The following is a 57,671-nucleotide window of genomic DNA, read 5'->3' as shown; positions in this document are numbered from 1 at the left end:
TGATCGATCGTTACAGTTTGCCCGAAATGGGCGCTATCTGGGCAGATGAAAACCGCTTTCAAAAATGGCTCGATGTAGAAGTGGCCGCTTGTGAAGCGTTGGCCGAACTAGGTAAAATCCCCCGGGAAGCCTATGAAGCCATTCGCGATAAGGCCGGTTTCAATGTGCAGCGTATTTTCGAAATCGAAGAAATCACCAAACATGACGTGTTAGCTTTTCTGACCTGTGTCGCTGAGTACATCGGTGAAGAATCCAAATACGTTCATATGGGGATGACTTCTTCCGACGTTTTGGATACGTCTTTGTCCCTGCAAATGAAAGAAGCCGGAGAATTGCTGGTTCAAAAGCTGAAAAAACTGCGCGAAGTTATCGGCCAACGGGCTGTCGAGCATAAGTACACCGTCATGATCGGCCGTACCCACGGAATTCATGCGGAGCCTGTTACCTTCGGATTAAAGCTGGCCCTCTGGTATGACGAAGTAGGCCGTTGCATCAACCGCATGAACCATGCTATTGACACCATCAGCGTGGGAGCTATCTCCGGTGCTGTCGGTACCTTCGCTCAAATCGATCCTCGTGTCGAAGAATTTGCCTGCAGCAAATTAGGCCTGCGTCCCGCTCCGATCTCGACCCAGGTCATTCAACGGGACCGCCATGCGGAATACATGAGCACTATCGCCGTCATCGGCAGTTCCCTGGACAAGTTCGCCACGGAACTGCGCAACCTGCAGCGTACCGACATTCACGAAGTGGAAGAAGCCTTCTCCAAAGGTCAAAAAGGCTCCTCGGCCATGCCACATAAAAAGAACCCCATCACCTCTGAGCGGGTTGCCGGTCTGGCACGGGTACTCCGGGGCAATGCGCTCGCCGCTTTGGAAAACGTAGCCCTCTGGCATGAACGGGATATCACCCACTCGTCGGTAGAACGAGTCATCATTCCCGATTCGACCATTCTCCTGGACTACATGCTGGCTAAGATGATCGATATCGTGAAGAACCTGCAAGTCTTCCCAGATAACATGAAAGCCAACCTAGAAAAAACCTTAGGCCTGGTCAACAGCCAACGGGTCATGCTGGCTCTCGTCGACAAAGGCGTTCTCCGCGAAACGGCTTACCACTGGGTACAGCGCAACGCCCTCAAAGCTTGGGAGATCAAAGTACCCTTCAAAGAACTGGTTCTTAAAGACGAAGAAATCATGGCCAAGCTAAATGATCAAGAAGTGGAAGGCCTTTTCGACTACGACTACCACATCAAGCATGTCGACACACTGTTTAAGCGTGTAGGGCTGTAATAGGTACTTGAAGCTTTCAATAAGAACTAAAGGAGAGTGCATACGATGACCACTGTCCAAAAACAAGAACAAATGTACGAAGGAAAAGCCAAAAAAGTCTTCCGGACCGACGATCCGAACATCTATTGGATTCAATACAAAGATTCGGCGACCGCCTTTAACGGCGAAAAGAAAGCCGAAATCGATAACAAAGGCATCTTGAACAACCGTATCTCAGCCCTCTTTTTCCAATACCTCGAGAAACAGGGCGTTCCGACTCACTTCGTGGAACTGTTGAACGATCGGGAGATGCTGGTCAAATCACTGGAAATCATCCCGGTCGAAGTTGTCGCCCGGAACATTGTTGCCGGATCTTTATCCAAACGTATTGGACAACCGGAAGGGACTTTACTGGCTAAACCGGTATTGGAATTTTACTATAAAGATGACGCATTAGGCGATCCCATGATCAACGAATACCATATCGCTGCTCTCGAATGGGCCACGCCGGAACAGATGGATGCGATCAAAGCGATCGCTTTAAAAGTAAACGAGATCTTGAAAGAATTCATGGACAGTCTGAATATTGACTTGGTCGACTTCAAACTAGAATTTGGTTTGCACAATGGAACGGTGCTGCTCGGTGACGAAATTTCGCCGGACACTTGCCGTTTCTGGGACAAAGACACCAAAGAAAAACTCGATAAAGATCGCTTTCGCCGTGATTTGGGCGGGTTGGAAGAAGCATATCGGGAAATCCTCCGCCGCTTGGAAGGCAAATTGCAGGACTAATCGTCCTGAACAGGAGAATTTCGATTCATTTTCCCCTATAAAATACTGGCGGGAGGCCAAAACATGTCAATTGACCTAACCCACGATCTCCCTTGGGATAAGATGCGGGAAGAGTGCGGTGTCATCGGAATCTACGGTCCTGGGAAAGATGTTGCTCGGTTGGCCTACTTTGGTCTTTATGCCTTGCAGCATCGGGGACAGGAAAGCGCCGGCATTGCCGTTGGTAACAGCCGGGAAATTGAGTTCCATAAAGGCATGGGTCTCGTAACAGAGGCCTTCAACGAGCGTAAGTTGGAGGAACTGAAGGGCCATGTGGCCGTCGGCCATGTCCGCTACTCGACGACCGGTTCCAGCCTTTTAGCCAATGCTCAACCGCTGATTTTCCGCTATTCCAAAGGGATGATGGCGGTGGCTCACAATGGTAATCTTACCAACGCCTCCGAAATGCGCCAAAATCTCGCATTGACCGGTGCTGTCTTTCAAACGACGACGGACACAGAAGTTATCGTCAACCTGCTCGCCCGGTACGGCCAGTCTTCCCTCGAAGAAGCCCTCATCAAGACGATGGTCGATATCAAAGGATCTTATTCCTTGATCGTAATGACAGAAAACCGTATGCTCGCCTTGCGGGATCCTCACGGTGTACGTCCTCTCTGCATCGGCCGTTTGGACGGCGCCTATATCATCGCTTCCGAATCCTGCGCCTTGGATACCTTAGGAGCCACCTTTATCCGCGATGTAGAACCTGGCGAGATTGTCGTCGTCGACGGCAGCGGGCTGACCTCGATCAAAGCCTTGTCCCAGCCTCGCCGAGCGGCTTGTATTTTTGAATATATCTATTTTGCCCGTCCTGATTCTCTCATCGACGGAATCAGTGTGAACCGAGCTCGGCGTGCCATGGGTCGTCAACTGGCTCGTGAATGCCCCATTGAGGCCGATATCGTCATCGGAGTCCCTGATTCAGGCACGGCGGCTGCCTTGGGCTATGCCGAAGAATCAGGCGTGGCTTTTGACCAAGGGTTGATGAAGAACCGCTATGTGGGACGAACCTTCATTCAGCCTACCCAGGAGATGCGCAGTCAAGCAGTACGGCTGAAGCTAAATGCTGTCGCCAAGGCTGTAGAAGGAAAACGGGTAATCATGATCGACGACTCCATCGTGCGGGGGACAACGAGCGGTAAAATCGTGCAGATGCTTCGCCAAGCTGGCGCCAAAGAAGTGCATATGCTCGTTTCTTCGCCGCCGATTACCCAGCCTTGTTACTATGGCATCGATACATCTGTGCGGAAAGAACTGGTTGCGGCCACCAAAACAGTGGAAGAGATTCGTCAAATGATTGGTGCCGACAGTCTCCATTACTTGTCCGAGGAAGGGCTCCTCGCGGCCATGACAGAGCAAAATGCCAACGTTTCCCGCAATACCTATTGCATGGCCTGCTTCAACGGGGAATATCCAATAGAAATTCCGGTCGGTTTGGACAAGTACACTATGGAAGGTTGCGGCTGCTAGGAGGATGATGATGACGGAAACAGAAAAAACAACAGGCCTCACATACGCCCAAGCCGGCGTTGACATCACCGCCGGCAACCAGGCTGTCGAAATGATGAAGGGACATGTAAAAAGCACCTTCCGTCGGGAAGTGCTTACCGATATCGGCGGTTTTGGTGGACTCTTCGCCCTCAATGCCAAACAGTACGAAGAACCTGTCCTTGTTTCCGGCACCGACGGGGTTGGTACGAAGCTGCGCGTGGCCATGATGATGGACCGTCACGACACGATCGGCATCGACTGTGTAGCTATGTGTGTGAACGACATTCTCGTTCAGGGGGCTGAACCGCTCTTCTTTTTAGATTACCTCGCGGTAGGAAAATTAACACCGGAGAAGGTTGCTGCTATCGTCTCCGGCGTCGCTGAAGGGTGCCGTCAGGCCGGATGCGCTCTCATCGGCGGTGAGACGGCAGAAATGCCCGGTTTTTACGCTGAAGAAGATTATGATGTGGCTGGGTTCACGGTTGGAGTCGTCGACCGGAAAAAAATTATCAACGGCTCGACCATTTGTCCCGGCGATGTCATTCTCGGTATCCCTTCATCTGGTCTGCATAGTAACGGTTACTCGCTAGCTCGCAAGGTATTTTTTGACCATTGCGGCCATAATACGGATACGTTCCTACCGGAACTGGGAAAAACGGTAGGGGAAGAGTTGCTCACACCGACTCGGATCTATGTGAAACCGGTCTTGTCGGTACTCAAAGAAATCGACATCAAAGGCATGGCTCATATCACTGGCGGCGGTATCACTGAAAACGTCCCCAGAGTTCTTCCCAAGGGTGTTCAGGCGGCCATCGAACTGGGACAATGGCCGATTCCGCCCGTTTTTTCGGCACTAAAAGCCAAAGGAAACGTAGCCGAGAGCGAGATGCTTCGGACCTTCAACTGCGGTATTGGTCTTGCCGTCATCGTAAGGGCTGACGACGCAGAACGGGTATCGGAACTGTTGACCGCTCAGGGTGAACAGTGCTTCCCCATCGGTGTGATTGAAGAGAGTGCCGAAGGGTCGGAGGCAGCGCCGAAAGTAATTTACCGTGGTACGATGCCCTGGAGCCGGGAGGAAGGGGAATGACCTTAAAACTAGGCGTGCTGGCCTCTGGCCGTGGATCAAACCTTCAAGCCGTCCTAGATGCTATCGATGCTGGGAAGTTGGACGCGCAAGTGGCTATGGTCATCTCGGACAAGCAGAATGCCTATGCCTTGGAGCGGGCCGCTTCCCGGGGCATTCCAGCCGTTCATCTTCCGCCTGCCGATTATCCCGAGCGACCGGTTTACGATCGCAAGGTCGTTGAACTACTGAAAAGTGTCCTCGTGGATACGGTCGTCCTGGCCGGATACATGCGTATTGTAACGGGTGAACTGCTTGACGCTTTTCCTTGGCGAGTCGTCAATATTCACCCGGCTTTGCTCCCGTCATTTCCGGGATTACATGCTCAACGGCAGGCGGTTCAGTATGGCGTACGCTATTCCGGTTGCACGGTTCACTTCGTCGACGAGGGCCTCGATTCTGGTCCCATCATCCAGCAAGCCGTCGTTCCAGTGGAACCGGATGATAGTGAGGATACTCTGTCGGCACGTATTTTAAAAGAAGAACACCGTCTTCTGCCAGAAGCATTGCAGCTGTTGGCGAAAGAACGGTTAGCCGTAGTAGGTCGCCGAGTGATTATCCGGTAAAACGGTCATAAAGGTCGACCTTATCAATGAGACAAGTGGAGGGGAAGGGTAATGAAACGTCGAGCCCTGCTCAGCGTATCGGACAAATCCGGTATTGTCGATTTTGCCCGCGGCCTAGTTGAACTCGGCTTTGAGATTGTCTCGACCGGTGGTACATATAAGACCATCAAAGAGGCGGGCGTTCCTGTCACTTATGTGACTGAAATTACAGGTTTTCCGGAAATCCTCGATGGTCGAGTGAAGACTCTTCATCCGAAGGTTCACGGCGGTATTTTAGCTCGCCGGACTCCTGACCATCTACAACAGTTGGAAGACAACGCTATCGTTCCGATCGATGTGGTCGCTGTCAACCTTTATCCTTTTCGTCAGACGATCGCCAAACCAGGTGTCACCTTGGAAGAGGCAATTGAAAATATCGACATCGGCGGGCCAGCCATGGTGCGGGCATCGGCGAAAAATCATGCCTACGTTACCATTGTCGTCAACCCGAGCCGGTATACCTCGGTCTTAGATGAGCTGAAAGCAGCGGGAGCCCTGTCCGATGAGACCCGACGGGCACTGGCGCAAGAAGCTTTCGCTCATACGGCGGAATATGACAGTGCGATTGCAGCCTACCTAATGCAAGGCCAGGCGGATCCTTTCACAGGGATCTTTGCTCCTGGGAAAGTGGAAAAAGTGCAGGATCTCCGCTACGGGGAAAACCCCCATCAAAAGGCCGCTTTCTACCGAGAAGTCGGTTTTAAAGGAGCCGGTGCAGGAACGGCAAGACAGTTGTGGGGCAAAGAACTTTCCTTCAACAACCTCATGGACTTAAATTCGGCTCTTGAACTCGTTCGAGAGTTCGCTCAACCGGCTGCGACCATCATCAAGCATAACAATCCCTGCGGCACGGCCATTGGGAAAGATCTGGTTGAAGCTTATGTAAAAGCCCTTTCGGCTGATCCTGTATCCGCCTACGGTGGGATTATCGCCCTCAACCGCACGGTCGATGTGGATACAGCCAATGAAATCGTCAAGACCTTTATGGAAGCGATCATCGCGCCCTCTTATGATGAAGACGCTTTGGATGTATTAAAGCGGAAAAAGAATCTGCGTATCATGGAAGTGGGTCCCTTAACAGGAATGCCCAACTTTGATGTAAAGAAGATCCGCGGTGGGTACCTCGTTCAAGATGCTGACCAAGGTCAAGTGAATGCAGAAGAATTGAAAACAGTAACGGAACGGGCACCCGAAGAAGAGGAACTGATCGACCTGATGTTCGCTTGGAAAGTGGTCAAACACGTCAAGTCGAACGCGATTGTCGTCGCTAAAAACGGTGTAGCCATCGGCGTGGGCGCCGGGCAGATGAACCGTGTCGGTTCCGCCTTTATCGCTTTAGAACAAGCGAAAGCTTCCAAGGTGGGCCTGGTCGAAGGGGAAAGCAGCCGACCGGACTCGGAAGGGGCTGTCTTAGCTTCTGACGCCTTCTTTCCCTTTAAAGATACAGTAGAAACGGCGGCTGGATACGGGATCACTGCCGTCATCCAACCGGGCGGATCGATCCATGATGACGAGTCTATTGAGGCATGCAACCGCCTTGGACTCGCTATGGTCTTCACCGGTATGCGTCACTTTAAACACTAATACGGGGGTAGTCCCTTTGAAGAAACTAAAACCAAACGGATTAAAAGTCCTCGTTGTCGGCGGCGGTGGACGGGAACACGCCCTGGTATGGAAATTACGCCAGAGCCCTCGTGTGTCTGAAGTCTACTGTGCTCCTAGTAATGCTGGAATCGAAAAAATCGCTAAGTGTGTCAATATCAAAGCCGATGATGTGACGGGCCTTCTGACCTTTGCCTGGGAAAAACGGATCGATTTGACTGTTGTCGGACCGGAAGCGCCCTTGTCTGCTGGGATTGTTGACGTATTTAACGATCATGAAATGCTGATCTTCGGACCTACTCAAAAAGCCGCTGAGATTGAGGGAAGTAAAGCTTTCTCCAAGGATCTGATGCAAAAGTTTGGGATTCCTACGGCCGCTTACGGCGTTTTCACTGAGGTAGAACCTGCGCTGGCTTTTGTCGACGAGCTAGCTGCCCGGAAAACTATCGCTGGGTCTCCTTGTGTAGTGAAAGCTGATGGCCTAGCCGCCGGTAAAGGGGTCATCGTGGCTAAAGATGTGACAGAAGCGAAAGAAGCGGTCCGCTCCATGTTGGAGGGGAATGCCTTCGGTTCCGCTGGCAGCCGTGTCGTCATTGAAGAATTTATGGAAGGCGAAGAGGTCAGTATCCTCGCCTTCACTGATGGTGACCATGTAATCCCCATGGTTTCGGCGCAAGATCACAAGCGCATCTTTGACAATGACGAAGGACCGAACACGGGCGGTATGGGAGCGTACTCACCGGCGCCGGTTTATACGGAAGAACTGGCCCAGCAAGTCCAAGAGAGCATCTTAAAACCGACGGTAGAAGCCATGAAGGCAGAAGGGCGCCCCTACAGCGGTGTTCTCTATGCCGGCTTAATGATCACCGCTGAAGGCCCCAAAGTGCTCGAATACAACGCCCGTTTCGGAGACCCGGAAACACAGCCGGTGCTCATGCGTCTCGATAGTGATCTCGTCGATATTATTGAGGCAATATTGGAGAAACGTCTCGAACAACAATCTATTTCCTGGAGCACTGACGCCGCCGTCTGTGTGGTCATGTCGGCAAAGGGTTATCCTGGCGACTACGAAAAGGGAAATATTATCACCGGACTAGATAATCCCATCGCAGGAGTGGAAATTTTCCATGCCGGTACGGCTCGAAAAGAGGACCATATCGTGACGACGGGCGGTCGTGTCCTGGGCATCACTGCCAAAGCACAAGGAATTCGAGAAGCGATTGAACTTGCCTACCGTCAAGTAGAAAAGGTCCATTTTGACGGGGCTCACTACCGGAAAGATATTGGTCGCCGTGCTTTGGAACGGCTGTCCTAACCGAAGCCAGAGACCACATTGTTTTCGCAGGGTCACGTTATAGCCTTTCCCATCGGCCCGCTCGGATGGATGAAAGGTCTCTCATCGAGACATGCTATCTGATGCAACAGAAGAAGTATGCTGGAGGAGGGATGGCTGAGTGCGACCCTTACGTGAAATAATGACCCAGGACATTACCTCTATTTCCTCTGACAAAAGCGTCATCGAAGCGGCCAAAATCATGAAACAACTTGACGTGGGCGCAGTACCTGTGGTTCAGGGGGATAAATGTATCGGCATCATCACCGACCGCGACATCGCCTTGCGGGTGGTGGCGCAGGGGCAGGATCCCCAGAATACACGGATTCATGCCGCCATGACTTCCGATCCCGTCACTGCCAGCCCGGATATGGATGTCCATGCAGCAGCAGATTTGATGGCAGAGCGGCAAATCCGACGTCTCCCGGTGGTCGAGAATGATCGTTTGGTAGGTATTGTTGCTCTAGGCGACTTAGCGGTGACGAATATCTTCCAAAATGAAGCCGGAGACGCCCTGTCCGAAATATCGGAACCGGCACGGCCATTGATGTAGTAACAGAACATCATAGGCATAATGAAAGCGAAGGATGGAACAGCACGCCATCCTTCGCTTTTTTACGTTGACGATTTATAACTGGGAAGCTAACGTGGAGAGCTTTTCGGAAATGAGATTTAGCGAATCGACCATTTCGGCGATCTCCTGAGTAGCTCGAGACTGTTCCTCAGCGACGGTGCTGTTTTGCTGGGCACCGACAGTCACCTTACCGATATTTTCTCTAAATTGCACTAAAATTTGATTGATTTCTCGGGCTGAAGTACCGCTTTCCTCGGCTAACTTCCCAACCTCACTGGCCACGACGGCGAAGCCCCGTCCTTGTTCACCGGCCCGGGCAGCCTCGATGGAAGCGTTTAAACCAAGCAGTTTGGTCTGATTGGCAATTCGCTGGATAAATCCAATGGCGTTTGCAGTAGCCTTGACATGAGTCAACGTTTCTTCGGAAATATGGTTTAAAGATTGGCTATTCGCCGCCAACTCTTGAGACGATGCGGAAAGCTCTTCGACGGAAGCAGCAGCAGTTTCCACGGCGTGGGTCATTTCCAGGATAACCGACTGCAGGGTCCTTTTTGTCGATTCATCTTGGAGCATTTTGGCCAGCAGCCCAGAGGCGATTTTGGCAACGGGCTCTACTATTTCTATCGTTCCGGCAATACCAAAGGTGCCAATCTTTTGTCCGTTAAATTTAACAGCTAGATTGATCCCCTCTTTTAAAGTCCCATTGGAATTTGCCACATCTTCGGCGGTAATGGGATACCTATCGATGTTGCCGTTCATAATTTTTTGGGAACCCATATGGATGATACCGACTCGGTTGCGTTTTGAGTCGGCAATAATTCGACCACTTGAATCGCAGACAATCGTATCAAAACCAGTCTGTTCTAAGATGAAATCAACTAATTCAAAGGCTGCCTCTTCGCTTAAGTTCATTCGCCTAATCCCTCCAATGGAAACACCGCATTCATTCTTTATGTAACTTTTCGCCGTTAGTTTCGAAGATCCCTTTTTCACTAATAGTGTAAAAATTAAAAAAGGGGGATCTAAAATCCCCGAAAAGGTTTGGAAATCTACTTATTACGTCGGAATCGTTCACGAAGGACCGGGAGAATAAACCGATCTAAACCGATGATGCCGGCGACGGGACCTGCAGTGAGCAAGAGCAGTTGTAAGACAAGCATTTCCGGATTAGTGCTCGATGTACCGGCCCAGAGGTAATTTAGATTCATAAAGGCACCTATGAGGGCAGCAAAAGTCGTAAACAGGCCAAGAATCAGGGCGATGCCTACGAGAACTTCGCCAAAAGAAACGAGGTATGAAAAGAGTTTGGCATTCGGTAAAGCGATGCTGTTGATCAAATTGGCGTACCAGCCGTGGACTTCCGGATGGGGGCCTTCAGCCGCCTTGGCAAGAGCACCTTTCAAAAAACCGGTCACCGCTGTACCAGCACTTTCTCCCGTCCATGCGGGGTTGCCAACTTTCTCTAGACCGGATGATAACCACTCGTAACCAAGCCAAAGCCGAATGAGCAGCCACAGAATACCTAAATTTTCTCGTTGCAATCCCTCGATCCCCTTTCACAGCGATTTCATTACGCTTATCCTGTACAACCTGCTGAAAAACCATACAAAAAAGCCGGCCCCAAAAAGGGCCGACTTTTTTAGCACTGCGATAAAGCAGTCACTAGATTCCTATAGTTCTGGGGTTTCCATTCCGTATTGACCCCATTCTTCCCGGGAGGGCCCATAGATTCCAGGCACAGCTAGACCAGCTTGACGCATTAAAACGGTCATCTGTCCCCGGTGATGAATCTGATGGTTGATTAAGACTTGTAACGTAAAGCTATTCTTCCACGACTCTCCATATAGATTTCGTTCCGCTTGAAGAGTGTCGTCCGTCCAAGAACGCCCGATAGAGGACAGTAAGTTCTCACTGGACAGCCTATAGGCTTCTACAATTTCCTGGGCAGTGGCGGGAACAGGAGAGTCTGGGTCTATAGAGGAGAACTCCAAGCCTGTTCGAGCCATCATCTCTGGAATCGTGGTGACGATGTGCCAGGCGATGCGCCCTAAAGTTCGATCTTGAGCGGTGACAGACTGTTGTAGTGAACGGTCTGTAAGAGCACTAAAAATTCGCAGGGTCCCTTCTGATTCGGCACGCCAGACTTGAAAGAACTCGGGCAGAGAAGTGAACATAGGAGGTCCTCCTTGCACTACATATTACATAATCTGCCCAGAAGTTCGTTTAATGTAGAAGTTTTTCCTGCTGCTCAATTGAAATTAATCTCTGAGAATTTCCTAAGGGTTATTCAGCAGTAGATCTGAAACAAAAACAAATTCCACACCCATTTGCTCCAACGGAGCAATCATCTCTTGAATCGCCTGCGCGGTGTAAGGCCCTTGACCGCCTACGTGCCCAATCGCGATCGCCTGGCCTTTTTGCAAAGCCAGTTTTCCCGCCTCCAACAACTGCTGTTTTACGGTCTCGACGGAGCCGCCCTTATCATGGTCTAAAAAGACATTCCGCTGCAACAAGGGGACGTGCACTTCCTTAGCCAGACTCGGAAAGACCGAATCATCAGTGGTACGGCTGTCTACGAAAATCCACTGGTGTTTTTTGATTTCCTCCAGGGTAAACCGAGCGGACGTCTTATCTTGGCTCACGCCGACTCCCATGTGGTTATTCACACCGATGGCGAAGGGCATGATGCTTTTTGCATCATCGAGAATATGTTTAACATCATCGTGACTCATCCCTTTAGCGATATAACGAGGGCCATGCCACGTGACAGGGACTTGGTTCGATTCCATCGGCATATGTACCATCACCTCAAAACCTAAGGTATAGGCACGGGCAGCCAGCTCTTTTGAGTCCTCAAAAAAGGGCATGATGGCCATCGTCAGCGGACGGTTGATGGAGAAGAACCGATCGACACCACTGGCATGATTGCCAAAATCATCGATAATGATGGCCAGTTTCCCTTTCTTACCTTGAGAATTGTTTGTGGATACGGTCGATGTCAATGGTTCCATGGGATTATCGACGTTCAAAATCTCCGGACTCTCTTGGGGGGATAAATCATCGGTCATCGCCTTCTGGGCTGGGGCTTTCGAGAAATAGCGAACGACCCCTTCGGCGATTCGTTCAGCTATGGCATCTTGAAAGTTCTTCTGTCCGAATAAAGCCCGATCGTTATCGTTGGTGATAAAGCCCATTTCAACAATCACCGACGGCAGTTTTGTATACTCTAGCACATAGTAATCACCGAACACAGGCTGATGGCGGTATACTTCTCCCTGTTTCGCATATCCCGAATAAAAGCTGTTCAGTTCTTTTTGCAAGACCAGAGCTAATTCTTTTGATTGAGGCGTGTGAGGCTCTTGGGGATGATAGAGCAGAATGGAGCCGCGTACATTGGGACTACTGGAAGAGTTCATATGTAGGCTCAGCAGTAAGTCTCCTTTATTTTGATTGGCCCAATCGATACGGTTGTTCAAATCGGTGCGGTAACGGCGAGGATCATTGGGGGGGAGGTTGCTTAAATCTTGATCCGTTTCACGGTTGATGATGACTTCGCCGCCTCGCTTTTCAATCGCTTGCTTGAGGGCTAAGGATACATGGAGATTGATCGTTTTTTCTAAGGTTCCGTCTTTGGTATTCGCGCCGCCGTCGATTCCACCATGGCCCACATCGATGAGAATTTTTTTCCCGTGAAGGGGAGGAAGAGCTACTGGTTCTTCCGAGGGAGGGGGAGAGGGAGTAGAACGGAAATACCAATATAAGCCTGAACCGATCGCGGCAAGGATGATCGCTGCTATAGCCAATACCCATCTTCGTTTTGCCACCAATATCATTCCTGGCGCGCCTCCTATTGAAAATTTAAACCCAGCCGAAGGGGCTGGGAGTGTCGATACGGAAGCATTCGGTTGAATCGAGTTTCATTTTAAGAATGGGGTGTGTTTTTCGAATTGGATTGGTCACAATGTACCCCGTCATTTTGTTCGTCCGTTTCTTTGTACGGTTCAAGTGTTGTATTCTCATCGCTGTAACGTAAGAGAGTTTGCTTGCCAATGTAGGTCCCATTCTTCCCGATATGTTTCATTGGCGTCACCTCCACTACAGGATTATGAGTTGAATAGGCCGCTGATGCTTTTTTCCAAAAATAAACAAAGGCGCCTCTCCTTTGTAAGGAGGGGCGCCCTTTAGCACCTATGAACTAACTGGCCGCCGCTGCGCCTCTATCTTCACGACCACGGTGAGATGAGTGAAGCGAATCGTTTTTGCCAGTTGGTCTTTTTCGGCGGAGCCGACCATATTCCCGAGAACCCCAACGGCTCAATGCATCGTCTTCTTGAATATTTAGCGTTACATTGTGAATATTGGGGTAGATTTTTTTCAAACGATTTTCGATTTCATATTTCACGTCTTCAGCTTGAGCGACAGACATGTGTTCCGGAAGTTCAATGGTTCCGTCCACATCTAGGTAAGAACCTTCCTGGACCACATCCAGTTCATAGACATCCTCAACACCGTCGACTTCCATGATGGCATCGGCGATTTCATCGACCACTTCTTCAGGAGCCGTAAAACCGATGAGACCTTTAATATTCTCCCAAGCGATTTTTACAGCGATACCAAACAGCAATACACCGATGATCAGTCCCGCCAATCCGTCCCCCCAAGGGAAGATATTTAGATGGGACAAGGTGATGCCGGTGCTGGCGATGACGATAGCGGCTGTGGCGAGTAAGTCCTCGAAAAAGACGAGACGAGTTTCAGGAGAAGCTAAGTGATACTTTTCGAAAGACAACTTGATCAAAGCGATTCCTCGGGCCTCTGTTTCGGCCTCTCTGCCGATGTCTTTCATAGCCTGGTATAACACATAGCCATCGACGAGCAAAGAGGCGGCTAAAACGGCCTGGTTCCACCAGAAACCGCTGCCCGCCGTTGAATGAGGGTAGAGAAATATAGCCTCGTAACCATGCTGAATCGTTTTAACAGAGTTTACTCCCATAAAGATGGATACAAAAAGTACGATTAGGTTGGACAGACGGCCAAAACCGTTGGGGAACGAGGGATTCGGTTTGCGGGCGGCGCAGACAGAGCCGAGAAAAACGGCGGCCTGTGCCGAACCATCGTTGAAACTATGGACAGCTTCGGCTTGCATAGCCGGGGAGCCAGTCGCCTGACAGGCCGCCCACTTGAACACTGCAAGCAGGTAGTTGCCCAGGGCGCTCTGCAGCGCCGTGAAGTTGGCCTGTTTTAGCAAGTCTAACGCTTGCCTACCCAATGATTAAATCAACTCTCCTTCTTAGATCCCGGTGGTTGTAGTCTCTATGGTGTGGGTACCCTGATGACAGTCACGTTTCATGTGTATTACAAGAAGACTTGACTCATCACTATTGTAGAGGATATTCCCGGGAGTTTCCAACGCTTCGAGAGGCGAGCGTAGCGACTGAAAGACCGTGTGTGCTCGATTGTACCATCCTTATCGATATTAGTGAATTTCTTAGTCTCTCTCGCTGTTTTTCTCGATGCTGCTATCCGTCACTCAGCTAACTTGCATATATATGGGATTGCTCCCGGAAAGATGCCCTAGTATTCGTCAATACAGAATTGTAATATTCTTGTATGCAAAATGTCTCACTATGTTTTGCACTGTTAATCTGAACAATCTATGATTAAGGAGAGCGAAACCGGAAATGGTAAAGCGAAAGCTAGTTGCAGTGGGAATCGGCGTTCTCCTCATCGCCGGTACAGGCTACGGTGTTTACGCTAAAGAAGTGGCAGCCAAGGAAAAGGCTTCCTTGGTCCAGTGGGCTTCCGTGGAGCGAGGGGATGTTACGGAAACAGTCTCAGCCTCAGGCACTGTCCAGACGCCGGAACAAATAAAGATGAGTTTTTCCGGAAGTTCCGGTAGACTGACGTCAATTACCGCGAAAGTAGGCGAACAAGTCAAAGCGGGTCAAGTATTAGCCACTGTAGATAGCCTTGCCGTAAAAGCACAAGTCGCCAATGCCCAGGCGAACGTCATCTCTGCCCAAGCAAAACTGGCTCAAGCCCGCCAGGGAGCTACAGCAGAGGCGATTGCAGTACAGCAAGCCAGCGTAGATAAAGCGAAAACCGCTTGGGATGGGACCAAACAAGCCTATGAAAATCAATGGGTACTCTACAATGATCGGACGGCAGCCCAACAAGCTGTGACCAATGCACAGAATCAATTAGATAACGCCAAGATTCAAGTCCAATCGGCCCAAGCGGGCTTAGAAGGGGCTAATGCGAAACTGGCTGCCGCCCAAAAAGGGCCTTCCGACGCAGACGTAAATGCAGCCCGGACGAGTGTCGATGTGGCCCAAGAACAGTTGGATAATGCCCGGGATCAACTGAACACCGCAGAGAATCAGTTAGACTATGCCTATGCAACAGCAACATCGGCCAATAATGCTTCGAATTCGACCAGTCTAGATGTTCAGAAACAGATCGATCAAGCTCAATCTGTCCTTAACCAAGCTCGTTCCGCTTATAACCAAGCGAGAGCAAATCTGGCGAATGCCCAAAAGCAGTTGGATAATCTGGAGGCAGGCCCTGATGTGAATGTGGTCGCTCAAATGCAGGCGGCTGTCAAGCAGTCTCAAGCCGCTTTGGATCAAGCACAAGCTGCCTATAACGCAGCACAACAGAATCTATCCTATGCGAAACAAAATTACGAAAACCGAGCACAGGCAAAAGCGCAGCTTGATTCCGTAAAAAACAACGTCGATCAAGCGGAAGCAGCTTATCAATCTGCTCTAGCCCAACTCAATCAAGTTCAAGCTCCTCCAGACAGCAACACGATTCTGGCTGCCCAAGCGGTAGTGGCTCAAGCGCAAGCACAGCTTCAACAGCAACAAGCAGCTTTGAACAACTATACGTTGACATCGCCAATTGATGCGATCGTCACGCAAGTCAATGGCAAAGTGGGTGAGATTCCCTCGGCTAGCAATCCTGTCGTTATTTTGAATGACGCGAATACCCATAACCTGCAGGTGATGGCTCAAGTCAGCCAGACTGACGTGGGTAAACTGCAAAGCGGTCAAAAGGCTGAATTCAGTTCTTCGGCCTATCCCGATAAGACTTTTAACGGGAAAGTGTTGATGATTTATCCGGAAGCGACCACGCAAAACGGTGTTACCAGTTATAACGTGCTCCTTTCCGTCGATAACAACGAAGGCTTACTGAAAGCAGGCATGACGACGAACGTGACCATAATCACCGGTGTTCATAACAATGTCTTGTTTGTACCTGCGCAAGTGTTGAAAGAGGTAAATGGGCAGGACGGCGTCTATGTCTCCGATTCCAATGATGCCGCAACTAACGGTGGGGCAAAGCAAAATAAAAATACTAGCTCCACAGCTAGCACAAACGCCAACGTTACGTTCCGTCCTATCACGACCGGTCTTTTTAGCAGTGATCGGGTCGAAATCACCTCTGGATTGAGCGAAGGAGATAAAGTTGCCATGAGTCTTCCAAGCTCTGCCGATAAAAAGGCAACTGGCGGATTTAGCCTCGGCGGCGGGTCCTCCAAAGCAATGGGAGGTCTTTCTGCCAAGGGAGGGAAATAAAGGTGAACTCGGTCATCCAGATACAAGACCTAAAAAAAATCTACCGCATTGGTGACCAGGAGATTCATGCCCTCCGAGGTGTAAGTGTAGCGATCCATGAGGGTGAGTTCGTCGCCATCATGGGTCCCTCTGGTTCGGGAAAGTCAACGATGATGAATGTGATTGGGTGCTTGGATAAACCAACATCGGGCGAATATTTTCTTGATGGACAGGCCATATCCCAAGCTCATGACGACGAACTTGCTCGCATTCGGAATCACAAAATAGGATTCGTATTTCAGAGTTTCAACCTGCTTCCTCGGACGGAAGCTGTAGAAAACGTGGAACTTCCCATGCTTTATGCTGGTGTCGGTACAAAAGAGCGACGGCGGAGGGCCTTGGAGGCACTAATGGCGGTGGGGCTAAGTGAACGGATTCACAACAAACCGAATGAACTTTCCGGAGGTCAGCAGCAGCGCGTCTCCATTGCAAGAGCGCTGGCAAACGAACCGGTGATTCTTCTGGCTGATGAACCAACAGGAGCCTTGGATACCCGGACGAGTATGGAAATCATGAGTATTTTCCAACGCCTCAACGACGCCGGCAAAACGGTCATCTTAGTGACCCATGAACCGGACATCGCCCAATACGCCAAAAGAATTGTTCGGTTCCGGGACGGACAGATCATTGAAGACGGTCCGGTAATGGATCGCCGGACGGCGGCCCTCCCTGAGGAGGTGGCTTAGTTGAATTATTTGGAAAGCTTACGCCTGTCCCTCCGAAGCGTCAAAGTCAACAAGATGCGTTCCTTTTTGACAGCTCTTGGGATTATCATCGGCGTTGCAGCAGTCATCACGCTGGTGGCTATCGGACAAGGTGCCTCCAATAGTATCTCCGATCAGATCCAAGGCTTAGGAAGCAATTTGCTGATAGTATCACCGGGACAAGCCACCCAAGGCGGCATAAAATTGGGGGCCGGCTCTTTAAATACGCTTACGCTAGATGATGTTAACGCGATCAGTAAGCTGAATACGGTTTCCGCCGTGTCACCGGATGTACGAAAGACGGCACAGGTGGTATATCGCAATGAGAATAGCTCTACCAGCATCGAAGGAACGAACGCCGATTACCCGAAGGTACGCAGTACCGATTTACAATCGGGCCGTTTTTTCAGTAAGTTTGAAGTTCAAGGACAAGCGAACGTGGCTGTGGTGGGAACGGATGTGGTAGCCAATCTATTTGGAGATCCCAGTGCGCAGGTCATCGGTAAAAAAATTGAGGTTAACCAGATGCCTTTTACGATCATTGGGATCTTGACCAGCCAGGGCAGCGTAGGAGGAATGAGTTCAGACGATCGCATCATTATTCCTGTGACCACGGCAATGAACCGCTTGTTTAACATGAGCAAAGTGAGTACAATTTTCGTATCGGCCAAATCATCCGACTTGATGGATCAAGCCCAAGCGGATATCACTTCAGCCATACGAATTCAACACAATCTACCGCCGAAAGAGGATAATGATTTTCAAATCACCTCGCAAGCACAAATCTTAAATACGGCTCAAGGGGTGACCAGCATGATGACGGCACTGCTCGCCGGCATTGCCGCCATCTCCCTGGTCGTCGGGGGAATCGGCATCATGAATATCATGCTGGTGTCGGTGACGGAACGTACCCGGGAAATCGGGATTCGAAAAGCCATCGGAGCCACGCGAGGCATCATATTGCGCCAGTTTCTCATCGAGTCGGTTGTGTTAAGCCTAGCCGGTGGGATCATCGGCATTCTAATCGGCCTTGGCGGCTCTGAATTGATCAGTCGGCTCACTCCGTTAACCGCCAAGGTTAGCCTATCACCGGTCCTTTTTGCCTTTCTTTTCTCCATGTTTGTGGGGATTGTTTTCGGGGTCTATCCCGCACGAAAAGCGGCCAGCTTAAATCCCATCGACGCACTGCGATATGAGTAAAGAATGGGCCTATTGATTTCAGGCAATCATAGAGGGGCAATTTCTATGCCCCTCTGCCTATCCCACAATAATCAATGTTCTGATCCGGTGCACGGTTGTCGCAGCCTTCGCTATTGTACATAACGATTATATTTGAACGGTGTAAGGAGCAAAGATGGAGAACAAACAAGCGTTGTGGACAAAAGATTTTATTTTTATCTGTCTTACCAACCTCTTGATGTTTACGAGTTTCTATTTCCTATTACCGACACTGCCTGTCTATGTGACCAATACATTAAAAGGGGACGAGAGCAGTGTAGGCTATGTCATTGGCATTCTTTCGCTGACGGCAGTGCTTGTGCGTCCTTTTTCGGGTTACCTGCTCGATGCGGTTGGCCGAAAAAAGATCTTGCTCTTTGCGCTCATCGCTTATTGTATAGTGACTGCTGCCTACCATGCCGTCACCGGTTTGGTGATACTCTTTTTGTTGCGGGCGATCCATGGAATGACCTGGGGATTTACCACGACGGGGGCCGGTACGGTAGCGTCTGATGTGGTTCCTCCAGTACGTCGAGGGGAAGGGATGGGTTATTATGGACTTTCCAACACCTTGGCTATGGCTTTAGGGCCGAGTTTAGGGCTCGCTATCTTGAATTATTCCGGATTTTCCCTTCTCTTCTCCGGAAGTCTTCTCCTGGCTTTTGGGGCCTTGCTCTGTGTTTTCGGGATCGATTATGACGAAAGCGCCCACAAAGGCGGGGAGATGGGCCAGGAGAAACCTGCCTTTGGGTTAAACAGTCTCTTTGAAAGACAGGTCTTTTCCCTTTCAGGGAATATGTTTTTTATCGCTATCGTCTATGGCGGTATTGTTTCCTTTATCACCCTCTATGGGAAGGAGAACGGGATTCAAAACGCCGGAAGCTATTTTTTGATCTTTGCTTTGACTTTGCTCATCGTTCGGCCCTGGGCCGGGAAATCCTTCGACCGAAAAGGGCCTCGGCAGATCATGGCCATCGGATACAGCGGCATCGCAGCGGCGCTAGTGCTGCTTTTCCTGTCTCACGGTTACACCGGTTTTGTTCTCTCAGCAGTCATGATGGGAGTCGGATTTGGTATTGTCCAGCCTACGTTGATGGCGATGGCGATCAATCGGGTGCCCCCATATCGAAGGGGTGCGGCGAACGGTACGGTTCTCAGCGCTTTTGACTTGGGAATCGGCTTAGGTTCCATCGTTCTCGGCTATATCGCCAAAATGGTGGGATTACATACCATGTACCTGTTCTGTAGCGTCGTTGTCGTCATACCAGCAGTGCTGTTTTTCCTCATTGAGGGGGCAAGATCGGAAACAGCCCCGAGCTGAGTTAACTCGGATCGGCATATAGTTCTTCTATGCAGAGGGACTGCAGGTAGCGAAGCCGAAAAGCATTTTGTGCCACGTCACCTAAATTGCCTGTCAAGGAAAAGTTCGCCCATGCGCTCACAGGCATTCCGATGACGGGGATGAATCCCAGTGTTTTTTTCGTTTCAATTCCCTCACGATATTCTGTATAAAATTCTCGCCAATTAAAGTCTAGGTCGGCTGAGGGACGAGCCTTGACGGGAAGTCTGTCCCAGTGGCGAACTTTTCGGTAGATCCGTTGCTGAGCTTCACCGGAAGCGAAGGCGAGAAGAAACAGATGGATAAGGTAGTACCGCTCCGTGGGTCTGCGAAAATCAAATCCGTAGACCCAGGCCATCTCCTGGAGCATTTTAATTTTTATGGCGATAAGGGCTGGAAAATCGATGGCGGCCAATAGGATTCCACCCATTCCCGTGCCGGCGCCTTCGATGGCGGCCACTTTTTTATACTTTTGAATGATAGCGGAAGCTTGCTCGTCCATTAACTGCAACGTGGCTGGCCGTGGTTCAGATGGCTCAGGCAGTAAAGTTACTCCGGCCATAAACGCTTTGACAGCGACTTCTAAGGCGGTCGCTACAGCAGCATGCACTTTTTCGGGAATGATGTTGTCGATCTTTTTTTGCATCTGACGAGCCATCCGGTCTAAAAGACCGGTTTTTTTCTTCAACATCTCCCGATCCCATTGAATCAGCATGTCATAGATTTGACGTGTATAGGCGTCCAGGAAAAACCCCCCTTCCTCGCGTATAAAATAATAGTCGGTAAGACCTGCTGGACCGAATTTGGTTACAGCAGGTCTTTTTTACTAGTTTAACTTAAAACCTGAAATTTGATGTTGAAGTTTTGTTGCTAACAGGGATAGATCTTCTGAACGATGGGCAATATCGTCTACCATCGATGACTGTTCAGTTACCGAGGAAGATACCTCTTCCGAGGCAGATACGGCTTCTTCTAGGTTCGTGGTTATGGCTTGTATAGCATTTTCAACCTGCTCAGTAGTCGCTAAAAGAGAAGCGAAGAACTGTTGAATACGCTTGGCATCTGACTCTGTCCTGCGAACAGTCCGATCGATATCGGTCAATGATCGACCTATGCGATTGATAAATTCGGCCTGCTGCTCTACGGCGATCAAGCTGTCCTGGATAGATTGAAGTGCCTGCGAGGTCTCACTTTTTATACGTACGATAATCCTTTCAATTTGGGCAGAAGATTTTTTTGAATCTTCTGCTAACAGACGAACTTCTTCTGCAACGATGGAAAAGCCCTTGCCTTTTTCGCCAGCTCGAGCTGCTTCAATAGCTGCATTGAAGGAAAGTAGATTTGTTTGATTGGCGATGTCACTGATCATGGTAACAATTTTGCTTATTTCCTCTGAATAGCTATGGAGCCTGTTCATTGTCGAAGTGGCGATTTGTACGGTCTCAGTTAACTCGTTTAGATGGTCATGAGCATCATTAATTATAAGGCAACCCTTTTGGGTTGATTGTGTTGACTCAGAAGCACTGGTTACAGATGAGATTATCTCTTGTTGACCGAGTTGAATAATCCTGCGAGCATCGGTCATCATCTTCAAGATATTGTTGGCATATTCCGATTGGGAGGAGGCACTTATGGTAGATTCGTGCATGGTGCAGGCAATGGTATCGGAAGTTTTCTCTGTGATGTGAGCAACATAGGATAAGTCCTGCGATATTTGGGCCAAACGCAACGATTCTAAACGTATATTGCTCATGATTTCTCGAAGGTTTACGAGAAACTTATTGACCGATTGAGCCAAATCACCGATTTCATCATTACTATTAAAACAAATCTCTTTCGTTAAGTCTCCGTGACTATCGGCTAGTTTAGAGAATTCTGTTTGAAGTAACTCAAGAGGAGTACCGATTGTCTTTCGTAAAAACCAAAAGCCGAAACTTATGATGATGACAGATAGACCGACTACGATCCATAGGCTTTCGAACATCATACTTTTGGCTAAAGCAAGATAAGTCTTTTCAGGGACGCCGACATACCAGATGCCGATGGTTTCGCCCTTTGCATCAGTGATAGGCTCATAGGCGGTTTGATTCCAATTACCGACGACGTTTGCTCGACCTACGTATCGCTGTTTCTGTTCAAATATCCGCTGGGCTACTGTTTCAGATACTTTCGTACCCACAGCACGGCTTCCATCTTCATTTTTCACGTTTGTGGTGACACGCGTTTCTCCTTGAAATAGGGTGACCGTATCACCGCCGGTCATGGTTCCGATCTCGTCAACGATGAAAAAGTTTCCGTTAATTTTTTCGTTCCCCTTATATAAATCTCCCTGTTTGATTTCCCATGGACCCGGATATTTTTGATCGAGATAGGCATAACCAAGTTGTAAGTCTGATTCTAACTTTTCTTGTGCACTCTTTATCAGGTAGTTTTTGGAAGAGAAATAGGTTATGACGATGATGCTCAGCGAAATGATTAGAATACTCGTCATGAGGCCCAGAATCATCTTGGTTCGGATACTTCTTGCCCAAGTCAAACTCGTCAATCCCTCCTTACGTAAGCTACCCGACTCCATCGAACCACATAATTTTAACATATTTTTGAAGATAAAAATATTATTGGGTGATGGGGAATATAGAAACAATCCTTATCGAAGTAGGGTTGTTTTGTTTTTCCTGCTTTTATTCCTGATAAATTTTTAGAATGTGGAAGAAATACTAAGCAACATTTTTCTTCTGGGCAATAGACTGAACAGTGTGGTTACAAAACTTTTGTGTTGAAGGAGATGCCGGAAAGCTTATGAAAGCTGTGATTATGGCGGGCGGTCTCGGATCGAGACTTCGCCCATTAACCGATTCTATGCCTAAACCGATGGTCCCTATACATGGACGGCCAGCCATGGAATACGCTGTTAATTTAATTAAACAATATGGAATTCAGGAAATTGCTGTGACCTTATGCTATCAACCGAAAATCATTACCAACTATTTTGGCGACGGTTCTCGTTTTGGTGTCCGCTTTCACTATTATATGGAGACGGAACCCCTGGGAACGGCCGGATCAGTCAAGCAGGCACAGGACTTTCTGACCGAACCTTTTCTGGTGATCAGCGGAGATGGAATCACCGATATCGATCTCGGAAAAGTGATCGACCATCACCAAGAAACACAGGCTCTAGCCACGATGGCATTGACACAAGTGGAAGACCCTACCCAATTTGGCATCGTCATCACTGACAAAGACGGACGAATTCGTCGCTTTATTGAAAAGCCGAAACCGGAAGAGGTCTTTTCCAACACGATTAATACGGGGATTTACGTCATGGAACCGGAAATCTTCCAACACATTCCCAACGGGTTTTATGATTTTTCAAAGCAGTTGTTCCCCCGATTATTAGCTGAGGGTCGACCTTTTTATGGGGTGCGAGCCGACGGGTATTGGAAAGACATCGGAACCATGGAACAGTATCGGCAGGTTCATGTTGACATCGAAAAGGGTATGCTAAAACAGGAATTAAAGATGGTTATCTAACGAAAGCTAACCATTTTGAATCCCATATAAGTTAACATAGCAATCGAAACTCTACGTAGAGGGAATGAGCAAAAGACCTCCCGGGACGATCGTCTCGAGAGGTCTTTTGCTGGATTCGATGCCGATTCCCCACAAATGGAGCGAAAAGAAGGATTTCAACGAAAAAAGGCGTAAATAGAAAAGCAAGTTTCGTAGGGAGTGAGTGCGATTGATGCTAGAAAACTACATAAAGTCTGGCTACCCGGCCGTAGCGGTTCTTTCACCGGAAGAAAAACGGGTACTGTCAGAATGTCAACGGATTGCCCGGCGGTTCAACATGAACGTGGCAGTTTGGACAACGACAAACCATTTGCACTATTTGCATATTGACAAAAGTGCTTCTGCGGGACTAGGTATGGTAGAAAAAGCCCGCCTGAAGGCGACCGATCCAGTGGAAGCCTTGAATAAGTCAGCCCAACTTTTGCCGAACACGATTTATTGCTTGCTCGACTTTCATCCTTATTGGCGCTCTCCCGATGTGTGGCGGACGGCGAAGGACATGTTCCAAGTACAAAAGCGGCGAGGCATCGTCTTTGTCTTTATCTCGTCGATCATGGATATTCCTGTGGAGTTAGAGCGGGAAATAGCGGTGACGACCATTCCTTTTCCTGGGCGGGAGGAGATGGAACCGGTTATTCGAAAAGTGTCCCAAGCGGCTCAGATGGAGACGCCTCAGGATATCACTGCTGTCGCCGATGCCGCACTAGGGCTCACCTTAAGTGAAGCAGAAAACGCCTTTTCCCTTTCCCTAGCTATGACGAAGAGCTTTGATCCAGCCATCATCATGAAGGAAAAGGAACAGATCATCCATAAAAGCGGCGTCTTGGAGATCGTCAACGCCGGCTTGGACATGTCCTCTGTCGGAGGACTGGCCGTATTGAAACAGTGGCTCCGCACACGAGTATCCGCCTTTTCCCCAGAGGCACAAGCATACGGTCTCCCCTTTCCCCGGGGCGTTCTGCTCGTCGGGGTTCCAGGCTGTGGCAAAAGTCTTTCGGCCAAAGCATTAGCGTCGGAGTGGCAAAAGCCCTTGCTTCGACTGGATGCCGGCCGTCTGTTTAGTTCCTTCGTCGGAGAGACTGAGGCGAATACCCGGAATGCCTTAGCGGTGGCTGAAGCTGTATCGCCGGCGGTCCTTTGGATCGATGAAATTGAAAAAGGTCTGGCCGGAGTGCAGTCCAGCAACCGTACCGACTCCGGTGTCACCGCACGGGTTTTTGGCCACTTCTTGACCTGGATGCAGGAGAAAAAGAGTCCTGTCTTCGTCGTGGCGACAGCGAACGACGTCAGTCAGCTTCCGCCCGAATTTTTACGGAAGGGACGCTTTGATGAGATATTCTTCGTCGACCTACCTGACGCGGAAGAGCGTATGCAGATCTTTGAGGCCCAACTCCGCCGCCGCCGTCGCGATCCTCAGTCTTTTAACATAGAAGCATTGTCCCAGGCTGCCGAAGGCTTTTCCGGCGCTGAAATCGAAGAAGCCGTTATCATGGGCATGTTTCACGCCTGGAGCGATGACAAACGGGAAGTGAACACAGAGGATATCCTCTATGCCGCTCGTTTGATCATCCCCATGTGCCGTAGTGAAATCACCCGTCAGCGCATTGAAGCGCTGCGCGAATGGGGCCACCGGGCCGCTCGATTGGCCAACGGGACAGGTTGCCAATAGAGGGGAGGAATAGGGTTGAGTCATCTGACTTTGGTGCTGACGAGTGCTATCGTGAATCTGGAAGTCTTGAGCAAAGCCGTGAGCCGCATGGGCTTTGAACTGCTCGAAAATGACTTCTGTCGATATTATTTCGGTAAAAAACGCAAGGACTATGTCATTCGCCTTCCTGGAAAGTTTGACGCGGCGATTGTGGAGATGGAAGACGGAACATACCGGATAGAAGCCGATTGGGACGGCGACCATGTGGCCAAGTACATCGGCCGGGACGGAGAGATTCTACTGAAATACTACGCCGTCGAACTGGCCAAGTCCGAAGCGATCAAGCGCGGATACTCCGTTTCGGAGCGGCAAGAGGGGGCTGCCATTGTGGTGACGGCTCGTGATACTGACGGCAGCGCCTTACATATCGAATGCCTCGGGAGCGGAACCTTCCGCTGTCAGCCGGAACACATCGCCGGGGAAGCATGCATGAAGTATTTTGAGTTGGAAAAAGCACTGGGAGATATTCAAGAACATCATAAAACAAGCGCCTTCTGGGGCGGCCAATCATCGTTGGAAAAACTCCGGGTCCAAGGCCGCTACCTCTGCGGCTGACGGAAAGAGGGAGTTCTCCTATGTCTTTTTTGGAACATATCAAAAAATTAGTGCTCGGTACGGCCAAGTATCGAAAGCACAAAATCGAGTCTTTGTTTCCTATCTGCTACTGCCAGAGTATCTCACTGCAAAACAAGCAGACAGAAGTTGAATGGTTGTTACAGGATCTCCACGCACAGCGGTATGAACTTGTCGATTATGATCGCTATGGAGACCCCTTTTGGAGCGGGCTTCACTATCGTTTTCTTACGTCGGAAGACCAACAACGCCTGCCGGTGATTGAAAAGATCATCACCGATCTGAGCGAAATGAAGCACTTAGGGTATGAGGACATCTTTATTCTCAATCACTTGTACGGCTATGACATTCCCAAAGTGGGCGCCTTAGCCTGTCCAGTGACGACTACTTCGGCTTCTCCGGTCGTAGAGGAACTGATGTTCCGAGAACAAGTTTCTATGATTACTGAAGAACCGACCGAGACAGCCCTCTGTCAGGAAGGATCCAGCCTTTCTACCGCTGATACCTCTTCGGAGCCTGTTCGGGTTATTCGCTTTTAATCGATTGAAAAGAAGAGCCGCCCTTCGACTGGAATCTATCGGTCGAAGGGCGGCTCTTTTTAAGTCGACTATTTATTCAACAGCTTGCCATAAACGAAGACCAAGCGCTTCCGGAGTCTCACGCTTTTCAAAGAGTAGATCATAGTCTCCGTTGCGGAAGCGATAATCAAAGACGCCGTAATAGACGGTAGCGTCTCCTCCAGGTTCGACGTAAGGAGCCCGGATGGAATGATGGTGATGTTCCAGGATGTCAAAGCCTGTCTGTGCGACTGCCTGATGAACGATAGTGGAGGCGAAACAGATGCCGCCGCCGACTTCTCGAACATATTGGTTTCCCTGCAGCACATTCCCTGAGATAAAGCCGGTTTCTTCTGTTCGGGGACCGACATCCCGGTTAAAGGAGAAGATCGCCTTCGGCGGCAAAACCAAACCGTCGATCTTACCCAAGGCTGTGCTCGAGTTTTGTCCACCTGACACGCTGACATGGGTCAATGGAATCAACGTATCTGCGATGACGCGCCAGGAAGGGATGGTCAACTCGGAATCTTTTGCGTCGAGGAAGGCTTTGGCAATACGGTCCACAGCGCCTTCGCGCAGTCGAAAGGAACCTTCCGGCACCCAGCTGATAAAGTTATTCGCTTCTTCCGCAGCTTCTTTTGGGCTTATGGCAGGCCGGTAAGACCATTTGCCAGGTTCTAGTTGTGACAAGGCCTCTCCAGCGGTGAAGGTGAATGTGTTATCACTGATATGTAAGATCACTGTGCCTCCCTTTGGAGGATGGACGACTTCAAGGGGTGGCGGAGTTGGTTTTTCAGTAGGATTTTGTCCGTTAGGTAATGTCTGTGTAGGTAAGGGAACTGTAGGAGAGTTTCCAGGAGTTTGGTTTTGTGTTGTTCCAGATGTCGAGCCCGAAGCCGACCCTGAAGTTAGTGGATTAACCGGAGACGCCGGAGTTGTTGAGCCTGGTGGAGTAGTCACATTGGGTTTCGTATCCGTGGTTGCCCTTGTATCTCCAGCAAAAGGTATAAGGGCGGCGGGGTTTTGGGTACTCGCAGGGCTAGATTGTGTAGTTAACGAAGGACTTGCGTTTGACTTGGGGTCACTTGCTTGTGCCGGAGTAGCCGGATAGACAGGGACGTTATTATCCGACACAGAAGGGTTGACCGTAGTCACCGGTGGTGCCGCGCCAGCTGCCGTTCCGAAAAACAACAAGGCGCAAAGTACAGTGGTGCCGATAAAGATCTTTCTTTTTTCGTAGGTCAGGCGAATCACCTCCGAGAGGATGAAGCCTTTGCTGAGCAAAGCTTCGGTGGGAGTGTAAGGGTCAATGAAACGATGTTCACTCCTCACACGGGATCAATTTATTCGCCTGAGGATATAGGTATGTCCAAAACATTTTCCTATATTTTGTAGAAAAATGTGGCGGCTAGAAGGGTAATTCAAGTTAATGGAGTAATTAAATGTAAAAGTTCTTTTTTAGAATTGAGAATATATGTCTTTTATAAGCACGACTGGAGATGAGTATCGTGAGTGAACAGAACCACAAGGATGAATTATCAGATCAGTTCGATTCCATCGGCAAGCTTTTTACGGAACTGGATCGGCAGCGAGTGAAGCGAGGTGAATCGATTCGAAAAGCAACGACCTGTATGGAATGTGGAGGACAGGCTGTCGTCCTTCTTTATCCGAGAACTTGGGGTGGGAAACCTGGCATCGGAATTCGGGGAAGTTGTATCAACGAGTGCTGGAAATTGACCTTTTAGCGGTCATGAAACGATTATGAGGAGGGGGCAATAGTGAACCTGAGCGAATTCTCCATGTATGACGGGCTCGGATTGGCCAAACTTGTCAAAGACAAAGAGATTACTCCGACGGAACTGGTTGAATTATCGCTTAAGGGAATCGAAAAAATTAACCCAACTCTAAATGCAGTATGGAACGTTTTAGCTGAGACGGCGGAAAGGGAAATTCAAAAAGGATTTCCGGATGGTCCTTTTCATGGGGTGCCTTTTTTAATCAAGGAACTCGTATTGCATGCGGCAAATGTTCCTGTTAATATGGGAAGCCGGCTGGGTAAGGGATTCACTGCACCAGAAGATAGTGAACTTATGAAACGTTTTCGCCAGGCCGGACTGGTATTAGTCGGAACGACGACTACTCCAGAGTTTGGCTATAGTTTCACAACAGAAGCCGTCTTTTATGATCCTACCCATAACCCATGGGATCCCAAACGGAGTACCGGCGGCTCCAGCGGTGGTTCCGCTGCTGCTGTTGCTGCAGGAATCACGCCGATTGCTCATGCTAACGACGGCGCGGGCTCCATAAGAGTCCCCGCTGCCTGCAACGGATTGGTTGGCTTGAAACCGACACGGGGACGTGTCCCTGTAGGACCTGATTATTCGGAACCGGTGAATGGTTTGGGGCTGGAGTTTGCCTTAACCAAAAGCGTTCGCGATACGGCGGCGTTGCTTGATGCCGTATCGGGACCGGATATTGGATGTTATGCATGGGCTGAACGCCCCCAACGTCCCTTCTTCGAGCAATTATTTGACAAGCCTCGTAAATTAAAAATCGCCTGGAGAAAAGATCCGCTATATGACGTACCTGTGAGTGAGGAATGCATTCATGCTCTAAAAGAAACGGTGCGGTTATGTGAAGAACTAGGCCATGAGTTGGTGGAGGATTCTCCAAAAATCAATGTAGAGGAGTTCTTGGGGGCGACTTTTACCATCTGGGCAGCTTTTGTCAATGAAACAGTTAAAACGGTCGCTGAATTGATGGACCGTGTACCTTCCGTAGACAATCTAGAACAGGCCAATTGGGTCACATACCTGTACGGAGAAAAACTAAAGGCGAGCGATTTACTGAAGGCTCTCGATGTTAACAATCGCGTCTCCCGAGCCGTTGGTCAGTTCTTCACAAAATACGATGTCCTTCTGTCGCCGACGACCCCTTGTCCACCATGGCTATTAGGGGAACTAAATAGTAACGCTAAGGGAATGGACGCAAAAACTTGGTTTACGGATATGTTTCGATATGGACCGTTCACTTGTTTATTTAACACTACGGGTCAACCGGCCATCTCGTTGCCGCTTGGTTGGAGTAACGCTGGATTGCCGATCGGAATGCACTTTGCAGGAAGATACGGCGATGAAGCGACGCTCTTGCAATTGGCCAAACAGTTGGAAGAAGCTCGTCCCTGGAGAGGTCGCTTACCCAAAATACACGTTTCTAAAGTATAAATATTTCTAGAGAAAATGCGGTTCGAAAGGGTTAATCAACGAACATGAAAATATAACCGAAGTAAAGCTTTGGCCGTGGCTATTTGCCACGGTTTTTGTTTTTGTTACAATAAATGAGTCTCTTCTAAGGAAAGGAGGATGGATGTGAGCTTTGAGCGCAACGTTTTGGAATACTGGCAATTGAGCGAATCGGTGAAGGAATTGAATGAGCGCAGGCAGCGCTTGCGTGAGGAAATCGCCGGCGAAATGGAACAGAAAAAATGGATGGAGCAAGTCGTCGAAGATGAGCGGGGAGAACATATTACGATAGAACGTCCAGTTCGTTATAAGGATGAGTTGGACAAGGATGCTTTGGCAGCTGAATTAGGTGTCGCTAAAAAGGACTTGACACCGGTTTTGATGGTGCAGCTCGTTGAAGAAGGGCGTCTCACCTTGCGGGATCTTAACCGGCACATATCGGAGACTCAGAAAATTGGTTTGAGCATCAAAAAGGCAAAACGGAAGAAGAAAAGAAAAGCGAAAGAGGAAGACATCTAAGCCAACAACAAACGAAGAGGGGCTGCCCAACACACTGGGTCAGCCCCTCTTAAATTTCTTTATGTTTTGTCGATAATTCTAAGCCCATAGAAGCAGCTATACGAAACGGGCCCATTCCTCTAAAGGTTTGCGGATCCGAGGTGTTTCATCTTTCGCTCGCGTCTCTGTGTCTAAATCGGCTAATGAACCGGGGAACCCTAGGAAAACGACACAGAGGACTCGTTGGTTTTCGCTGATCGCGAAGGTTTTTTTCAAGGATTCCTCATTCCATCCGGCTGTCGGATGGCTGCAAAGGCCGAGTGCAGTGGCTTGAATGAGCAGATTCTGAACAGCAAGGCCGCAGTCAAACAAATAATATTCTTTTCCGTCGATGGTGGCGTCATCTTTCGGGTCGGCACTGACGATAAAGGCCAACGGAGCCTTGGCAGCCCATTCATTGCCTTTCGCGAGGCATTGAGCTAATTTCGCTAGACTTTCATGGCTCTCTACCGCAACGACACGCCAAGGCTGGTAGTTGCGACAAGAGGGCGCCCAGCGCAATGCTTCGAGCAGATCTTGGAGCATGCTCGGGGGAACCGGGTCAGGGAGAAAGGACCGTTTGCTTTCACGCTGTTCGATTTCAGGCAATAAGGCCATAACCATTCCTCCTCTAGAATCGAAAGGATCGTCGGGGAAAAACTTGCGATACACTACCAATATACTACCGACAACTTTTGACAACAACTAGAAAGCACATCTCTTTTTCGAGGGAAAGGAAATCGATTCTTCTTTGTTCTTTGCAGGATTTGTCGTATTCTGCGTCTAATAATACCTAAAAGATGCAAGGGGTGATACCCATGGATACGCTGATGGAACTGAAAAAGAAGGTGGAACTCTCCGGTGGTTCCCCAGAAACCGCTCGAGTCTTTCGGGAGACCTTAGCGGAGAGAAAGAAAGCCCAGCGACAAGCTCTCCGTGATGTGGCGGCAGCGGCTGCCAAACTCGCCATGGATGCCCCCGCTTCCGAAAACGGGATGGTGAGCATCAGCCTGACAGACCTCAATAAGCTTTGTGAAGAACTGGTAACCCTAAATCAGATTGACAAGGACTTAAATGACGTCGGTGAGTTTGAAGACTGAATATAATAAACTCACAGTTTATCTGTCGCCGGTTTTACCCCTCGCTGGTAAAGACCGGCGATTTGTTTTATGCTATAAGAGAACGATAATGACGAAGTTATCCCGAGTGGAGGCTGTCAGGTGCGCCAACAGGTTGAAAAAACGAAAAATACGAAGGCTGCCTGGACCAAAATCGGTCGGCTGAAACCTACAGGTCCTGTAGCTGACTGGCAGGCTTTTTTTACGCAGGAGTTTGACAGGGCTTATAAGCCGCCTAATACTTTTTTTATGTGGAATGATTTAGCTTGGCAGATATATGACCGCTTCATGGAATCCCTGGCGGCCCGCAGCGCTCACTGGGCGCCGGTGGCAAGTGAACTGCTGCGCTTTCACGGACACCTGTTCTTGTTGATGCGACTCGAGCAGTTGTTCCGTTCGGACCACAGGGTGTATATGCAGGGGTTTTTTAATAAATACCTACATTACTTCTTTGCCAATGTAGACAATCTCTCCAACCATGAGATCACCGAAGAATACGAGCCACTGGTCGAAAGGGCCATGGTCATATTGCGTAACCGTCTTCTCTTAGGTATCCCAGTGCGAGGTATTGATTGGCAAATCTTATACCGGCTGCTTTGGCAGGAACTATTTCAGAAAGGACCTTGGGCAGAACAAGAGATAACACACCTGCAGGACCTACTGGAAAAAGACAACTTGTCTCCCGATGGTCGTTATCAGGCCCTTTTTGCTCGTGCCCATTTTGCCATTGCAGGTGATGATGACGATAGGGCCAGAAGTGTATTAGAAAAGCTATCGGGTCAATACCTGTACACGATTGTTCGTGACTTGCGTTTTTATTTGGAAGGTTTCAGTCAACAACAGCAGTGGGATCGGCTTCTGCAATGGTTACGCTGGCTCGTTCCCTATACATCCTTATCGGATACAGTCAATTATGAGGCCCTTTGCATCTACTGGAATCAAGTCGCCGTAGCTTGCAATGTACGGGGCGAATTTATGGGTGCTTTGCGGCAATGGCTGCCTCGGAGCCGACGGTTATACAGCCAATACCTGCTTGAGATGGGCGAACACCGCCGATGGGCTGAATTATGGGTCGCTTACGGAGCGAATCCGTTGGAACTGCCTCGAGACGAACTGTCTGTGGTAGAGGGCCGAGAACCAGCCTCTTTGTTGCCCCTTTATCATCATCAAGTCATTCGTCTCATTGGCCAGAAAAACCGTCAAGCCTATAAGGAAGCCATCAAGTGGTTGAAAAAGCTGCGTACGTTATATAAAAAAATTAAACGCACCAGCGAGTGGGAGCGATATATCCACACGTTGACAGAGCGCTATTCCCGCTTGCGGGCACTGCAAGAAGAGTTACGGAAAGGAAAGCTGATTTCCTGATGACAGTCCTTCGATTACAAATTAAGGGCAAGTGGATCCCCGACAGGGGATTTTTCCTTTGGAGTCCTAGAACGGAACGGTTGGGCAACGACGCTTGGGAACATATGCGGGAATGCAACTTTCGCCTTTTTTCCCAGCATGGCTCATCCTTTTACGGAAGCTTTACCGACGTGGTGGAAGATATCGACGGAACTGTGGGAATCCTTGTCCCATCCTTTATGGCTTTAGATTTGTTTGCAGATCCGCCCGGCAATGACTTTGTCACCTTTGACTGGTCTGAAGAGATCAAAACGTTGCACCTATTAGCTCCGAAAATTAGAACGGCCTTAATAGAAGAGCGTTTTTCCCCTGATTTTGAACAATGGTGCGATGGAAAACAGGGCTGGAAGCTGGAAAAAGGGTTGAGCAAAACCGATTTTCCCCCTTATGTTCCTGAGTGGATTAGCTTAATTGTTGATGCTTACGTTAGAGACAACACGAAGCTGAGAGGGCGTTGGGAAAAGATTGTCCAGTCGTCTCCCCTTCTTCAACCGGATTCTCTCCGACGCATCCCCTTTGCCGACGAGCGGGAATGGCTCGAAACTATCGGTTGGATCTCCGATGACACCCCCTTTCAAGTGGGACTGCGTCTGGCGGAGCCGGAAGAAGCGAAAGCAGCCGAATCGGGGCTGAACCACTGGTCTCTCCAGGTGATCCTACAGGACAAAGAGGATCCAAACCGGGTCTTTGAGATCGACTCAGAAAGTCTGTTTCAAGGAAATCTCCCTGTGGAAAAAGACTGGACGTTTACTGCCGACGGAGAGCGCGGCTACGATTCCATAGAACTAGCCCATATCCCGCCTAACTGGCAACCTTTTGGCGAACGCATCGCCAGAAGTGTGAGTAAATGGCTGACATTGCTGCCTTGGCTGCAGCCGGAACTGACGGAAGAACAGGCTTGGGAGTTTCTTTCTGATGGCAGCTTACGGCTGGCCGAAGCGGGTGTCACCGTTTTTCTCCCCCGCTGGTGGGAAGAGATTCGCCGTACCAAAGGTCGACTGAAGATGGCCACCCGCTCCTCTGTTGGTTCTGCCGCTGAAACAATGTTTGGCATGCAGCAAATTGTCCAGTTCGACTGGAAGATGGCGTTAGGCGATGTTGAACTGAGCGAAGAGGAATTTCGTCAGGCTGTCAGCACGAATCGGCGTCTCTTGCACGTTCGCGGCAAGTGGATTCAACTGGATCCGGAATTTGTTCAGCAAGCCCTAAAACTCATGCGGCAGAAGCGCACAGGCCTCTCGTTGGCCGATATCCTTAAGTTCCATTTGCTCTCCGGCGATGGAGACGCTGATGCAACCGAATTGACCGATGAAATGCTTAAGGCCGGAGGCGTGCAGAGGGGTCACGAGTTTGAAAAGGGCAACAGCGCGACTGAGGATAGCTTGCGGCTTGAAGTAGAGTTGAACGGGCAATTGGCTGTATTGGTAAAACAACTGTCTCAGATCAACGAGGCACCTGTCTTCCAGGAACCGCCCGGATTTCAAGGTGTCCTTCGTCCGTATCAACGGCTCGGTTTTTCCTGGCTTTATTTTTTGCGCCGCTTCGGCCTTGGTGGATGTCTCGCTGATGATATGGGTCTTGGCAAAACGATTCAGTGGATCGCCTATCTCTTACACGTGAAAAGTCGGGAAAAGGAGTTGCGTCCGTCGCTGCTGATCTGCCCTACATCGGTCATTGGCAACTGGCAAAAAGAACTATCGGCCTTTGCCCCGGAGATTACCCTGTATCTTCATTACGGGCCTCAGCGGCCCAGAGGGGATGCTTTTACGAAGGCCATCGAAGGTTCCGATTTGATTGTTACTTCCTACAACCTGGCTCAGATCGATGAAGCAGAACTAACCTCAACGACTTGGGACTGCATTTGCCTCGATGAAGCCCAGAACATCAAAAATGTTTATACAAAACAATCCATGGCCGTTCGCAAGCTCACTGGACGGCATCGGGTCGCTTTGACAGGCACGCCGATGGAAAACCGTCTGACCGAACTCTGGTCGATCATGGATTTTCTTAATCCCGGCTATCTGGGAACCCTGACGGAATTCAGCCGTCGATTCGTTGGCGTCATCGAACGGCGCCGTGAGTCTAGTGAGATTGGACAGATCCAACAACTGATTCGTCCCTTTCTGTTGCGCCGCGTGAAAAAGGATCCCGCCATAGAACTGGATCTGCCGGAGAAACAGGAAATGAAAGAATATGTTCCCTTGACGCTGGAACAGGCGTCACTCTACGACAGCGTCATCCAGGAAGTCTTCGAACGGCTGGAAAAGGAAGAGGGAATGGCCCGGCGGGGAGTCATTCTGGCCGCATTAACCCGACTGAAACAAGTCTGTGACCATCCGGCATTAATCCTAAAAGAGAAAAAGCCTACTGATTTTCGCACCCGGTCGAACAAAGCCGATCGACTGCTGGAGATGGTGGAAGAATTGCGCCAAGAAGGTGACCGCTGCCTCATCTTTACGCAGTACGTGGAGATGGGCCATCTGCTTCGTGCGTTCCTGCAGGAAGAACTCGGTGAGCCCGTCGAGTTTCTCCACGGAGGCACACCCCGCAGCCAGCGAGACGAAATGATCGACCGTTTTCAAGACACCCGCTTAACGGGAGAAAAGGCCTGTTCCATCATGGTCTTATCCTTACGGGCGGGCGGGTTAGGTCTCAACTTGACGGCAGCAAACCACGTCTTTCATTTTGACCGATGGTGGAATCCGGCAGTTGAGAACCAAGCGACAGACCGAGTTTATCGCATCGGGCAACAGCAAAAGGTACAGGTGCACAAGTTCATCAGTCTCGGAACGATGGAAGAGCGAATCGATGAGATGATCGAACGCAAGCAGGGGCTGAGCGATTCTATCGTCGGCAATGGTGAAGCCTGGATTACCGAACTATCGACAGCGGAACTGCGGGAAATTTTTGCGCTTCGCCGGGAGTGGGTCGGCAGAGAATAGGGACGATGGTCCGGCAGGAATATGGCTCCTGAAATGGAAATAGAGGGTGTTAGCGAAAATAGGCTATACTTTCCGAATTTCTAAGGAGGCGCTTAAAGGTGAACAAGCTTCTTGTCAAAAAGGGCCGAATCCTCACGATGACGACAGATGAGCCATGTATTTTAACAGGTGATATTCTCATCGAAGGATCGAAAATCACCAGAATCGGCGAAGATCTCCCGGAAGAAGGCGTTGATGTTATTATTAATGCCGTCGGAAAAGTTGTTCTACCCGGCTTCATCAATTGTCACAACCATGGGGCTATGTCTTTATTCCGGGGATACTCCCTTGACCTGCGTTTAATGGAATGGTTAAGTCATAAAATTTGGCCTGCCGAAGAACGCCTTGACGCTGACGCAGTCTATTGGGGAACGATGCTGGCGGCAGCAGAGATGATCAAATCAGGAACGACAACCTTTGCCGACATGTACTTTTTTATGGATGAAGTGGCACAGGCTGTCGAGGATTCAGGAATGCGGGCTGCCCTTTGCCAAGGACTGCTTTTCATCGACGATCAGGGAGAGCGACGCCTCCGGTCGGCTCAAAAGCTTTTTGAAAACTGGCAGGGAAAAGCGGACGGTCGAATTACCACCATGGTTGGCCCCCACGCACCTCATACCTGTCCGCCCGATAAGCTGAAAGAGGTCATGGAAATGGCCCGCAGTTTTCACTGCCCGATTCACATTCACCTCGCCGAAACGATCGAGGAAGTAGAACACATTTTTCAACACTACGGCAAATCGCCTGTAAAATATCTCTCCGATCTCGGTATATTTGAGGACCATCACTGCCTGCTGGCTCATGCCGTAAACCTATCCCGGGATGATATGTACCTCCTGCGGGGATTGAAAGGGGGTATCTCCCACAATCCTGTCAGCAATCAAAAACTTGGCTGCGGTGTGGCCCCTGTGGTGGAACTTCGAAAAATGGGCATTACAGTCGCCTTAGGCACCGATGGAGCCGGCAGTGCATCCACCTTAGACATGTTTGAAGAGATGAAAGCGACCGCTTGGATGCAGAAGAACAGGACGGCCGATCCGACGGCGATCAAAGCGTATGATGTTCTGCGTATGGCCACCATTGAAGGAGCAAAAGCACTCGGACTTGAAGAGGAAGTCGGGACGATCGAAGCAGGGAAGCGGGCTGATTTAATTCTCGTCGATATAGAAAAGCCCCATCTCTATCCCCAGACAGATATCTGTGCGTTGCTCGCCTATGCCGCCAACGGTGCCGATGTGGACACCGTCATCATTGACGGTAAAGTCGTCATGGAGCAACGGCGTCTACGTTGCATCGATGAAAAAGAAGTCCTAAAACAAGCCCAAAGGGCAGCTCATAGAGTAATATATGGTTTGCGGAACGGGGTTCCTAATCTAAACTGAAATACACAGGCTCAATAGGTTCTTACGTCATAGTTTTCTTTTGTATTATATCTTAATGCATTTTCGGATAATGCGAAAAAAATCCAAATATACCTAGAAAAAAAGAAGGAAAAAATAATAAAAATAGAGAACTCATCATGAGGGCTAAGGTTCACTGCGGACCATAGTTCTGTTGTCGGTAAGGGTATGACGATGGAGCTTTCCCTATATAGAGAGAATGGGATAAGGGATTTGTTCGCGTCAAAAAAGATATTAAGGCCGGTGGTGTGTACAATGATTATTTCCCGGCATTACAATGTTGGCGATGAACTGGAACATGATATCTTCTCCTTAAAGGGCCGGTTGCTGATCCCCAAAGGAACAGTGATCACCGAAAGGATTTACCAGCAAATCCTCAAGTGGGAAGAAATCGGCATGTTGACCAGTAAGACCGCCGAAGATTCCGAAGAATCCACTGGCGAGGAACAACCACCACAGGTAGAAGTTTCCGTCAGTGTGAGACGACCGACTTCAGATTCAAAAGAAAGTGAATCCGGTGCGACAATCCCCGGGGAACAACTACCGCCGGGAAAGAGCGATGGTATCCGCGAGCCGGACGATAAAAACCAGGAAGTACTTTACGAAAAATTTCTGTCCCTGAAGAAATCGAAACAAGAGGAAAAGCTGTTCCAGGAGTCCATAGAGACTGTTCGAGATGTATTTATGGACATTCGCCAGGGCAATGGTTTTCAGGAAGAACCGGTCCGAAAAATGACATCGGACATCGTTGATACGGTCGTTAAAGACGAAAAAGTCAGCTTACGCCTATCCCGATTATGGGACTTAGACGATCATATACTTCACCATTCTGTCGATGTATGCTTATTGAGCACGATGATTGGGATCAACCTCGGCGTCAGTGGAGACGATTTACGGCGGTTGGCTACCGGAGCGATTCTTCACGACGTGGGGAAAATCTATATTCCCAAATCGATTCTCAATAAACAGGGACCGCTGACGGATCGAGAATCAGAACTGCTCAAGAAGCACCCGGTTTTTGGTGTGAAGTATTTCCAAGATAAGGAATCGAAGTTATCCAAAGAGGAGTACTTTTGTATCCTTCATCACCACGAGAAATGTTCTGGCAATGGCTACCCCCAGGGACTGCAATACGCCCAGATTCATCTCTTTGCCCGGATTGTCGCAGTAGCAGACGTTTACTCGATGGCCACGTCTAATTTTGGTCACCATGATAAGGTAGACCAACTGCATGCCGTCGATATCCTCGCCAAGGAGATGAAAGACTACCTTGACAAACATATCGTCCATGTGTTTGTGGACCGTATGCGCGATCTGATGCTAAATACGAAGGTCCGCTTAAACACGGGTGAAGAGGGATATGTGGTTAAATTCTACATAGATTCGCCGTTACTCCCCACGATCTTGTTGACGGATGATACAGAAGGACGAAAAGTGGTCAGTCCCTATTTGGTGCATTTGCGAGAACGACCCGATATGTTTATCAAACAAGTGCTCCGAGAAAAAATGACCTAGTAAAAAACGCGCGCCGGGTTCCACCGAGCAGCGCGTTTTTTGTAAGGACTTCGTCGAGACAATTGACAATTTAGCTGAACTAACGGAATATGATGGTGAAAAGTGCTCCTAAAAAGAAAGGTGAGCGACGAAATTGAAACGATTTACGGCACGCGCCTTTTTTGACGGCATGAACCGGCTTTTAGAGAAGGAAGCGAAAGAAAAATTAGCCCAAATGGAGTTTCGGGTCATCGCCGAATTATTACCGGAACGCATGCCTATCGGACAATCCTGCCTCTGGTTGGTCCTCGATAAAGAAGGACGAACCATGTACTGGATGGTGCCGGAGAACATGGCTTCCCGTTGTAAACCGGGAATGGTGGTAGCTGCTGTGGGGCATCCGGTCTTATGGCCTTCCAGCAAACAAGGAAAACGTCTTGAATGGCTGCAGGTAAAAAACTTAGAACCGGTTACATCGGGAGAGGTCCCTAGGCAAGAACAGGTTCGTCAATTGGCCGAGGAAGGTTTTATCGGCAAGCGGGTAAAACGGGATTGGCCTGTCGATGCTGAAAAAGGCTCCGTAAAGATACACCTGATTGCCGGAGAAAAAAACCCTTTCACTCTAGTGTTGCAACACAAATTTCGAAAAGCCCGGCGCTTTCAAGTTCACTTGCACAGTGCCGATATGAACGAGCCTGAACAAGTGGCCCGGGCCATCTTGGAGGCGTCACGGCAGGGGGGCGACTTCCTGCTGATCATCCAGCATGAAGAAGACAACATCTTGACGTTTGATGCACCTGTCCTATTGAGCGCTTTAAAGCTTGCCGACATGTACAGCCTTTTCGTCCACCCGGAGGCGAAGATAAAACCTTTCAGCTATTGGCTGATTGACGAATGGATCGATAGTCCCCTAGCGGCGGCAAGGCTGATCGTGACTCGCTGCTGGCGAACCTGGAAGGGACCGAAGGAGAAACACCGTCTAAAGGAAGCCTTGGTCGAACAGTCCCACAAAGATCGGGCTCGATTGGTCGGTGATTTACACCGATTGCGGGAAGAGAACCGCGATCTAGAAGAGAAACTACTCAATTGCAACCCTCAGAAAGTGCAAGAGCTAGAGAGAAAGCTAAATCATGCTGAGATTGAATTGAAACGGTCCGAAGAACGTCGTAAAGTCATCCTAAACCAGTTGTTCGGTATGGAGCAGGAGCAAGAGGAACTAAAACGCAAGGTAGCCTTGCTCGAAGCGGGCGGCATAACTCCCCAAGCTCCTGTGGATATGGCCGCAGAGATCGAAAAAATCAAACGACAGGAATCTTTTCACCGGATGCTGGCAGAGGAAGAGCGGGATCGCTTGAAAGAAGAGAACCAACGGCTACAGGCTCGACTGGATGGAACGACTCCCCTGCTACTGGAAGAATTAAAACAAAATCTGTCCTCCCTAGGTCAAGAATTGGAACGATCGGAAGAACGGAGGGAACAGCTGTCCGAATTCCTATTCATCTTAGAGCAGGAGAACCAGGAGTTAAAGGGACGATTGGGATTCCGTGAGGATTTGACATCTTCCGAAGGCCATGTTCAAGGAGTGAAGCGCGAAGAAGAAGAACTGATCGTCGGGAAAGCCCGCTTGTACGAGGAGATCCATGACGTGCTCCTCAAGGAAGAATTGGAAAAATTACAGCGAGAAGTGAAGCGACTGCGAGAATTACTCCGGTCCTGTTCGCACGAGATGATGGTGTCTCTTCAAGATGAATTGGCGATCACTCGTTCCCAATTAGACCATTCGGAAGCGCTTCGGGACGAACTGCGCAAAGAGGAGGAACTGATCCGAAAAGAATTACATCATATACGTTCGCATTCTGAGCCTCAGTCGAAAAACCCGATGGACAAACTGAACGAGAAAAGGTCTGTTCAAAACCAGTTCGACAAAGAAGTTGAGCAAGAAGAAGCAGAAGGAAACGATTCTGACATGATGGACCAGTTGGTTGGAAAAACGGTTGAGTTTTTCAAACATGGCTTTCGTTGGGGGAAGAACGCTAGGAAATAAGGTTGTTCACTGAATAAAGAAAAGATGGCTGCCCCGAAAGGATCGCGGGGACAGCCATCTTTGATCTTTTACTCTTTTTTCTCGTTGTCAACGACCCGGGCTTCCACTTCTTTCGCTTTATCACCTGGAGTTTTTTCGGGAGCCACCTCGTCTTTAAACTCCTTGATACTTTTCCCCATAGCTTGTCCGATTTCCGGCAACCGTTTAGCGCCAAAGAAAATCAACACGATGACTAAAATGACAAGCCATTGGAGTGGGCTGTTGATAAACCCGAAGGTGAACACAGTAACTCCCTCCTGACGTCGGACATTTGTATAAGTATAGCAGAAACAATTTGAGGGCTCAAGGGTCCGAAACGATAGTTACCCCTAAATAGGCTTTTTCATCGATTTACCACATAAAAAAGGAATATGGAGCAGAAAACAAGAATTAACTTATATTTAGCCCGATTCTGAAGAGTGGGAGAGTTGTCCTTTGACATCGTCAAAACTAAAAGACCCAGCTTTGGACAAGCTTTTCGAAGCCATCCTTTTGCTGGAGAACGAAGACGAATGTTATCGTTTTTTCGAAGATATCTGTACGATCGCTGAGTTAAAAGCGCTGGGGCAACGGATGGAAGTCGCCAAAATGCTGGAACAGGACTGTACCTATACCCATATCGCCGAAAAGACCGGTGCCAGCCCGGCGACGATCTCTCGGGTCAAACGCTGCCTCGTTTACGGCGCGGACGGCTACCGGCTCATTTTGGACCGCTTGAAGGAAAGAAAAAAAACGGTTGACAGCGAAAATACCCCATGATACCCTAAGTGCATCACAACGTTACTTCACTTAGATGAATCGATAAAGTAGTTAAGAGGGGATGAGGGGTAACATGGCTAAAGATCGAAACTTGCTTCAAATCCCGGCGGGCATGCGAGACTTGCTGCCGGGAGACGCTCGAAATAAGCGCATTTTAGAAAACAAATGGACCGACTTGTTCACCACCTGGGGTTATCAAGAAGTGATTACGCCTACCGTGGAGTACATGGACGCCTTGGCTGTCGACACAGGGGAAGAGATCCGGGACGACCGGATGTTTCAATTTTTTGACCGGCAAGGACGTATCCTGGCTCTGCGGCCTGAGATGACCACACCTATCGCCAGGGTGGTGGCCACGCGGCTCAAAAATAGCCAATTTCCCCTGCGTCTTCACTACGCGGCCAATGTCTTTCGCTACGACGATCCCCAGGCCGGCCGTCAAAGGGAGATTTTTCAGGCGGGAGTGGAACTGATCGGTGCTCCCGGTCCTCTCGCAGATGCGGAAGTGATCGCCTTGGCTGTCGAAGCGCTGCGCCAGTCGGGTTTGGAAGATTTTCAGATATCTTTAGGTCAGATTGAGGTCTTCAACGGTTTGATGGAGGAACTTCCTCTATCAGATGAACAAAAAGCCAAGGTCCGCAGCCTCGTCGCCAAAAAGGACTTTGTGAGCCTCGAGGAAATGCTGGCCAAAGACGGTCTCTGCGAAAGCCAAGCAGAATTGCTATTGAAACTTCCCACCCTGCATGGTGGACGAGAAGTGTTGGTACAAGCGTTACCACTGGCGGTCAATGAACGGGCTCGTCAAGGCTTAAACAACTTGCGTCAGGTCTATGATGCGCTGCGAACGTATGGTGTAGAAGATTATGTGGCGCTCGACCTGGGGGTCTTGCGAGGATTCGACTATTATACGGGCATTGTTTTTGAAGGATACACGGTCGGCCTCGGCTTTCCGATCTGCGGCGGCGGTCGTTATGACGGACTGCTCGGTCAAGTCGGCTTCGATTGTCCCGCGACAGGTTTTGCCATCGGCCTGGATCGCGTCCTGCTCGCCTTGTCCCGCTCCCGGGAGCCCGAACCGGTTCCGGTGCCGGATATGCTAATTGGCGGAGATAACACAGAAAAAATCATCGCTGTCGCTGCCCGCTTGCGTCAGGAAGGCCGATCCGTTGAGATCGACGTACTCGAACTGGAAGAAGAGGGCCTAAAAGCCTATGCTGCTCAGCGTGGAATCGAAGAAGTAGTTTTTTACCGCAAAAGCGGCGACGACCCAACTGAAGGGTAGCTGCTCTGAACACTTCAGGCCAAGTCCATCACATAAACGGAATTGTCCGTAGGGAATTTGCAACGGAAGAAAGATAGGGGGCGAACCCATGAAAGATATGCTTACCATAGCTCTGCCCAAAGGAAAGCTCTTTGAAGATGCGATTCCGCTGCTTCAAGAAGCCGGCCTTTGCACGAAAAACCTCTCGGAAGACAGCCGGAAGCTTGTGATCCGCCATGAAAAAGAGCGGTTGAATTACATCATTTGCCGGCCCACAGACATCCCCACCTTTGTCGAATACGGTGCCGCCGATATCGGCATCGTCGGTAAAGACACCATCGTCGAGCAGGACAAGGACATCATGGAACTGGTGGACTTGAAATTCGGTCACTGCCGCTTCGTCGTCGCTTTACCGGAGACGGCGGCCAAGAAAGGCCGCGACTTGACCCAGTTCAACCACCGCCGGGTAGCAACGAAGTTCCCGAAAGTGGCCGAAAGCTTTTTCGCCGAAAAAGGCATACAGGTAGAGATTATCAAGCTTCACGGCAATATTGAATTGGCACCTGCCGTAGGCTTGGCCGATATGATCATCGATATTGTCTCCACCGGCCGCACCCTTAAGGAAAACAACCTCGTAGCCGTGGAGGACATCTTCCATGCGACGGCACGACTCATCGCCAACCGTGTCTCCTACCGGCTAAAGCACCAACGTATTCAGCCGGTGGTGGAACGGATTCGAAGTCTCGTCAAAGACAGAGAGGTGACATACTAAGCGATGGTGCGCCTGATTACCTATCCTTCGAACGAAGCCGATCATTATTTGCAGAAAAAGACTCTCGACGATGCGACCGTATCGGTCCAAGTGGCTCAAGTTCTCGAGACGATTCGCACTCGAGGTGTCGAGGCTGTTTTTGAATATACAAAGCGTTTTGACGGTGCCACTGTAAACGAGGCAAACTTCAAAGTATCCGAAGCGGAAATCGATGAAGCCTATAGCAAAGTCGACCCGGAGGTGCTCGCTGCATTGCGCCGGGCCCGGGATAACATCCGGCGCTATCATGAAAAACAACTGCGCCCCTCCTGGATCGAACCGGAAGCCGATGGAACCATGTTGGGCCAACTTATCCGTCCGCTAGAGCGGGTAGGAACCTATGTGCCGGGCGGCTTGGCCTCTTATCCGTCTTCCGTATTGATGAACGCCGTGCCTGCTAAGGTCGCCGGTGTTCCCCAGGTTGTGATGGCTACACCGCCGGGAAAAGACGGTTCCATCAACCCGTATACCCTGGTGGCGGCTCGAGAAGCGGGTGTCGACGAGATTTACCGTATGGGTGGTGCTCAGGCGGTAGCCGCGATGGCCTTCGGCGCTGGCTTGAAAGCCGTCGATAAGATCACCGGTCCTGGGAATATCTATGTCACCTTAGCCAAAAAGCAAGTCTATGGGACTGTCGATATCGATATGTTGGCCGGTCCTTCCGAAATCCTCGTTATCGCCGATGAAACGGCTCCACCCGCTTATGTGGCAGCGGATTTCTTGTCTCAGGTGGAGCACGATGTGCGGGCAGCAGCGGTTCTGGTGACGCCCTCAGAAATACTGGCCCGAGCCGTCGAAGGGGAAATCCAGCGGCAAATGGATTACTTGCCCCGCCGGGAGATCATGGAACAAGCCTTAGAGGATAACAGCGCCGTCATCGTCGTCAAAGACCTGGATGAAGCTTGTGAAGTGGCAAACCGCTATGCGCCGGAGCACTTAGAAGTGCTGACAAAAGAACCCTTTGCCTTATTAGGTAAACTTACCCAGGCGGGTGCCATCTTCTTAGGTCCCTATTCACCGGAGCCGGTCGGTGATTACTTCGCCGGCCCCAACCACGTTTTGCCTACAGGAGGAACAGCCCGCTTTTACTCACCGCTGAACGTGGACACCTTCATGAAAAAGACGAGTGTCATCGCCTATTCAAAAGCCCGTTTTGAACAAACGGCCGACGATATTCTCGCCTTAGCCAAATGTGAAGGTTTGGATGCTCACGCAAACGCAGTCGCCGTACGAATCAAAAAATAAAAGGAATCCTTGCAAACATAAATGCGATGATATCCGTGAGATTTTAATAAAAGCCTTATGACAATAAGTCTTTCAAAATTGTACAGAATCAGAAAGCGAGGAATGTTGGCATGACGATTGATCCGCTGCGCTGGGTGCGGCAAGACATCCGGGATATTGTTCCATACCAGGCCAAGGTCTACCCGGAAGGGGTCAAGGTGGATGCCAACGAGAACCCCTTTCCCTGGCCCCAACGCTATGTCGAGCGCCTTCAGCAGGAACTGGCATTTTATCCATTCACCCGTTACCCCGACGGCGAAGCGAAAGAACTTTGTCAAGCCTTAAGTGAATATACCGGCCGTAATGCCGCCGAAATCCTGGTCAGCAATGGTTCCGACGAAGCTATCCAGTTGGTCTTGCTCACCTTTGGCGGCCCGGGACTCGCGACGGTTGTCTCCAATCCCACCTTCGTCATGTACAGCATGGCAACCCGCTTCATGGGCGGGACTGTCATCGATGTACCGTTGATCGAAGAGGGTAATACCTTTCGACTGGATGTCCAAGGTCTGTTAGCCGCGGCGGCACGGGAAGAGGCGCGGGTGATCATCATCTGCAACCCCAACAACCCGACCGGCAATTGTTTCGCCGAAGAAGACATCCTAGCCGTCGTCAGGGGAACCGACAAAATCGTCATTGTAGATGAAGCCTATTACGAATTCGCCGGGAAAAGCCTCATGGGGCGTCTCGACGAATTCCCAAATATGGTCATCATGCGGACCTTTTCGAAAGCTTTTGGATTGGCTGGGCTGCGGGTCGGTTATACCGTAGCGTCTGCCGAAATCATCAACGAAATCCACAAGGTGAGACAACCCTTTAACGTAAATGCCTTCTCCCAGCGGGCGGCTACGATTGCCATTGAAGAGCGAACTGCTTTCGAAGCGCAGGTAAAAGAAGTTTTGGCCGAGCGGGAGACCCTCTGTGCAGAACTAGGTCGCTTTGCCTGGCAGATCTTTGCTACGGATGCCAACTATATCTTCTTACGTTTGCCTGGGTCTACGAAGGAAGAGCCGGTTCGGCGAGCAGCGGACATTCACCAAGGTCTGATGGACCGGGGTGTGCTGGTGCGAAAATTAGGCGGCGGACCCGGCCTCGACGGCACTTTGCGCGTCACCGTCGGCCGGCCTGAAGAAAACAGGAAACTCTTAGCCGCATTAGAGGACCTCGCCGACCCATCGACTGGGGGGTGGCGTTGATGAGCCGCAACGCCTCGGTCGTTCGCAATACGGCAGAGACCCGAATCAGCATTGACCTTAACCTTGACGGGGAAGGTCATTATGAGGGGAAGACTGGCATCGGCTTTCTCGACCACATGTTCACCTTGCTCTCCCGGCACGGTCAATTGGACCTGGCCGTAAGCTGTAAGGGCGACCTGGAGGTCGACACTCACCATACGGTAGAGGACCTGGGGATCAGTCTAGGTACTGCCTTGTCAAAAGCCTTGGGGGACAAAAAAGGCATTCGCCGTTACGGCCACGCCTATGTGCCCATGGACGAGACATTAGTTCGTGTCTGCCTTGATTTAAGCGGCCGGCCCTTTCTCGTCTACAAGGCGAAGATCCCCGTAGAGCGAGTCGGTCAACTGGAGACGGAGATGGTAGAGGAATTTTTCCGGGCTTTCTCCAATACCGCTGCCATGAACTTGCACATCCATCTTCTCGAAGGCGGAAACGGCCACCATATCATTGAAGCCATCTTCAAAGCTCTTGGTCGTGCTCTAAAAGAGGCTGTGTCTATCGATTCCGCAAATAAAGATCGGGTGCTGTCGACGAAAGGGCTATTATAAAATCTAATTACAAGTCCATATAGGAAGCATGAAGCCGAAAGGGGGCGGGCACTTTGATCGCCATCATCGACTATGGAATGGGAAACTTGCGGAGCGTGCAAAAAGGGTTAGAAAAAGTCGGATACAGTAGCTACATCACCAGCGATCCGGAAGCGGTGCGCAAAGCCCCCGCAGTCATATTGCCGGGTGTGGGAGCCTTTGCCGACGCCATGGAAAATCTGCGTGAAACCGGTATGGTTGAACCGATTCACGAAATCGTCGCTGCTGGGAAACCTTTTATGGGCATTTGCTTAGGTTTTCAACTCATGTTTGAGGCGAGTGAAGAAGGCGGACATTTCGAAGGACTTGGCATCTTTCCCGGGCAGGTCCGGCGTTTGCCTCCGGGACTGAAAGTGCCTCACATGGGCTGGAACGAACTGACTGTCCGGCGAGTTAACCCGATCATGGAAGGGATTGAAACCGGCTCAGAGTTTTATTTTGTCCACTCTTACTTCGTCGACCCCGGTGAGGAAGCATTGACGATCGCCACAGCCGATTATGGCTTTGACTTTTGCGCCGTAGCCGGGCGGGATAATGTCTTTGGCGCACAGTTTCACCCGGAAAAATCGAGCGATTTGGGACTGCGCATTTTACGGAACTTTGGAAAGCAGGTGGAAGCATGCTGATTTTTCCGGCCATTGATTTAAAAGAAGGGCGCTGCGTACGCCTGTACCAAGGCAAAATGGAAGATGCGACCGTATATAACGACGACCCGGTGGCTCAAGCCCTTTCCTGGCAGGCTAGAGGGGCCCAAATGGTTCACCTCGTCGACTTGGACGGTGCTTTTGAAGGGGAACCGAAAAACTTCGACGTCATCCGTTCCATCGTTCAGGCCCTCACCGTCGGTGTGCAATTGGGCGGCGGCATCCGCGATATGAACATTATTGATAAATATTTACGCCTCGGCGTTTCCCGAGTCATCCTCGGAACAGCAGCTATCCGTAATCCCGAAATGATGGAAATCGCTTGTAAGGAATACGGCCAGCGCATCATTCTCGGTCTCGACGCACGAGACGGTTGGGTAGCTACGGACGGATGGGCGGGCACCTCTCAAGTGACCGCATTAGAACTGGCTGTGGACATGAAAAAACTCGGTGTTCGCCGCGTCATCTATACGGACATCTCCAAAGACGGCACTTTGGCCGGCCCGAACTTGAAATCAACGGCTGAATTGGCCCGTAAAACAGGACTGAAGATCATCGCCTCCGGCGGTTTCGCCACCATCGACGATGTCAAAGCTTGCGCTGCACTGGAAAAGGACGGTGTGGAAGGGGCCATCTTAGGCAAATCCATCTACACTGGCTCTATTGATCTGGCTGAAGCGCTCCGGATCTCCAGGGGGGAAGCCGCATGCTAGCCAAACGCATCATCCCTTGTCTTGACGTCCATGGGGGACGCGTCGTAAAAGGAACGAATTTTGTCAATTTACGGGACGCCGGCGACCCAGTAGAGCTGGCTGCTGTATATGACAAAGAAGGCGCCGATGAACTGGTTTTCTTGGATATTACCGCTTCCTCTGACGGACGAGCCATCATGCTTGACGTGGTCCGGCGGACGGCGGAAGAGGTCTTCATCCCTTTTACCGTCGGCGGCGGGCTGCGAACAGTTGAAGACATCCGGGAGATGCTGAAGGCAGGCGCCGACAAAATCTCCCTAAACACATCGGCGGTACAAACGCCGCAACTGATCGGGGATAGTGCCTGGAAGTTCGGTTCTCAATGTATCGTCGTAGCTATCGATGCACGACGCCGGCGGGACGAAGCAGGACGACTTTTAGAGGGATGGGAAGTCTACACCCATGGCGGCCGGAAACCGACCGGTATCGACGTGCTGGAATGGGCTCGTAAGGTAGAAGAACTGGGTTGCGGTGAAATCCTGTTGACCAGCATGGACAAGGACGGAACCAAAGACGGTTACGACATCCCCTTGACTCGAGCCGTAAGCGAGGCTGTAACGATACCGGTTATCGCATCGGGCGGAGTGGGGAATTTGGAGCACATCTGCGAGGGGTTGACCGATGGCAAAGCCGATGCCGCCTTGGCCGCCTCCATCTTCCACTATAAGGAGTACACCATTCGCGAAACCAAAGAGTACCTTCGGGGAAAAGGAGTGCACGTGCGAAAATGGCGCGACTGAACATAGACCCGGCATTTATTGAGGGACTGAAATATGATCATCACGGCCTCATCCCAGCCGTAATCCAAGATGCGAAAAGCGGCCGTGTGCTGATGGTGGCCTATATGAACAAAGAATCGCTTGCAAAGACACTGGAAACAGGCGAATGCCACTACTATAGTCGCAGTCGTAAGGAACTGTGGCATAAGGGCGCTACGTCTGGTCACGTACAAAATGTGGTGGCCCTCGAATACGATTGCGACCACGACTGCTTGCTGTTCCAGGTCGAACAGACTGGCGCTGCCTGCCATGAAGGTTCCTTCTCCTGTTTTCGCCCTATCGGCGGGCAGGCCGGGGAGACCGTCGGATTTACGACTGCGGCCATCCCGGAGAATAGTGGCGATCCAACCGAGATCGGGACGATTCTGGAAGAACTATCCCGTGTCATCGCCTCACGGCAGAAGGAAATGCCTGAAGGGTCCTATACGACCTACCTGTTTACAAAAGGACAGGACAAGATCCTAAAAAAGGTAGGCGAGGAGACAGCCGAGGTCATCATCGGTTCAAAAAACAACGACCGCGGCGAGATTGTCTATGAGACGTCAGATCTCTTGTATCACCTGCTGGTGTTGATGCGGTATCACGGGATTGAATTAGATGAGATCGCCCAGGAGTTAAAGAAACGAAGATAACCTACGGGGAAGATAGAGCCCATAAAGAAAGCGTGAAGCATCTGCCTCACGCTTTTTGCATTATTCGTCCTCTTGTTCCGGTCTTTTTCGAAGACCCAGTTCCGCGACTAGTGTCTTTGCGTTTAACCCAAAATGTAAAAGGACTGCAGGTATCATCGCAAGTCCTGCCACCTCATGAATGCCTTTCAAGGAATTTCCTCTTCGTTCTTGTGATTTTCTCAAAGAGCATTTTATCGTAGAAGTCTTAAAAAAAGATGAAAATCTTTTGTAGATTTTGTGAACAGATCCTGTAAAGCTAGCGATACGATAGTGCAGGCACTCTCGATGGTGAGCAGTGCTCAGCAAATTGTGTCTCATATATCAAGAATTTAGTATAAAAAATCAATGTAAACTTAATGAAGGATTTTGGCGACATAAATAGAATAGGGTATTAAAAGTAGGTTTTATCACACATTTTCTGTGAATATCTGCCGGAGGAGATAGTTATGAACGTATCTAGCGTCAACTCGCAAAACACTTTTTCTGTAACCGGCCCTGTCAGCAACATAAACAACAGTACCTCCCAGCAAGATACTGTAGAAAAAACAGTTCCGGCAGAAAAAGAAAGTGAAAAATTCAGTCAACTTTTACCGTATCAGAAAGATCCCTTGACCAAAATGATGGAAGATACAAATGCCTTTTTACAGGCGATCAACACGGATATTCGTTTCAAATGGCATGAAAAAGCACATCAGTTAATGGTTGAAGTATACGATAGTCGGAACGATAAGGTGATTAAAACGTTTCCCCCAAAAGAATTTTTGGATACGATTGCAAAAATTAAAGAATACGTAGGGGCACTTATTGATAAGAAGGTTTGATTAACGTTAAAATAAATTAGGTCTACAGTCCTTTGTTAAGTTTGTCGGGACAGGGTAAGCTTAAAAATAACTATATTTCTAATATTCAATGGTTTCGACGACAACAAGGAGGCAGACAACATGAGTAGGAATGAAGAAGGATTAAATCCCGAACAATTGGAAAGACGCCTTAAAGGCGTCGAAGTTCTGGTAACCATAGCTATCGTATTGACCGTCATCCGGCTTACCCTTTGATTTTAAATACTCAATACAAATATACCTCAAAAACCAGAGATCTCGTCACGAGTGACGAGATCTCTGGTTTTTCTGCTCCTGAACCTTTTTTATCGTCACCTTCAACCCTGTGCAGGTGAGAAACGAAACATGGATGTCAGTTACATACCTTTTAAATGATAGGGGACGGAAGCGACGATGGTATTCTTTTTTAGAAGCAATACAGTTCGTAGGAGGAATCCAGTCTGGTTATGCAGCAAGTAGTGCCACCAAGTATGTGTAACAAACTCAGGGACGATCACTGTGATCACTTCACCGATTTTCAAATCTTTTTCTAAGTTATCGATGTAATTTACAAGGGGATCAATTAATTCTCGATAAGGCGATTCTACAATGACTAATTCGAAGTTGATCTGTTTCTCTTCGAGTTTTTTTCTTAATTTTTCCGCTGTCTCTGGGTTTGAAGAAACGTGAACGATTCTTATATCTGTATCTTCGTTGGACATCGATTTGGCGAATTCTAACGCGTTCAGAGCGGGTTTAGACAAAGACGACATGGGAATTAGAATATAATTCTTCACCACATAATAAGGGGACTGATTTTGGGAAGACAATTCATGGGAGATATCGGAATAATGCTGTTTGATTTTCTTAAATAGCAATACTAATAAAGGAATCGCTAACAGTACTAGCCATGCACCGGCCATGAATTTAGTTGTCGCGATGACGATGGTAACGATTCCAGTAACCGTTCCGCCAATCCCGTTGATAAGTGCGTTCAACTTATACCCCTTAGGCTTTAGCCTATTCCACCGGACAACCATACCGATTTGAGCGATGGTGAAAGCGAGAAAAACACCGACGGCATATAAGGGGATGAGGGAGTGTACAGAACCATGAAATAGGACGACTAAACTGATTGCACCTGCACAGAGAAGTAAAATACCATTGTTGAATACGAGGCGATCGCCTCGTAGTGCAAAAATTCGTGGAATATATCCCTCAGCGGCCAGTTTAGCGGCCATGATAGGGGCACCAGCAAAAGCGGTATTCGCCGCTAAGATGAGAATAATTGCCGTGGCGGCTTGTAGAAAGTAGTACATAAGATTCCTGCCGCCAAAAACTAATTCGGCAATTTGAGAAACGAGCGTTTCTCCATGTTCAGGTAAAACGTGGATCCAACCGGCCAGAATGCTGATTCCCCCAAAAAGAATGACAGAGAGACCGCCTAAAGCAAATAATACCTTAATCGCGTTGCTTTCTTTCGGTTCCTTAAATGAAGGGACACCATCTGCTACCGCTTCCACGCCGGTGAGGGCAGTACACCCTCCAGCGAAAGCTTTTAATAGAATCCAAACGAAAAAGAGACTTCCCAAATTTTCCGTATGCGCCTCGATAGGGGTAGCTTGGGGTGTAAAGTCTCCGGAAAGGTAACGGTAAACTCCAGTTACAAGTAGGGATAACATAGAGAATATAAATAAATAGGGAGGATAGGCGAGTATATTTGCGGATTCGCTGATACCTCTCAAGTTAATAATTGTCAAAACAACAATAAAAAATACAGCTATGTACACAGTATAGGGGAATAACCAGGGGAATGCAGAAGTGATCGCCGCAGTGCCGGAAGATATACTTACAGCGATTGTCAAGACGTAGTCGATAACCAACGACGCACCAATAATACACCCATAAGTGGGTCCTAAAAACTCCTTAGCAACAGAATAGGCACCGCCACCCTCTGGGTACGTTCGAATCACTTGTGTATAGGATAGGATAACAGTTAATAAAAGTAATACAATGCAAAAAGCGATGGACGGTAGATAGTGAAATGCAAGCTGACCTAATGCAGCCAAAACGAGGAGTATCTCTTCGGTGGCATAAGCAACAGAGCTAAGCGCATCCGATGCGAAAATGGCCAAGGCTTTTGGCTTATTGATCGTCTCATGTGAAAGTTGTCTGTTATGGAGTTTACTCCCTATGAGCAGTCTACGAAGCAAGTTGCTTCCTCCCTGGATATTATTCGATGAGCATGGATAAGTCTAATGCTACGATCGATTTTAAGCAATGTCAAAATAATGTTTGATTATGTTTGAATTACTCGAAAACACTAGAATAAACAACCTATGTCTCCGTTAATCGTACTTGTTCTTTAATTTTCGAGGATTTAAACGAAAGACCGCCCCGCTTTAACATCGTTGGCAGTATCAGTCCCCTGCCAACCAATGCTCAGGAATGAGTAAATCAGGTGGTAATTTCGTATGAATATCGCCAATCGCCGAATTTACTTGAGATTGAGTAAGAAAAATACTTCCTAATAGATTAGCACCTCTTAAATCGGCGTCTCTTACGTCCGCGCCAATAAGATCACATATGCGTAAGTCAGCTTCTCTAAGATCGGAAGCAATAAGTAAAGCTCCTCTCAAGCTGGTTCCGCTAAGGTCTATACCCCGTAATTTAGCTCCGATCAGATTTTTCCCCTTATTTATTTTGAATTGTTTGCGTTGATGATTTTCTTTTTTGACTTTAGCTCGAACTAATTCACTGGCCCGCATAAGTAAATCGCTCACAGTCGCTCTATGATTAAGTACATTGAGGGCTAAGATTGACTTTGGAGGCAGCTCGGTTAACCGTTCAGTTTCTTCAATAGCATTCTGTAATTCTTGATAAATAGGCTGGGCTTCTTTAAAGTTGAGAGCCTCATTTAGGTAATATAACATTTCGTATAGTTGTTGCATAATCGGAAAAACATCATACATTTCTTTTGCCGACTCGGGATTCTCTCGCCAGTCATTTCCTTTATAAGTGAATTGTGATACCTTCTGACCGGCACCAAAACATTCGTATACCGTACAACCTTTAAAGCCTTGACTTCTTAAATTCTGATGAATGCCACAGCGATAATCAGATTGTAAGTTTCTACAAGGAGTACCTCCTTCTTTATCAAAAGGAAAATCAACAGATTTTAAAAATGGAAGTGCTACACAGCACAAACCAAAACAATTTACACAGTCAGCTTTCAGATTGTGTACATGATTACCAGTAGTTATAATTGGTTTAGACAATTCGAACACATCCTTCTGAAATCAACAAGCGCCGTAATCGTGAACTTAAACAACCTGGGATTTATCTAGGGATGGAAAAGACAAAGTCAGCGGAGAATACCAAAATCTTACCTTCAAGATGTCAATACATCTCAATTATAACAGATATCGACGCAGAAATTCAAAAAGTCCTAAGGCTTATCGCCCTAAGACTTATACAAAAATATGAATATTGCGGGAATTAGTTTGAACTCAAATCCGTAATTCATAATTCGACAAAACATCTTATTTTTAACCCCTTGTAGCAAAAATAATTTATTGTATGATGAAAACATACATGATTTTCATATTATTACAGGGGGATTTCGATGAAGTCGCTTCAGCTAATGTTAACGCACAAATTTTTTCAAAGTTCGGCTGAACAAATTCGTGAGCAAGGGATACCCCGATGCTACGAATGCCAACGAATTCTTCGCGCAGGGGACAAACTTGATTCCTGGTGGCCTCAATCAACCAGGCAAAACTTATGTAGTGCTTGTGAAGAAAACAGTGCGGCAGAACGTCGCCGCTCTGCGTGGAACACACCCTGTATAGCTAAACCAAAGGAAATTGAGACCGCTAAGTTAATTGTCACCGCTTATCGGGAATCGAGACAGAGACAGAGGCACATATCTAATATATTGCATTCAGAGGGGACTGTGGATAAGGAGACTTTTCGACTCAGTCAACAAGAATACCGTTCTGCTATACTAAGCATAGCCAGGGCCGGTCTTCCGGAGAGAGCTTGGAGAGCCGCGGGATTAACGTTTGATGAAATCGAAGAAGCGGAACTCGATTTATTGTACGGATTTACCTTTAAGGATCGCCAACCAAGGTTGGTGCTATAATAGACAATTACCGAAAAAAGGACCGTCTATACATAATTTTATTTGTGACAATGAAGAACCTGATCATGAACACAACGATCTTGCCTCAATTGGCGAGGTCCTTTTTTCTTTCAGTGCATTATTTTACGCAAAGCAGTCCATCTAGTTTTGCGATCTTAAATATCTCTAAAACTAAAACCGACGTATTGACTATGTAAAAAGAAACTCCGAGGCTTTGAGTAGAAAGATAGACTTTTAGTAATAAGCTAATACCTGTAGAATCAATATAACGAATGGTGGATAAGTCAAATATGATGGTTTTTCTGTTGAGCAATAGCAAATATAAATGGTCATAAAAAGACGAACAAAAATAGTTGATGTTTATGATGTCTAAAGAAACTTTCGGTTTTACCACAAGTTGGTTCTCTTCTGTTAGTATATCTATACGGGTAAATACGCAGCAAGATGATTTTCCTTCCGGCCTTAAGCAAGTTTGGGTAATTTCGTTTCGAGTAGATGAACACATGTTCAACTCTCCTCATTTTAATTATGCTAAAACAATGATGTCCTAGTTATATCTTAACACAATTCGGGACTTTAGTCCCAACATATCAAAAATTGATTGATTAATTCGTGCGTACAGGAACGATAATTAGCGTTACTTCCATGTAAAGCTCTCACTTCAAAGGGCTTTTTTTCAAATGAATAACCAGTTCATGTTATTTTTAACGAACAAGAAGCGTATTTATATGATAACGGAATAAAAATAGGGATAATCGTCCCGGTAGGAGAGTGTGTATGCTTAACCGAGATTTTATGAATCAAGTTGTCGATTCCGGATTGTCCAAAAATCATGAGTTTCTGAAGGGGAACAACGAGCATATTTGGATTGTCTTCGGCAAGACCACTGTCGATCAACTGGAAGATGCGGCAAAAGTTTATTCGGAAAAGACAGGTATGACTGTTGAAGAAGCCGCAGGTTTGTTTTTTGCGACACTACTTGAACGTAGATCGTAACGGTTTAAGGTCATCGGCCTTATGTAACTGCGCCCAAAACGTGCAATACCAACAAAATAATGAGAAATGGCGTGTTAAACCTACTAGTTTACACGCCATTTTACGTTTAAACTTTTTTTACACCCAAAATGCGAATACATTGTCTAATACAAAAAAGCCTGCCGGTTATGAACGAGCTGGAAAATCCACCTGGATAAATCCCAGGCTGATCTGGTACGGTTTTGATATGCATGTGAGTGACCTAGATTAAAAGTCGTACTTCCGCTCATTCTGTGATAATGTTTACGGCCGATTAAGTCTTAACGAACGATATAAACAAGGGACTATGTTAGATTAATCGATAATGTTAAAATAAACCTAATGATTGAGGTCGGAGGTTTGTATGAACTATTTACTTTTCTCAAAAGAAGAATTGATAAAACGGCTTGAACAAGTCGAGGAAGAGAGGAACTTCTTCAAAACCTTGACCCATATTTACTACCGTATTATTGAGAAATTAAATAGCGGAATAGTTGTACACTACCCCGACTCTAGTATTGCATTCTGTAACTCTCAAGCTGCCAGTTTACTTGGATTAAACAAAGAAGAGATAAGGGGTAAAATGATTTCAGATCCTGATTGGAAGTTTATATCCCCAGATGGAGATCCTTTAGAAATATCTGAGTATCCATTTAGTAAAGTTATGGCTGAAAAAAAGCCAATTCAAAATATGGTTGCAGGTATCTTTCAAAAAAGCACTAATGATATAGTATGGGTGTTAGTAAACGCATATCCTTTTCTGATGAATAATGGTGATCCTAGTCTAATAATGATAACATTGGTAGATATTACTGATTACAGAAAATTAATGATAAAAATACAAGAGAGTGAATCTAAAACAAGTAATATATTAAATTCAACGCCGGTCGGTATTTGCATGACTGACGAGTTCGGTTTTTTTGAAGATGTTAATCCTGCATATTGTTCGATTTATGGTTATTCCAAAGAAGAATTAATTGGTAAACACTTTACGGTAGTATGTACGGAATCTAATAAGGAAGTTTTATCACGTACTCACGATAGCTTTATCTCTGGAAATGGAGAACTGGCCGAAGAGTGGGAAGTAGTAAGAAAAGACGGTAGTCGAATATACATTTATGCTAATGCTACTTTAATTAAAGATTTAGATGGGAGAGCTAAAAAAGTAACATTTGTAATCGATGTTACAGATAGAAAAAAGTTCGAACAAGAGTTAAAGCTGAAAAACCGTCTATTACATACACAGGCTATTACGGATAGTCTTACTGGCTTATTAAATCATGGAGCTATTTTTAATTCTCTTGATATCGAAGTTATTAAAGCGATAAAAGAACGGAGAAACCTTTGTTTATTATTATTGGATTTAGATAATTTTAAGCTAATTAATGATGTATACGGTCACATAGCGGGAGATTGTGTTTTAATGAGCCTATCTGAGGTTCTAAAATCAGCCATAAGGAAAAATGATATTGTTGGAAGATACGGTGGTGAAGAGTTCATAGTAATATATCCCGACACCGAGTTGAAAGAGGCTATTACTCTATCAGAAAAAATACGTACAAAAATTCAATCAATGAATCTTGATTACGACCTAAAGGTTACAGCCAGCGGAGGACTTGCTCAATTAAAAAGTGAATCGTCAACCGAGCTATTAAAACGTACTGATGATTTATTGTATAAAGCTAAAAAAGAGGGAAAGAACAGAGTCGTGTATCAATAAAAAAATTCTGTTCTTCCCACCGGTGACCTGACGCCATCGGCGAGGCCGCTTTATTAAATAAAGAAGATTGATAACTGGTACACATTTAAAAAACGCCCCATCAGTCTTAATGCTTCAAGCGTTTCCTATAACGTGCATACATAACCGGCAACCACGGCACAGCAGCCTCGCCGGTTTTTTCTTTTTGCCGTGTATAGTTTCATTGAAAAAATACATTAATATTTGGAGTTATTGGAATCGTTTATATTTTCGTTGTTTTTAACAGTCTACCGGATAATGAATCGATCACCCAAAATAAACAAAACGCTAAGATTTTTAATGGAAGAGTACATAAACAAAAAGGCTGCAAACGAGAGTATTTTGCGGTGTTTGAAGAAATTGAGTATAAAGGCCGGCTAAGGGTTCTGTGTATTCTCCCACGATTAAAAAGTCCATCAGATAGTCGTCAACAACAGTCCCCCGGTAAGGGGGCTGTTTCGCTCTTTGATAACTAAAAATCCCACGCCAAATAAGCGACGGTCGTGAGATTAAAGAACCCTCGCTTTATAAGTGGTCGAACGTAGACTCTAGTATGGATGAGCGGACTTCGCTGTTGGTCGTGACGAAAAACTGGCCTTCATGATTAGCGGACGAAGTCGCCTGTCGTTTTTTTGAGCAGACTGGCCTCTATGTGACTCGATAAATTCCATAAGTTGCGTTTGAGTCAAGAATGATAGTTTTTGCTGGGTGAATATTATACTACCTTTGGCCTGACCTTGTATCTCAAAACAGTTTTTTGCTTTTCTGGCTCAACTTTTCTTACATCGGAAAGA

General features: G+C 48.4%; 51 protein-coding genes and 2 pseudogenes (1 of these 53 running past the window's edge). 38 read left to right on the top strand and 15 right to left on the bottom strand.

The window, feature by feature from the left end:
- From purB to H1S01_RS09505, 8 genes are all read left to right on the top strand, one after another.
- On the top strand, positions 1 to 1,292 hold the 3' portion of the coding sequence (gene purB / locus H1S01_RS09540) for an adenylosuccinate lyase (protein ID WP_188040016.1). It extends 1 nt beyond the left edge of the window; only the last 1,292 of its 1,293 coding nucleotides appear in the window; its start codon straddles the left edge of the window (only 2 of its three bases are visible, at positions 1 to 2); it ends in the stop codon at positions 1,290 to 1,292.
- A gap of 45 nt (positions 1,293 to 1,337) precedes the next feature.
- Entirely contained in the window at positions 1,338 to 2,063 is a 726-nt protein-coding gene (gene purC, locus H1S01_RS09535; protein ID WP_188040014.1) for a phosphoribosylaminoimidazolesuccinocarboxamide synthase, read from the top strand.
- Positions 2,064 to 2,126: 63 nt separating this feature from the next.
- Complete coding sequence (gene purF, locus H1S01_RS09530; protein ID WP_188040012.1) at positions 2,127 to 3,572, top strand: amidophosphoribosyltransferase; 1,446 nt, start codon at positions 2,127 to 2,129, stop codon at positions 3,570 to 3,572.
- A 10-nt stretch (positions 3,573 to 3,582) separates the two neighbouring features.
- Entirely contained in the window at positions 3,583 to 4,683 is a 1,101-nt protein-coding gene (gene purM / locus H1S01_RS09525) for a phosphoribosylformylglycinamidine cyclo-ligase (protein ID WP_188040010.1), read from the top strand.
- Entirely contained in the window at positions 4,680 to 5,285 is a 606-nt protein-coding gene (gene purN / locus H1S01_RS09520; RefSeq protein WP_188040009.1) for a phosphoribosylglycinamide formyltransferase, read from the top strand. Before purM ends, purN begins: the two co-directional genes overlap by 4 nt.
- Positions 5,286 to 5,336: 51 nt before the next feature.
- Positions 5,337 to 6,908 carry a bifunctional phosphoribosylaminoimidazolecarboxamide formyltransferase/IMP cyclohydrolase gene (gene purH / locus H1S01_RS09515; protein WP_188040007.1) on the top strand — a complete coding sequence of 524 codons (1,572 nt, stop codon included), beginning with the start codon at positions 5,337 to 5,339 and terminating at the stop codon, positions 6,906 to 6,908.
- A 16-nt stretch (positions 6,909 to 6,924) separates the two neighbouring features.
- Positions 6,925 to 8,241, top strand: coding sequence for a phosphoribosylamine--glycine ligase (purD, locus tag H1S01_RS09510; protein WP_243237182.1), 1,317 nt, complete (start codon positions 6,925 to 6,927; stop codon positions 8,239 to 8,241).
- Positions 8,242 to 8,380: 139 nt separating this feature from the next.
- The gene (locus H1S01_RS09505; RefSeq protein WP_341479074.1) at positions 8,381 to 8,812 is read left to right on the top strand and encodes a CBS domain-containing protein; all 432 of its coding nucleotides are present in this window, start codon (positions 8,381 to 8,383) and stop codon (positions 8,810 to 8,812) included.
- Between the two features lie 75 nt (positions 8,813 to 8,887).
- Here H1S01_RS09505 and H1S01_RS22530 read toward each other — a convergent pair.
- The 6 genes and pseudogenes from H1S01_RS22530 to H1S01_RS09480 all read right to left on the bottom strand — a co-directional run.
- A pseudogene (locus H1S01_RS22530) lies at positions 8,888 to 9,208 on the bottom strand (methyl-accepting chemotaxis protein); the annotation flags it as partial.
- A gap of 171 nt (positions 9,209 to 9,379) precedes the next feature.
- Positions 9,380 to 9,745 (bottom strand): annotated as a pseudogene (locus H1S01_RS22525) (sugar diacid recognition domain-containing protein); the annotation flags it as partial.
- A 137-nt stretch (positions 9,746 to 9,882) separates the two neighbouring features.
- Complete coding sequence (locus tag H1S01_RS09495; protein ID WP_207732270.1) at positions 9,883 to 10,374, bottom strand: DoxX family protein; 492 nt, start codon at positions 10,372 to 10,374, stop codon at positions 9,883 to 9,885.
- Positions 10,375 to 10,503: 129 nt separating this feature from the next.
- The gene (locus H1S01_RS09490) at positions 10,504 to 11,007 is read right to left on the bottom strand and encodes a DinB family protein (protein ID WP_188040002.1); all 504 of its coding nucleotides are present in this window, start codon (positions 11,005 to 11,007) and stop codon (positions 10,504 to 10,506) included.
- 102 nt (positions 11,008 to 11,109) lie between these two features.
- Positions 11,110 to 12,666 (bottom strand): divergent polysaccharide deacetylase family protein, encoded by a 1,557-nt coding sequence (locus H1S01_RS09485; RefSeq protein WP_188040000.1) that lies wholly within the window; start codon positions 12,664 to 12,666, stop codon positions 11,110 to 11,112.
- A gap of 362 nt (positions 12,667 to 13,028) precedes the next feature.
- A complete protein-coding gene (locus tag H1S01_RS09480) occupies positions 13,029 to 14,102 on the bottom strand; it encodes a cation diffusion facilitator family transporter (RefSeq protein ID WP_188039998.1) in 1,074 nt (357 codons plus the stop codon).
- Positions 14,103 to 14,514: 412 nt separating this feature from the next.
- On the opposite strand from H1S01_RS09480, the gene H1S01_RS09475 reads away from it, so the two are divergent.
- The 4 genes from H1S01_RS09475 (at position 14,515) to H1S01_RS09460 (ending at position 19,695) form a co-directional block, all read left to right on the top strand.
- A complete protein-coding gene (locus H1S01_RS09475) occupies positions 14,515 to 16,413 on the top strand; it encodes an efflux RND transporter periplasmic adaptor subunit (RefSeq protein WP_188039996.1) in 1,899 nt (632 codons plus the stop codon).
- 2 nt (positions 16,414 to 16,415) lie between these two features.
- The gene (locus H1S01_RS09470) at positions 16,416 to 17,138 is read left to right on the top strand and encodes an ATP-binding cassette domain-containing protein (RefSeq protein WP_188039994.1); all 723 of its coding nucleotides are present in this window, start codon (positions 16,416 to 16,418) and stop codon (positions 17,136 to 17,138) included.
- Positions 17,139 to 18,356, top strand: a complete 1,218-nt coding sequence (locus H1S01_RS09465; protein ID WP_188039991.1) for an ABC transporter permease — start codon at positions 17,139 to 17,141, stop codon at positions 18,354 to 18,356.
- Between the two features lie 154 nt (positions 18,357 to 18,510).
- Positions 18,511 to 19,695 carry an MFS transporter gene (locus H1S01_RS09460; RefSeq protein WP_188039989.1) on the top strand — a complete coding sequence of 395 codons (1,185 nt, stop codon included), beginning with the start codon at positions 18,511 to 18,513 and terminating at the stop codon, positions 19,693 to 19,695.
- Position 19,696: 1 nt separating this feature from the next.
- Here the strand turns inward: H1S01_RS09460 and H1S01_RS09455 are convergent, their stop codons facing one another.
- Positions 19,697 to 20,428 (bottom strand): EcsC family protein, encoded by a 732-nt coding sequence (locus tag H1S01_RS09455; protein ID WP_279286977.1) that lies wholly within the window; start codon positions 20,426 to 20,428, stop codon positions 19,697 to 19,699.
- Positions 20,429 to 20,539: 111 nt separating this feature from the next.
- Positions 20,540 to 22,249 carry a methyl-accepting chemotaxis protein gene (locus H1S01_RS09450; protein ID WP_188039985.1) on the bottom strand — a complete coding sequence of 570 codons (1,710 nt, stop codon included), beginning with the start codon at positions 22,247 to 22,249 and terminating at the stop codon, positions 20,540 to 20,542.
- 263 nt (positions 22,250 to 22,512) lie between these two features.
- Between H1S01_RS09450 and H1S01_RS09445 the strand changes: the two genes are divergently transcribed.
- From H1S01_RS09445 to H1S01_RS09430, 4 genes are all read left to right on the top strand, one after another.
- Complete coding sequence (locus tag H1S01_RS09445; protein ID WP_188039983.1) at positions 22,513 to 23,244, top strand: nucleotidyltransferase family protein; 732 nt, start codon at positions 22,513 to 22,515, stop codon at positions 23,242 to 23,244.
- Positions 23,245 to 23,455: 211 nt separating this feature from the next.
- Entirely contained in the window at positions 23,456 to 24,952 is a 1,497-nt protein-coding gene (locus H1S01_RS09440) for an AAA family ATPase (RefSeq protein ID WP_243237187.1), read from the top strand.
- Between the two features lie 15 nt (positions 24,953 to 24,967).
- A complete protein-coding gene (locus tag H1S01_RS09435; RefSeq protein WP_188039979.1) occupies positions 24,968 to 25,546 on the top strand; it encodes a hypothetical protein in 579 nt (192 codons plus the stop codon).
- Between the two features lie 20 nt (positions 25,547 to 25,566).
- Entirely contained in the window at positions 25,567 to 26,103 is a 537-nt protein-coding gene (locus tag H1S01_RS09430; RefSeq protein ID WP_188039977.1) for a hypothetical protein, read from the top strand.
- Between the two features lie 72 nt (positions 26,104 to 26,175).
- On the opposite strand, the gene H1S01_RS22310 is transcribed toward H1S01_RS09430, so the two are convergent.
- Positions 26,176 to 26,862, bottom strand: a complete 687-nt coding sequence (locus tag H1S01_RS22310) for a VanW family protein (RefSeq protein WP_188039975.1) — start codon at positions 26,860 to 26,862, stop codon at positions 26,176 to 26,178.
- Between the two features lie 767 nt (positions 26,863 to 27,629).
- On the opposite strand from H1S01_RS22310, the gene H1S01_RS09420 reads away from it, so the two are divergent.
- From H1S01_RS09420 to H1S01_RS09410, 3 genes are all read left to right on the top strand, one after another.
- Positions 27,630 to 27,866, top strand: a complete 237-nt coding sequence (locus H1S01_RS09420; protein WP_188039973.1) for a hypothetical protein — start codon at positions 27,630 to 27,632, stop codon at positions 27,864 to 27,866.
- A gap of 33 nt (positions 27,867 to 27,899) precedes the next feature.
- Positions 27,900 to 29,345 (top strand): amidase family protein, encoded by a 1,446-nt coding sequence (locus H1S01_RS09415; protein ID WP_188039971.1) that lies wholly within the window; start codon positions 27,900 to 27,902, stop codon positions 29,343 to 29,345.
- A gap of 144 nt (positions 29,346 to 29,489) precedes the next feature.
- Positions 29,490 to 29,882, top strand: coding sequence for a hypothetical protein (locus tag H1S01_RS09410; RefSeq protein ID WP_188039969.1), 393 nt, complete (start codon positions 29,490 to 29,492; stop codon positions 29,880 to 29,882).
- A 96-nt stretch (positions 29,883 to 29,978) separates the two neighbouring features.
- On the opposite strand, the gene H1S01_RS09405 is transcribed toward H1S01_RS09410, so the two are convergent.
- Positions 29,979 to 30,518, bottom strand: a complete 540-nt coding sequence (locus H1S01_RS09405) for a nitroreductase family protein (RefSeq protein WP_188039967.1) — start codon at positions 30,516 to 30,518, stop codon at positions 29,979 to 29,981.
- A 200-nt stretch (positions 30,519 to 30,718) separates the two neighbouring features.
- On the opposite strand from H1S01_RS09405, the gene H1S01_RS09400 reads away from it, so the two are divergent.
- From H1S01_RS09400 to H1S01_RS09375, 6 genes are all read left to right on the top strand, one after another.
- The gene (locus H1S01_RS09400) at positions 30,719 to 31,000 is read left to right on the top strand and encodes a hypothetical protein (RefSeq protein ID WP_188039965.1); all 282 of its coding nucleotides are present in this window, start codon (positions 30,719 to 30,721) and stop codon (positions 30,998 to 31,000) included.
- Positions 31,001 to 31,120: 120 nt separating this feature from the next.
- Positions 31,121 to 32,383 (top strand): hypothetical protein, encoded by a 1,263-nt coding sequence (locus tag H1S01_RS09395; protein ID WP_188039963.1) that lies wholly within the window; start codon positions 31,121 to 31,123, stop codon positions 32,381 to 32,383.
- The gene (locus H1S01_RS09390) at positions 32,383 to 35,364 is read left to right on the top strand and encodes a DEAD/DEAH box helicase (protein ID WP_188039961.1); all 2,982 of its coding nucleotides are present in this window, start codon (positions 32,383 to 32,385) and stop codon (positions 35,362 to 35,364) included. The genes H1S01_RS09395 and H1S01_RS09390 overlap by 1 nt, the downstream gene beginning before the upstream one ends.
- 98 nt (positions 35,365 to 35,462) lie before the next feature.
- A complete protein-coding gene (locus tag H1S01_RS09385) occupies positions 35,463 to 36,785 on the top strand; it encodes an amidohydrolase family protein (RefSeq protein WP_188039959.1) in 1,323 nt (440 codons plus the stop codon).
- Positions 36,786 to 37,058: 273 nt separating this feature from the next.
- Complete coding sequence (locus H1S01_RS09380) at positions 37,059 to 38,318, top strand: HD-GYP domain-containing protein (RefSeq protein WP_188039957.1); 1,260 nt, start codon at positions 37,059 to 37,061, stop codon at positions 38,316 to 38,318.
- Positions 38,319 to 38,451: 133 nt separating this feature from the next.
- Entirely contained in the window at positions 38,452 to 40,341 is a 1,890-nt protein-coding gene (locus H1S01_RS09375) for a coiled-coil domain-containing protein (RefSeq protein ID WP_188039955.1), read from the top strand.
- Between the two features lie 68 nt (positions 40,342 to 40,409).
- On the opposite strand, the gene H1S01_RS09370 is transcribed toward H1S01_RS09375, so the two are convergent.
- The gene (locus tag H1S01_RS09370) at positions 40,410 to 40,625 is read right to left on the bottom strand and encodes a Sec-independent protein translocase subunit TatA/TatB (protein ID WP_341479071.1); all 216 of its coding nucleotides are present in this window, start codon (positions 40,623 to 40,625) and stop codon (positions 40,410 to 40,412) included.
- A gap of 190 nt (positions 40,626 to 40,815) precedes the next feature.
- Here H1S01_RS09370 and H1S01_RS09365 point away from each other — a divergent pair, with 190 nt between their 5' ends.
- The 10 genes from H1S01_RS09365 to hisIE all read left to right on the top strand — a co-directional run bounded on the left by H1S01_RS09365 (position 40,816) and on the right by hisIE (position 49,124).
- Positions 40,816 to 41,139, top strand: a complete 324-nt coding sequence (locus H1S01_RS09365; RefSeq protein ID WP_188039953.1) for a YerC/YecD family TrpR-related protein — start codon at positions 40,816 to 40,818, stop codon at positions 41,137 to 41,139.
- Positions 41,140 to 41,212: 73 nt separating this feature from the next.
- Positions 41,213 to 42,421: an ATP phosphoribosyltransferase regulatory subunit gene (hisZ, locus tag H1S01_RS09360; RefSeq protein WP_188039951.1), complete on the top strand. Its 1,209-nt coding sequence runs from the start codon at positions 41,213 to 41,215 to the stop codon at positions 42,419 to 42,421.
- An 88-nt stretch (positions 42,422 to 42,509) separates the two neighbouring features.
- Complete coding sequence (gene hisG, locus H1S01_RS09355) at positions 42,510 to 43,172, top strand: ATP phosphoribosyltransferase (protein ID WP_188039948.1); 663 nt, start codon at positions 42,510 to 42,512, stop codon at positions 43,170 to 43,172.
- Between the two features lie 3 nt (positions 43,173 to 43,175).
- Positions 43,176 to 44,456 carry a histidinol dehydrogenase gene (hisD, locus tag H1S01_RS09350; RefSeq protein ID WP_188039947.1) on the top strand — a complete coding sequence of 427 codons (1,281 nt, stop codon included), beginning with the start codon at positions 43,176 to 43,178 and terminating at the stop codon, positions 44,454 to 44,456.
- A 110-nt stretch (positions 44,457 to 44,566) separates the two neighbouring features.
- Positions 44,567 to 45,688, top strand: a complete 1,122-nt coding sequence (hisC, locus tag H1S01_RS09345; protein ID WP_188039946.1) for a histidinol-phosphate transaminase — start codon at positions 44,567 to 44,569, stop codon at positions 45,686 to 45,688.
- A complete protein-coding gene (hisB, locus tag H1S01_RS09340) occupies positions 45,688 to 46,278 on the top strand; it encodes an imidazoleglycerol-phosphate dehydratase HisB (protein WP_188039945.1) in 591 nt (196 codons plus the stop codon). The genes hisC and hisB overlap by 1 nt, the downstream gene beginning before the upstream one ends.
- 53 nt (positions 46,279 to 46,331) lie before the next feature.
- Positions 46,332 to 46,943 (top strand): imidazole glycerol phosphate synthase subunit HisH, encoded by a 612-nt coding sequence (gene hisH, locus H1S01_RS09335; protein WP_188039944.1) that lies wholly within the window; start codon positions 46,332 to 46,334, stop codon positions 46,941 to 46,943.
- Entirely contained in the window at positions 46,937 to 47,674 is a 738-nt protein-coding gene (gene hisA / locus H1S01_RS09330; RefSeq protein WP_188039943.1) for a 1-(5-phosphoribosyl)-5-[(5-phosphoribosylamino)methylideneamino]imidazole-4-carboxamide isomerase, read from the top strand. Before hisH ends, hisA begins: the two co-directional genes overlap by 7 nt.
- Positions 47,668 to 48,453 (top strand): imidazole glycerol phosphate synthase subunit HisF, encoded by a 786-nt coding sequence (gene hisF, locus H1S01_RS09325; protein ID WP_188039942.1) that lies wholly within the window; start codon positions 47,668 to 47,670, stop codon positions 48,451 to 48,453. The genes hisA and hisF overlap by 7 nt, the downstream gene beginning before the upstream one ends.
- Positions 48,441 to 49,124 (top strand): bifunctional phosphoribosyl-AMP cyclohydrolase/phosphoribosyl-ATP diphosphatase HisIE, encoded by a 684-nt coding sequence (gene hisIE / locus H1S01_RS09320; RefSeq protein ID WP_188039941.1) that lies wholly within the window; start codon positions 48,441 to 48,443, stop codon positions 49,122 to 49,124. The genes hisF and hisIE overlap by 13 nt, the downstream gene beginning before the upstream one ends.
- 60 nt (positions 49,125 to 49,184) lie before the next feature.
- Here the strand turns inward: hisIE and H1S01_RS21450 are convergent, their stop codons facing one another.
- Positions 49,185 to 49,313, bottom strand: a complete 129-nt coding sequence (locus H1S01_RS21450) for a DUF4405 domain-containing protein (protein ID WP_243237181.1) — start codon at positions 49,311 to 49,313, stop codon at positions 49,185 to 49,187.
- Positions 49,314 to 49,609: 296 nt separating this feature from the next.
- On the opposite strand from H1S01_RS21450, the gene H1S01_RS09315 reads away from it, so the two are divergent.
- Positions 49,610 to 49,984, top strand: a complete 375-nt coding sequence (locus H1S01_RS09315) for a flagellar protein FlaG (protein ID WP_188039940.1) — start codon at positions 49,610 to 49,612, stop codon at positions 49,982 to 49,984.
- Between the two features lie 374 nt (positions 49,985 to 50,358).
- Here the strand turns inward: H1S01_RS09315 and H1S01_RS09310 are convergent, their stop codons facing one another.
- From H1S01_RS09310 to H1S01_RS22520, 3 genes are all read right to left on the bottom strand, one after another.
- Positions 50,359 to 52,194 carry an APC family permease gene (locus H1S01_RS09310; RefSeq protein ID WP_188039938.1) on the bottom strand — a complete coding sequence of 612 codons (1,836 nt, stop codon included), beginning with the start codon at positions 52,192 to 52,194 and terminating at the stop codon, positions 50,359 to 50,361.
- Positions 52,195 to 52,401: 207 nt separating this feature from the next.
- Entirely contained in the window at positions 52,402 to 53,259 is an 858-nt protein-coding gene (locus H1S01_RS09305; RefSeq protein ID WP_188039936.1) for a pentapeptide repeat-containing protein, read from the bottom strand.
- Between the two features lie 984 nt (positions 53,260 to 54,243).
- Positions 54,244 to 54,630 (bottom strand): STAS domain-containing protein, encoded by a 387-nt coding sequence (locus H1S01_RS22520; RefSeq protein ID WP_188039934.1) that lies wholly within the window; start codon positions 54,628 to 54,630, stop codon positions 54,244 to 54,246.
- Between the two features lie 272 nt (positions 54,631 to 54,902).
- On the opposite strand from H1S01_RS22520, the gene H1S01_RS09295 reads away from it, so the two are divergent.
- Positions 54,903 to 55,121, top strand: a complete 219-nt coding sequence (locus tag H1S01_RS09295; RefSeq protein ID WP_188039933.1) for a hypothetical protein — start codon at positions 54,903 to 54,905, stop codon at positions 55,119 to 55,121.
- A gap of 382 nt (positions 55,122 to 55,503) precedes the next feature.
- The gene (locus H1S01_RS09290) at positions 55,504 to 56,859 is read left to right on the top strand and encodes a sensor domain-containing diguanylate cyclase (RefSeq protein ID WP_188039931.1); all 1,356 of its coding nucleotides are present in this window, start codon (positions 55,504 to 55,506) and stop codon (positions 56,857 to 56,859) included.
- Positions 56,860 to 57,671: the final 812 nt, after the last annotated feature.

The sequence above is a fragment of the Heliobacterium chlorum genome (assembly GCF_014502795.1).
Taxonomy (GTDB): Bacteria; Bacillota; Desulfitobacteriia; order Heliobacteriales; family Heliobacteriaceae; genus Heliobacterium; species Heliobacterium chlorum.
Note: the sequence above shows the minus strand (reverse complement) of the source record. Positions and strands in the feature narration are given on the sequence as shown.

Bases quoted from the DNA above. Each gene is read 5' to 3' on its own strand.
- purC (WP_188040014.1), top strand. From the start codon at position 1,338: ATGACCACTGTCCAAAAACAAGAACAAATGTACGAAGGAAAAGCCAAA.
- purF (WP_188040012.1), top strand. From the start codon at position 2,127: ATGTCAATTGACCTAACCCACGATCTCCCTTGGGATAAGATGCGGGAA.
- purM (WP_188040010.1), top strand. From the start codon at position 3,583: ATGACGGAAACAGAAAAAACAACAGGCCTCACATACGCCCAAGCCGGC.
- purN (WP_188040009.1), top strand. From the start codon at position 4,680: ATGACCTTAAAACTAGGCGTGCTGGCCTCTGGCCGTGGATCAAACCTT.
- purH (WP_188040007.1), top strand. From the start codon at position 5,337: ATGAAACGTCGAGCCCTGCTCAGCGTATCGGACAAATCCGGTATTGTC.
- H1S01_RS09490 (WP_188040002.1), bottom strand. From the start codon at position 11,007: ATGTTCACTTCTCTGCCCGAGTTCTTTCAAGTCTGGCGTGCCGAATCA.
- H1S01_RS09485 (WP_188040000.1), bottom strand. From the start codon at position 12,666: ATGATATTGGTGGCAAAACGAAGATGGGTATTGGCTATAGCAGCGATC.
- H1S01_RS09475 (WP_188039996.1), top strand. From the start codon at position 14,515: ATGGTAAAGCGAAAGCTAGTTGCAGTGGGAATCGGCGTTCTCCTCATC.
- H1S01_RS09460 (WP_188039989.1), top strand. From the start codon at position 18,511: ATGGAGAACAAACAAGCGTTGTGGACAAAAGATTTTATTTTTATCTGT.
- H1S01_RS09455 (WP_279286977.1), bottom strand. From the start codon at position 20,428: ATGCTGATTCAATGGGATCGGGAGATGTTGAAGAAAAAAACCGGTCTT.
- H1S01_RS09445 (WP_188039983.1), top strand. From the start codon at position 22,513: ATGAAAGCTGTGATTATGGCGGGCGGTCTCGGATCGAGACTTCGCCCA.
- H1S01_RS09440 (WP_243237187.1), top strand. From the start codon at position 23,456: ATGCTAGAAAACTACATAAAGTCTGGCTACCCGGCCGTAGCGGTTCTT.
- H1S01_RS09430 (WP_188039977.1), top strand. From the start codon at position 25,567: ATGTCTTTTTTGGAACATATCAAAAAATTAGTGCTCGGTACGGCCAAG.
- H1S01_RS09405 (WP_188039967.1), bottom strand. From the start codon at position 30,518: ATGGCCTTATTGCCTGAAATCGAACAGCGTGAAAGCAAACGGTCCTTT.
- H1S01_RS09400 (WP_188039965.1), top strand. From the start codon at position 30,719: ATGGATACGCTGATGGAACTGAAAAAGAAGGTGGAACTCTCCGGTGGT.
- H1S01_RS09390 (WP_188039961.1), top strand. From the start codon at position 32,383: ATGACAGTCCTTCGATTACAAATTAAGGGCAAGTGGATCCCCGACAGG.
- H1S01_RS09380 (WP_188039957.1), top strand. From the start codon at position 37,059: ATGATTATTTCCCGGCATTACAATGTTGGCGATGAACTGGAACATGAT.
- hisZ (WP_188039951.1), top strand. From the start codon at position 41,213: ATGGCTAAAGATCGAAACTTGCTTCAAATCCCGGCGGGCATGCGAGAC.
- hisG (WP_188039948.1), top strand. From the start codon at position 42,510: ATGAAAGATATGCTTACCATAGCTCTGCCCAAAGGAAAGCTCTTTGAA.
- hisD (WP_188039947.1), top strand. From the start codon at position 43,176: ATGGTGCGCCTGATTACCTATCCTTCGAACGAAGCCGATCATTATTTG.
- hisC (WP_188039946.1), top strand. From the start codon at position 44,567: ATGACGATTGATCCGCTGCGCTGGGTGCGGCAAGACATCCGGGATATT.
- hisB (WP_188039945.1), top strand. From the start codon at position 45,688: ATGAGCCGCAACGCCTCGGTCGTTCGCAATACGGCAGAGACCCGAATC.
- hisA (WP_188039943.1), top strand. From the start codon at position 46,937: ATGCTGATTTTTCCGGCCATTGATTTAAAAGAAGGGCGCTGCGTACGC.
- hisF (WP_188039942.1), top strand. From the start codon at position 47,668: ATGCTAGCCAAACGCATCATCCCTTGTCTTGACGTCCATGGGGGACGC.
- hisIE (WP_188039941.1), top strand. From the start codon at position 48,441: ATGGCGCGACTGAACATAGACCCGGCATTTATTGAGGGACTGAAATAT.
- H1S01_RS09315 (WP_188039940.1), top strand. From the start codon at position 49,610: ATGAACGTATCTAGCGTCAACTCGCAAAACACTTTTTCTGTAACCGGC.
- H1S01_RS22520 (WP_188039934.1), bottom strand. From the start codon at position 54,630: ATGTGTTCATCTACTCGAAACGAAATTACCCAAACTTGCTTAAGGCCG.
- H1S01_RS09295 (WP_188039933.1), top strand. From the start codon at position 54,903: ATGCTTAACCGAGATTTTATGAATCAAGTTGTCGATTCCGGATTGTCC.
- H1S01_RS09290 (WP_188039931.1), top strand. From the start codon at position 55,504: ATGAACTATTTACTTTTCTCAAAAGAAGAATTGATAAAACGGCTTGAA.